This window comes from Bacillus sp. LH1 (assembly GCF_057924895.1).
On record NZ_CM175007.1, the window covers coordinates 3,282,176 to 3,339,846 of the forward strand.

Annotated in this window: 53 protein-coding genes and 6 pseudogenes (2 of these 59 running past the window's edge); 9 read left to right on the forward strand and 50 right to left on the reverse strand. The window is 34.6% G+C overall.

The window, feature by feature from the left end; genetic code table 11:
• From ACX9TM_RS16995 to ACX9TM_RS17010, 4 genes are all read right to left on the reverse strand, one after another.
• Window positions 1-230, reverse strand: the 5' end (the start) of a protein-coding gene (locus ACX9TM_RS16995) for a DUF2179 domain-containing protein (RefSeq protein WP_000938438.1). The gene continues 319 nt to the left of window position 1, outside the view; the window shows 230 of its 549 coding nt (coding positions 1-230); it begins with the start codon at window positions 228-230; the stop codon falls past the left edge of the window.
• A gap of 198 nt (window positions 231-428) precedes the next feature.
• Window positions 429-842: an ATP synthase subunit I gene (locus ACX9TM_RS17000; RefSeq protein WP_000613875.1), complete on the reverse strand. Its 414-nt coding sequence runs from the start codon at window positions 840-842 to the stop codon at window positions 429-431.
• Between the two features lie 52 nt (window positions 843-894).
• Window positions 895-2,223: a hemolysin family protein gene (locus tag ACX9TM_RS17005; RefSeq protein ID WP_002183782.1), complete on the reverse strand. Its 1,329-nt coding sequence runs from the start codon at window positions 2,221-2,223 to the stop codon at window positions 895-897.
• A 119-nt stretch (window positions 2,224-2,342) separates the two neighbouring features.
• Window positions 2,343-2,750 (reverse strand): MerR family transcriptional regulator, encoded by a 408-nt coding sequence (locus ACX9TM_RS17010; protein WP_000285639.1) that lies wholly within the window; start codon window positions 2,748-2,750, stop codon window positions 2,343-2,345.
• Window positions 2,751-3,209: 459 nt separating this feature from the next.
• Between ACX9TM_RS17010 and ACX9TM_RS17015 the strand changes: the two genes are divergently transcribed.
• Window positions 3,210-4,094: a DMT family transporter gene (locus tag ACX9TM_RS17015; protein WP_063220401.1), complete on the forward strand. Its 885-nt coding sequence runs from the start codon at window positions 3,210-3,212 to the stop codon at window positions 4,092-4,094.
• A 19-nt stretch (window positions 4,095-4,113) separates the two neighbouring features.
• Here ACX9TM_RS17015 and ACX9TM_RS17020 read toward each other — a convergent pair whose 3' ends face one another.
• A complete protein-coding gene (locus ACX9TM_RS17020; protein ID WP_000350943.1) occupies window positions 4,114-4,650 on the reverse strand; it encodes a hypothetical protein in 537 nt (178 codons plus the stop codon).
• A 19-nt stretch (window positions 4,651-4,669) separates the two neighbouring features.
• Window positions 4,670-5,491, reverse strand: a complete 822-nt coding sequence (locus ACX9TM_RS17025) for a pentapeptide repeat-containing protein (protein WP_000181430.1) — start codon at window positions 5,489-5,491, stop codon at window positions 4,670-4,672.
• A 196-nt stretch (window positions 5,492-5,687) separates the two neighbouring features.
• On the opposite strand from ACX9TM_RS17025, the gene ACX9TM_RS17030 reads away from it, so the two are divergent.
• Window positions 5,688-5,864 (forward strand): DUF1272 domain-containing protein, encoded by a 177-nt coding sequence (locus ACX9TM_RS17030; RefSeq protein WP_001162793.1) that lies wholly within the window; start codon window positions 5,688-5,690, stop codon window positions 5,862-5,864.
• Between the two features lie 43 nt (window positions 5,865-5,907).
• Here the strand turns inward: ACX9TM_RS17030 and ACX9TM_RS17035 are convergent, their stop codons facing one another.
• The 10 genes and pseudogenes from ACX9TM_RS17035 to ACX9TM_RS17080 form a co-directional block, all read right to left on the reverse strand.
• A complete protein-coding gene (locus ACX9TM_RS17035; protein ID WP_072770173.1) occupies window positions 5,908-6,975 on the reverse strand; it encodes a lactonase family protein in 1,068 nt (355 codons plus the stop codon).
• Window positions 6,976-7,095: 120 nt separating this feature from the next.
• On the reverse strand, window positions 7,096-8,637 hold the full coding sequence (gene gntK / locus ACX9TM_RS17040) for a gluconokinase (protein WP_065382242.1): 1,542 nt from the start codon (window positions 8,635-8,637) through the stop codon (window positions 7,096-7,098).
• A 109-nt stretch (window positions 8,638-8,746) separates the two neighbouring features.
• Complete coding sequence (gene gntP, locus ACX9TM_RS17045) at window positions 8,747-10,072, reverse strand: gluconate permease GntP (protein ID WP_065382243.1); 1,326 nt, start codon at window positions 10,070-10,072, stop codon at window positions 8,747-8,749.
• A gap of 396 nt (window positions 10,073-10,468) precedes the next feature.
• Window positions 10,469-11,137, reverse strand: coding sequence for a fructose-6-phosphate aldolase (fsa, locus tag ACX9TM_RS17050; protein ID WP_000667692.1), 669 nt, complete (start codon window positions 11,135-11,137; stop codon window positions 10,469-10,471).
• 109 nt (window positions 11,138-11,246) lie between these two features.
• Window positions 11,247-12,140, reverse strand: coding sequence for a phosphogluconate dehydrogenase (NAD(+)-dependent, decarboxylating) (gnd, locus tag ACX9TM_RS17055; protein ID WP_001195924.1), 894 nt, complete (start codon window positions 12,138-12,140; stop codon window positions 11,247-11,249).
• Between the two features lie 112 nt (window positions 12,141-12,252).
• Entirely contained in the window at window positions 12,253-14,247 is a 1,995-nt protein-coding gene (gene tkt / locus ACX9TM_RS17060) for a transketolase (protein ID WP_000193012.1), read from the reverse strand.
• Window positions 14,248-14,286: 39 nt separating this feature from the next.
• Complete coding sequence (gene zwf / locus ACX9TM_RS17065) at window positions 14,287-15,771, reverse strand: glucose-6-phosphate dehydrogenase (protein WP_000445365.1); 1,485 nt, start codon at window positions 15,769-15,771, stop codon at window positions 14,287-14,289.
• A gap of 352 nt (window positions 15,772-16,123) precedes the next feature.
• A pseudogene (locus ACX9TM_RS17070) lies at window positions 16,124-16,660 on the reverse strand (glucose-6-phosphate dehydrogenase); the annotation flags it as partial.
• Between the two features lie 250 nt (window positions 16,661-16,910).
• Entirely contained in the window at window positions 16,911-17,864 is a 954-nt protein-coding gene (locus tag ACX9TM_RS17075; protein ID WP_065382244.1) for an NADP-dependent oxidoreductase, read from the reverse strand.
• Window positions 17,865-17,877: 13 nt separating this feature from the next.
• Window positions 17,878-18,831: an LLM class oxidoreductase gene (locus ACX9TM_RS17080; RefSeq protein WP_002195683.1), complete on the reverse strand. Its 954-nt coding sequence runs from the start codon at window positions 18,829-18,831 to the stop codon at window positions 17,878-17,880.
• 406 nt (window positions 18,832-19,237) lie between these two features.
• Here ACX9TM_RS17080 and ACX9TM_RS17085 point away from each other — a divergent pair, with 406 nt between their 5' ends.
• The gene (locus ACX9TM_RS17085) at window positions 19,238-20,233 is read left to right on the forward strand and encodes a zinc-dependent alcohol dehydrogenase family protein (protein ID WP_065382585.1); all 996 of its coding nucleotides are present in this window, start codon (window positions 19,238-19,240) and stop codon (window positions 20,231-20,233) included.
• Between the two features lie 254 nt (window positions 20,234-20,487).
• Here ACX9TM_RS17085 and ACX9TM_RS17090 read toward each other — a convergent pair whose 3' ends face one another.
• From ACX9TM_RS17090 to ACX9TM_RS17120, 7 genes are all read right to left on the reverse strand, one after another.
• Window positions 20,488-21,282, reverse strand: coding sequence for an SDR family NAD(P)-dependent oxidoreductase (locus tag ACX9TM_RS17090; protein WP_000551092.1), 795 nt, complete (start codon window positions 21,280-21,282; stop codon window positions 20,488-20,490).
• A 605-nt stretch (window positions 21,283-21,887) separates the two neighbouring features.
• Entirely contained in the window at window positions 21,888-23,585 is a 1,698-nt protein-coding gene (locus ACX9TM_RS17095; protein WP_001058949.1) for a M4 family metallopeptidase, read from the reverse strand.
• A gap of 168 nt (window positions 23,586-23,753) precedes the next feature.
• On the reverse strand, window positions 23,754-25,982 hold the full coding sequence (locus tag ACX9TM_RS17100) for a putative mucin/carbohydrate-binding domain-containing protein (protein WP_065382462.1): 2,229 nt from the start codon (window positions 25,980-25,982) through the stop codon (window positions 23,754-23,756).
• 299 nt (window positions 25,983-26,281) lie between these two features.
• Window positions 26,282-27,997 (reverse strand): methyl-accepting chemotaxis protein, encoded by a 1,716-nt coding sequence (locus tag ACX9TM_RS17105; protein WP_065212048.1) that lies wholly within the window; start codon window positions 27,995-27,997, stop codon window positions 26,282-26,284.
• A gap of 453 nt (window positions 27,998-28,450) precedes the next feature.
• Entirely contained in the window at window positions 28,451-29,020 is a 570-nt protein-coding gene (locus ACX9TM_RS17110; RefSeq protein WP_000668224.1) for a 5' nucleotidase, NT5C type, read from the reverse strand.
• Window positions 29,021-29,079: 59 nt separating this feature from the next.
• Complete coding sequence (gene ribD / locus ACX9TM_RS17115) at window positions 29,080-30,177, reverse strand: bifunctional diaminohydroxyphosphoribosylaminopyrimidine deaminase/5-amino-6-(5-phosphoribosylamino)uracil reductase RibD (RefSeq protein ID WP_033695542.1); 1,098 nt, start codon at window positions 30,175-30,177, stop codon at window positions 29,080-29,082.
• Window positions 30,170-30,907, reverse strand: a complete 738-nt coding sequence (locus ACX9TM_RS17120; protein ID WP_000258858.1) for a GTP cyclohydrolase II — start codon at window positions 30,905-30,907, stop codon at window positions 30,170-30,172. Before ACX9TM_RS17120 ends, ribD begins: the two co-directional genes overlap by 8 nt.
• Window positions 30,908-31,210: 303 nt before the next feature.
• Between ACX9TM_RS17120 and ACX9TM_RS17125 the strand changes: the two genes are divergently transcribed.
• On the forward strand, window positions 31,211-31,528 hold the full coding sequence (locus tag ACX9TM_RS17125; RefSeq protein WP_001000104.1) for a winged helix-turn-helix transcriptional regulator: 318 nt from the start codon (window positions 31,211-31,213) through the stop codon (window positions 31,526-31,528).
• 338 nt (window positions 31,529-31,866) lie between these two features.
• On the opposite strand, the gene ACX9TM_RS17130 is transcribed toward ACX9TM_RS17125, so the two are convergent.
• From ACX9TM_RS17130 to ACX9TM_RS17160, 7 genes are all read right to left on the reverse strand, one after another.
• Window positions 31,867-32,466, reverse strand: coding sequence for a nitroreductase family protein (locus ACX9TM_RS17130; RefSeq protein ID WP_000158938.1), 600 nt, complete (start codon window positions 32,464-32,466; stop codon window positions 31,867-31,869).
• A 388-nt stretch (window positions 32,467-32,854) separates the two neighbouring features.
• Window positions 32,855-33,928 (reverse strand): WD40/YVTN/BNR-like repeat-containing protein, encoded by a 1,074-nt coding sequence (locus ACX9TM_RS17135; protein ID WP_063220397.1) that lies wholly within the window; start codon window positions 33,926-33,928, stop codon window positions 32,855-32,857.
• 405 nt (window positions 33,929-34,333) lie between these two features.
• On the reverse strand, window positions 34,334-35,173 hold the full coding sequence (locus tag ACX9TM_RS17140; protein WP_000793567.1) for an aldo/keto reductase: 840 nt from the start codon (window positions 35,171-35,173) through the stop codon (window positions 34,334-34,336).
• A 16-nt stretch (window positions 35,174-35,189) separates the two neighbouring features.
• A complete protein-coding gene (locus tag ACX9TM_RS17145; RefSeq protein ID WP_001089891.1) occupies window positions 35,190-36,404 on the reverse strand; it encodes an MFS transporter in 1,215 nt (404 codons plus the stop codon).
• Between the two features lie 581 nt (window positions 36,405-36,985).
• Complete coding sequence (locus ACX9TM_RS17150) at window positions 36,986-37,459, reverse strand: tautomerase family protein (protein ID WP_063220859.1); 474 nt, start codon at window positions 37,457-37,459, stop codon at window positions 36,986-36,988.
• Between the two features lie 42 nt (window positions 37,460-37,501).
• Window positions 37,502-38,017, reverse strand: coding sequence for a heme-degrading domain-containing protein (locus ACX9TM_RS17155; protein ID WP_105559683.1), 516 nt, complete (start codon window positions 38,015-38,017; stop codon window positions 37,502-37,504).
• Between the two features lie 534 nt (window positions 38,018-38,551).
• Window positions 38,552-38,923: a DUF1304 domain-containing protein gene (locus tag ACX9TM_RS17160; RefSeq protein WP_000402483.1), complete on the reverse strand. Its 372-nt coding sequence runs from the start codon at window positions 38,921-38,923 to the stop codon at window positions 38,552-38,554.
• Window positions 38,924-39,406: 483 nt separating this feature from the next.
• Here ACX9TM_RS17160 and ACX9TM_RS17165 point away from each other — a divergent pair.
• A pseudogene (locus ACX9TM_RS17165) lies at window positions 39,407-39,541 on the forward strand (VOC family protein); the annotation flags it as partial.
• A gap of 150 nt (window positions 39,542-39,691) precedes the next feature.
• Here the strand turns inward: ACX9TM_RS17165 and ACX9TM_RS17170 are convergent.
• The 7 genes and pseudogenes from ACX9TM_RS17170 to spxA form a co-directional block, all read right to left on the reverse strand.
• Window positions 39,692-41,011: an aromatic amino acid transport family protein gene (locus ACX9TM_RS17170; protein ID WP_063220858.1), complete on the reverse strand. Its 1,320-nt coding sequence runs from the start codon at window positions 41,009-41,011 to the stop codon at window positions 39,692-39,694.
• Between the two features lie 1,005 nt (window positions 41,012-42,016).
• A pseudogene (locus ACX9TM_RS17175) lies at window positions 42,017-42,102 on the reverse strand (DUF3888 domain-containing protein); the annotation flags it as partial.
• Window positions 42,103-42,109: 7 nt separating this feature from the next.
• Window positions 42,110-42,445: an IDEAL domain-containing protein gene (locus ACX9TM_RS17180; RefSeq protein WP_000987462.1), complete on the reverse strand. Its 336-nt coding sequence runs from the start codon at window positions 42,443-42,445 to the stop codon at window positions 42,110-42,112.
• A gap of 124 nt (window positions 42,446-42,569) precedes the next feature.
• Window positions 42,570-42,983 carry an Rrf2-family transcriptional regulator SaiR gene (gene saiR / locus ACX9TM_RS17185; protein ID WP_001083465.1) on the reverse strand — a complete coding sequence of 138 codons (414 nt, stop codon included), beginning with the start codon at window positions 42,981-42,983 and terminating at the stop codon, window positions 42,570-42,572.
• A gap of 188 nt (window positions 42,984-43,171) precedes the next feature.
• Window positions 43,172-43,306: a BA3454 family stress response protein gene (locus ACX9TM_RS17190; protein WP_000573538.1), complete on the reverse strand. Its 135-nt coding sequence runs from the start codon at window positions 43,304-43,306 to the stop codon at window positions 43,172-43,174.
• A gap of 110 nt (window positions 43,307-43,416) precedes the next feature.
• On the reverse strand, window positions 43,417-43,551 hold the full coding sequence (locus tag ACX9TM_RS17195) for a BA3454 family stress response protein (protein WP_000573515.1): 135 nt from the start codon (window positions 43,549-43,551) through the stop codon (window positions 43,417-43,419).
• A gap of 47 nt (window positions 43,552-43,598) precedes the next feature.
• On the reverse strand, window positions 43,599-43,994 hold the full coding sequence (spxA, locus tag ACX9TM_RS17200; protein WP_000236189.1) for a transcriptional regulator SpxA: 396 nt from the start codon (window positions 43,992-43,994) through the stop codon (window positions 43,599-43,601).
• Window positions 43,995-44,572: 578 nt separating this feature from the next.
• On the opposite strand from spxA, the gene ACX9TM_RS17205 reads away from it, so the two are divergent.
• Window positions 44,573-44,920, forward strand: a complete 348-nt coding sequence (locus ACX9TM_RS17205; protein ID WP_063220857.1) for a winged helix-turn-helix transcriptional regulator — start codon at window positions 44,573-44,575, stop codon at window positions 44,918-44,920.
• Window positions 44,921-44,968: 48 nt separating this feature from the next.
• Here the strand turns inward: ACX9TM_RS17205 and ACX9TM_RS17210 are convergent.
• The 5 genes and pseudogenes from ACX9TM_RS17210 to ACX9TM_RS17230 form a co-directional block, all read right to left on the reverse strand.
• Window positions 44,969-45,707, reverse strand: a pseudogene (locus ACX9TM_RS17210) (GntR family transcriptional regulator).
• Window positions 45,708-45,739: 32 nt separating this feature from the next.
• On the reverse strand, window positions 45,740-46,801 hold the full coding sequence (locus ACX9TM_RS17215) for an oxidoreductase (protein ID WP_000176601.1): 1,062 nt from the start codon (window positions 46,799-46,801) through the stop codon (window positions 45,740-45,742).
• Window positions 46,802-47,013: 212 nt separating this feature from the next.
• A complete protein-coding gene (locus tag ACX9TM_RS17220) occupies window positions 47,014-48,186 on the reverse strand; it encodes a cyclopropane-fatty-acyl-phospholipid synthase (RefSeq protein WP_063220855.1) in 1,173 nt (390 codons plus the stop codon).
• A 291-nt stretch (window positions 48,187-48,477) separates the two neighbouring features.
• On the reverse strand, window positions 48,478-48,804 hold the full coding sequence (locus ACX9TM_RS17225) for a winged helix-turn-helix transcriptional regulator (RefSeq protein WP_000816335.1): 327 nt from the start codon (window positions 48,802-48,804) through the stop codon (window positions 48,478-48,480).
• A gap of 190 nt (window positions 48,805-48,994) precedes the next feature.
• Window positions 48,995-49,339, reverse strand: a complete 345-nt coding sequence (locus ACX9TM_RS17230; protein ID WP_000860820.1) for a winged helix-turn-helix transcriptional regulator — start codon at window positions 49,337-49,339, stop codon at window positions 48,995-48,997.
• Window positions 49,340-49,752: 413 nt separating this feature from the next.
• On the opposite strand from ACX9TM_RS17230, the gene ACX9TM_RS17235 reads away from it, so the two are divergent.
• Both ACX9TM_RS17235 and ACX9TM_RS17240 read left to right on the forward strand, forming a co-directional pair.
• The gene (locus tag ACX9TM_RS17235; protein ID WP_063220854.1) at window positions 49,753-50,763 is read left to right on the forward strand and encodes an aldo/keto reductase; all 1,011 of its coding nucleotides are present in this window, start codon (window positions 49,753-49,755) and stop codon (window positions 50,761-50,763) included.
• 78 nt (window positions 50,764-50,841) lie between these two features.
• The gene (locus ACX9TM_RS17240; RefSeq protein WP_000951519.1) at window positions 50,842-51,258 is read left to right on the forward strand and encodes an SRPBCC family protein; all 417 of its coding nucleotides are present in this window, start codon (window positions 50,842-50,844) and stop codon (window positions 51,256-51,258) included.
• Window positions 51,259-51,303: 45 nt separating this feature from the next.
• Here the strand turns inward: ACX9TM_RS17240 and ACX9TM_RS17245 are convergent, their stop codons facing one another.
• The 5 genes and pseudogenes from ACX9TM_RS17245 to ACX9TM_RS17265 form a co-directional block, all read right to left on the reverse strand.
• Window positions 51,304-51,870 (reverse strand): SGNH/GDSL hydrolase family protein, encoded by a 567-nt coding sequence (locus ACX9TM_RS17245; RefSeq protein WP_063220853.1) that lies wholly within the window; start codon window positions 51,868-51,870, stop codon window positions 51,304-51,306.
• Window positions 51,871-51,885: 15 nt separating this feature from the next.
• Window positions 51,886-52,713, reverse strand: coding sequence for an MBL fold metallo-hydrolase (locus ACX9TM_RS17250; RefSeq protein WP_011110268.1), 828 nt, complete (start codon window positions 52,711-52,713; stop codon window positions 51,886-51,888).
• Between the two features lie 25 nt (window positions 52,714-52,738).
• Window positions 52,739-52,855, reverse strand: a pseudogene (locus ACX9TM_RS17255) (DUF7010 family protein); the annotation flags it as partial.
• A 41-nt stretch (window positions 52,856-52,896) separates the two neighbouring features.
• Entirely contained in the window at window positions 52,897-53,745 is an 849-nt protein-coding gene (locus tag ACX9TM_RS17260; protein ID WP_063220862.1) for an aminoglycoside phosphotransferase family protein, read from the reverse strand.
• 187 nt (window positions 53,746-53,932) lie between these two features.
• Window positions 53,933-54,682, reverse strand: coding sequence for a Nif3-like dinuclear metal center hexameric protein (locus ACX9TM_RS17265; RefSeq protein WP_001022442.1), 750 nt, complete (start codon window positions 54,680-54,682; stop codon window positions 53,933-53,935).
• A gap of 83 nt (window positions 54,683-54,765) precedes the next feature.
• Here ACX9TM_RS17265 and ACX9TM_RS17270 point away from each other — a divergent pair, with 83 nt between their 5' ends.
• Window positions 54,766-54,975, forward strand: coding sequence for a hypothetical protein (locus tag ACX9TM_RS17270; RefSeq protein WP_000801653.1), 210 nt, complete (start codon window positions 54,766-54,768; stop codon window positions 54,973-54,975).
• A 32-nt stretch (window positions 54,976-55,007) separates the two neighbouring features.
• On the opposite strand, the gene ACX9TM_RS17275 is transcribed toward ACX9TM_RS17270, so the two are convergent.
• From ACX9TM_RS17275 to ACX9TM_RS17285, 3 genes and pseudogenes are all read right to left on the reverse strand, one after another.
• Window positions 55,008-55,907, reverse strand: a complete 900-nt coding sequence (locus ACX9TM_RS17275; RefSeq protein ID WP_048535858.1) for a PhzF family phenazine biosynthesis isomerase — start codon at window positions 55,905-55,907, stop codon at window positions 55,008-55,010.
• Window positions 55,908-55,953: 46 nt separating this feature from the next.
• A pseudogene (locus ACX9TM_RS17280) lies at window positions 55,954-56,046 on the reverse strand (GNAT family N-acetyltransferase); the annotation flags it as partial.
• Window positions 56,047-56,190: 144 nt separating this feature from the next.
• A protein-coding gene (locus tag ACX9TM_RS17285; RefSeq protein WP_002195674.1) for a class I adenylate-forming enzyme family protein crosses the window boundary here: on the reverse strand, window positions 56,191-57,671 show its 3' portion. Its footprint extends 13 nt past the window's final position; 1,481 of the gene's 1,494 nt are visible here — the last part of the coding sequence; its start codon lies off the right edge, out of view; its stop codon occupies window positions 56,191-56,193.

Consider the following 57,671-nt stretch of genomic DNA (forward strand, 5'->3'; position numbering starts at 1 on the left):
TAACCGCCTAATAACAGTCCCGCACTAAAGCCAATGACATAGGCAACGATGTTCATCCAATTTGATAAATCTTGAAACACAATACCTAAACTGACAATGTAAATAGCTCCTTCTAACAATCCAACACCAGCAGCGGATCTTGTTTGATTCTTTACAAGCAAAATCGTACGGATTGTTAATATTGGAACGTAAATAATTTGAAGCACAAAAATAAGTAGCGCTTGTAACATTGGTATCCACCTCTTTCAAAAAGTCTTTTGTCATAATAACATACATAACCTTTAGAAATCGATGGGTTTTTTAAAATTTTTTTATTATTTTTCATACTATTGAAAAACGCAAAAAAGAAGCGTATTATATTTGTCATTAATTTGATTACTTGTATCATATCGCTAAACTAAAAAAGGAACCCGATTAGGTCCCTTTCATCATAGCTCTATATCTTTCGAAGCATGTTCCCTTTGCTTCTCTTCTTCTTTCACTAATTGCATATTTGCATAAGCTAAATTTGCAATCATTAAAAAGTGACCACCTAAAATACCTGTACCGAATGCCCACATTTCCATTTCATGCTCAATTTCATACATGATGATAGCGCCTAAAATAGCAGCTGCAAATCGGTTTAAAACTCCTAATCCAGGAGCCTTTTCCTTCATTACGATACTTTTCCCGAGTTTCTCCACTCTGCGAGCTAATAACCAAAGACAATAAGCACTTACTGCTAATCCAATACCGAACCCTGTCACTTGTTTTCCAAACGGAGTAATCGTCCACATAAGTAGTAAACCACTAAAGATCACATACAATTGTAATCGATATACACGTAAGGCTTCTTGAATCAAAATATCCGCTCCTAAGTTCTCATTTTTTGTACTTTAGAAGAAAAGCAGCAACTTACACAGTTGCTGCTTTCTCTTCTTCTTGTTCTTGTTCCATCTTACGAATTTCAACACGTTTAATTTGGTAAGCGTCTTTTTCTAACACTTTAAATTCATAACCTTCTGCCTCAACGTGTTGTCCTTCTTCGATTTCATGATTTTGCATCATAATCCATCCACCGATTGTATCCACATCATCTTCTTCGATGTGTAATCCAAATAAATCTTTCACTTCTGAGATAAGCACTTTTCCATCAACAATAATATGTTGCTCGTTCACATGTTGAATTGGCGGTGCTTCATCTTCATCATATTCGTCACGAATTTCGCCGACGATTTCCTCCAAGATATCTTCAAGCGTTACAATTCCAGCTGTTCCTCCGTACTCATCATATAAAACAGCCATCGGAATTCGCTTCTTCTGCATTTGAAGTAATAAATCGTGAATTGGAGTCGTTTCCATCACTTCAATAATCGGACGCATATACGAGCGAATAGATGATAAATCTTTTTGATCCTCGGTCATATATCGAATAAAGAAATCTTTTACGTTGACCATACCGATAATATCATCTTTATCTTCTCCAAAAATCGGATAACGTGTATATCGCTCATTTTGGATTACTTTCATGTGTTCTTCTACTGAATCTTCCAGGTAGAAACCAACGATTTCTGTTCGCGGTACCATAATCTCTTTTGCAATACGATTATCAAATTCAAAAATGTTATTTACATACTTGTATTCAGCTTGATTAATTTCGCCACTTTCATAGCTATCTGAAAGGATAAGACGTAATTCTTCTTCTGTATGAGCTACTTCATGTTCTGAAGCTGGCTTTAAACCAAATAAACCAGTTATCACACGAGCTGAACCGTTCAATACCCAAATAAATGGATACATGATTTTATAGAACATCATTAATGGACCTGCCAATAATAACGTTACCCTTTCAGCCTTTTGAATTGCCATCGTTTTTGGAGCTAATTCTCCTACTACAACGTGTAAATACGTCATAATCATAAAAGCAAGACCAAATGTTAATACTGATGAAATAGAAGGATTTAAGTTCCATTTCTCAAATAACGGGTGTAATAACTTTTCAATTGTCGGTTCACCTAACCAACCTAATCCCATAGCCGTAACTGTAATACCTAATTGACAAGCAGATAAATATTCATCTAAATTTGTTGTTACCTTTTTCGCTGCTAAAGCACCGCGTTTTCCTTCCGCAACAAGCTGATCGATACGGCTTGAACGTATCTTTACAATCGCAAACTCTGCTGCTACGAAAAATCCAGTAAATGCGATTAAAATCGCAACCATGACTAAATTAAATATTTCCAATGAATCCCCTTAGTTAAAAAACTAAGGTGTCCACCTCCTGTATACTATAATGTTTTCTTATTTGTTTGTTAGAAAACATAGCCCGATACAAAAATTAAAGAGGTCGGATTTCACTTATTCTATAATAATAGAGCAAGTGTCTGTATTAAAGCTGTCGTTTGACCTGATAAAGATTTCGATATTTTTTCACGTTGTGAATCAGTCAATTCATCTAAAAGCGGTTTTAACTCAGTAAGCTCCACTTCTAATCGATGAATATGGTCTGTCACTTCATTCACTTGTTTCGAAACGTGTTCATTGATACCGAGCAGCTTCTTCTTCTCCTCGATTTTCTCTTTAATCTCACAAAGCGGCATATGCATTTCTTTGCACTTCTCAATAAATTGTAATGTCTCAAATGCTGTTTCGTCGTAATAGCGATAATTAGATTGAGATCGCTCCGCTTTTAAGATACCTAGATTCGTATAATAATCAATCGTTCGTTTCGACACGTGAGCCATGAGAGCCAACTGTCCGATTCGATACACCTTCCCAACGATCTTCCCCCCTTGTTTATATTACTTACATCATACAATACATAAACTGTACAGTCAAACGTGACGGTTTATTATTCACAATTTATACACAACTTCATATATTTTCTTAAACTTATAGAATATGGTTTTACTTATATAATTAAATTATTAAATTTCATTAATTACGTGCTAGCCAAATATATTTATGAAATCACCTGTTCTTTTCAATTTTTCTTATTTTAGAACATATCGTTCTATTTCTAAAAAATTAACTCAGTACAATAAACTGAAAATTAAGTTATAATATCATTATAAAATTATGAAGGAGGAATGCACTCATGTACTACAACACTTCATTCGAAAACGATCAACCTGTAGGCCGTCTATAAACTAAGACGGGCTTATAACACATACACTATGCCTCGTCTTAGGGAACTCATATTACCCTAAAAATAGACGGAGGTACTTCAAATGAAACAAACAATTTTAGGAGCTATATGCTTATCACTAGCAGCAAGTATATGGGGCGGTATGTATGTTGTTAGCAAATACGTACTCGATTTCATTCCACCACTAACACTCGTTTGGCTACGCTTTATTATCGCTTTTGTTGTTTTATATGGCATTTTGAAACTAGCTGAGAAAAAGCAAAAGAAAAAAGTAACCCTTCGCAAAAAAGATTGGCTCCTATTCGCTTGGATTGGATTTATCGGCTATTTCATTTCGATCACATGCCAATTTATCGGAACAAAATTATCCGACGCTCATACAGGCTCGTTAGTTACATCAGCTACACCTGCATTTATGATTATATTTGCAGCGCTCATTTTGAAAGAAAAACTAACTGCTCGTAGACTTTTATCTACTATAATAGCGACAATCGGTGTCATTATCGTAATCGGATGGGATATTGAAATTGGCTCCTATTTTATTGGAACAATCATTTTAGTTGGAGCCGCTATTACGTGGGCTTTACTATCTATTTATGTAAAAATCGCTTCAATCCAATTTTCATCCTTAGTTATTACAACGTACGCAATTTTCTTTTCACTCTTTTTTATTACACCTTTTATGATATGGGAGCTACAAGCGGCCTCTATCGGAACAGTAAATACGTACGTAATATTAGGCGTATTATACTTAGGAATCGTCTCAACAGCAGGTGCCTTTTTCCTTTGGAATAAAGGATTAGAATTACTGGATGCAAGCATAGGTTCCTTATTTTTCTTCTTCCAACCTATCGTTGGATCGTTACTTGGTTGGCTCTTATTAAATGAAACATTAAATAGTAACTTTTTTATTGGTGGTATTCTTATTATATGTAGCGTTTTAATTACTACTTTTGAAAAGAAATAAAAAGCAGGCAGAGATTCTCTTAGTCTCTGCCTGTTCGCATTATTGGATCTTGGTCGTGAAAACCAATACAAATCGGTATATTATTTTGCACTTCACTACGTACACTTATAAAACTACACAGCGTTTTAGCAATTAAATATAAAGTGATACCGATTGCTTTTTCACTTGTGTCAAAGCCATTTTCATTATACATATCCGCTAATTCTACAGACTCCGGTCCCTCAACATCATATGTCCATTCAGAAGCCCAATCATCATCCTCTTCTTCAAGTGGAGCATACTCCTCACAAATATAAAACTGACTAGTCCACTCGTTATCAAGGTCATACTCAAAATAAATCGCTTTTGCTTCTTCATTAGTAGCCATTTCTACAGCTGCATCCAAACCTACTCGAATACTTACCTTATATGACTCTACATCAATTACTTTAATTCGTTCTGCATATTCTGTAGACGCCAACATGCAACAAATATCATAATACTTCGCTTCTATTTGCTCTACTGCTAACGAAAAGACATCCTCTTGCATCTCTTCTAAATACTGAAATATATCCACACTAAATACTCCTCACTCTTTACGCACTCCAATGCGATGGACGAGACAATAATTTCGGTAATTTCGTATGTTTGTCCCCTCTAGCAGCATTAACTTGAACTTGCGTCAGAAAAATACTATTAGTAAAATCAGCCCCGCGAATATCTGCATCTCGCAAATCTGCTCCGATGAGATCTGCTCCTCTTAAATCTGCACCATTTAAGTTAGCCGCAATTAAGTAAGCTCCTCTTAAATTTGCACCTTGTAAATTTTTCTTTTTCAGATTCGCTCCCATAAGGTCTGCTCCGCGGTGAATGATTCGTTTCTTACGCGCAGTATTCATTTCCTTCCATACTAATTCGCTCGTTTCTAAAAGAAGAATGTTCACCTCTGCCCTATGCATTGGAACATTTATTTTCATTAACTCATCTGGATTTAAATTCGAAAGTCGCTCTGTCTCCTCAATTGCGGTCTCTAGCTCTTTATGAATTGGCTGTGTTGCCTTTAAAAGAATCGCTTCATTCAAATACCAAAGCATTTCATGAAGTTGATGCATAACCGGAAAAGCATCGTACATTTTTCTTGCATGCTTTGCATCTTTCCTCCAATCAATCCCTTTAAACGTACCCTGAGAAATCTTCTGCCCAGCACCGAAACATTCAAATACTGTACAACCTTTATAACCTTTTCCTCTAAGATTTTTATGTATACTACATTTAAAATCTGATTGTAAGTTGGAACATGGTTTACCACCATCTTTATTCACTGCAAAATCTACCGATGCTGCAAACGGTAATGCAACGCAACATAGACCGAAGCATTTTTCGCAGTTTGCTTTTAAATGATCGTTATGATTAGTCAAAATCTATACCCCCTGTTGTCTTTTGACTATTTCATAATATTCCAACTGTAATAAATAATCAATTTTAAAATAAACCAGCATCTTTCGTTTCAATTCATAACTTTATCATTCGATTTCCTTTCAATTGAAAAGGACTATTTCTATTTAATGAATTATAATTAAATTATAAATTTTCTAACTAAAAAGGAGACTTATTATGGCACTAGAAATGAAAACAAACTGTCAAATTTGCGATCAATCGCTCGAACAAAATTCTGAAGCATACATTTGTGTATATGAATGTACATTTTGCGCACCATGTACAGAAGAAAGACATAACGTTTGTCCAAACTGCGGCGGCGAATTAGTACGTAGGCCAAAAAAGAAACAATAAAAAGCAAAGCGATATCGCTTTGCTTTTGTTTAGGCATCTGAAATTATATATTTAAAAACTTCACACAAACAGGCTCTGGCACAGCAACATCAGATTGTAAAAGTGTTAACTTACCTGTAGATTCATCTCTTGAAAATAACACAAGATTATGTGACTTTTCATTTGTAGCAACAAGGAACTTTTCAGTAGGATCTAATACAAAGTCTCTTGGCCAATTTCCTTCTGTAGATGTGTGTTCAACAAATGTAAGCTGACCTGAACTTTGATCTACGCTATAAACAGCGATACTATTATGACCACGATTACCTGCATATACAAAACGGCCGTCAGAAGAAATATGAATCGCACTTCCTTGATTATTTTCATCAAACTCTTCTGGAACAGCAGAAATATACTGTAATTCTGTAAAGGATCCTTCTGCAGGATTATAGGTTAACACAATAACCTCTGAACTAAGCTCCGTCATCACATATGCATACTTTCCATTCGGATGAAAAGTAATATGTCTTGGACCACTTCCTGGATTTACAGATAAACGATTCACTTCTGTTAATGTACTATCTTTTACTTCATACGTAATTATTTTATCTATCCCTAAATCAACGCCCACTACATATTTTTCATCAGGAGTGTACCCCGCGTAATGTGCATGTGGTTTTTCTTGTCTTTCTTTATTCGGACCTGAACCTTCATGTGCCATAATAGATGAAGCAGGATTTACAGTTCCATTTTCTTCATTTATTTCAAAAGACTCAATCGTTCCTTTATGGTAATTCGCTGTAACTACTGTATGATTTCCCCTATCAACACTAATATGACAAGGAGAAGCACCTTCTACTACTTGTCTATTTTTCGCTTTTAGTTCTCCAGTATGACTATCAATGGAATACGCAGCTACACCGCCAGATTCGCCTTCCTTAACAACGGAATAGAGATATTCATTATTTCGGTTAATCGTTACATATGTAGGGTTATCCAGCTTAGCGGCAAGTGTTACATTACTAATTTTTTTTGCTTCTGTGTCTAAAGTAAACTTATATATTCCTTCGCTATTTTCTTTCGTGTAAGTTCCAACATATCCAATAAACTCTTTGTTATCCTTCATTTTCATAACCCTCTCTCCCTATATTTTTCGTTCATCATGCTTCTTAAAATATTTTATGTTGAAAGAATATCCTAAAAAATCGGAGTACCTCTTTATACGTTACCATATTTTCTTGGTAAATAGCTTTTAAACCCACTTTTTTTGATACGCTGCTATACTTTCATATTCTTCTTCCAATTGACGGGACAGACGGATATAGATTGGCGTTAAATCTTTATATTTTTCCACACTTTCCATGTTTGGCTCATGATGGAAATCTGCACCTACCATTTCAGAAACTACATGCAACGTATCTACTTCACCTAGACTATATAAACCGAGGATTGCAGCTCCTAAGCAAGAGCTTTCGAAACTTTCCGGAACATATACGTCTTGATGGAAGATGTCCGCCATCATCTGTCTCCAAAGTTCCGACCTTGCAAAGCCGCCTGTCGCTTGAATTTTTTTCGGTTCGCCAATTAACTCTTTTAAAGCGAGAAGAACCGTATATAAATTATAAATTACTCCTTCTAAAACAGCACGGATAAGATGTTCTTTCTTATGATGCAATCCGAGTCCAAAGAAAGATCCTCGTGCATTTGCATTCCATAAAGGAGCTCTTTCCCCTGCTAAATACGGGTGAAACAATAAACCGTCAGATCCAGGATTCACTTTTGCTGCTATTTCAGTAAGTACTTCATATGGATCTTTCCCTAAACGCTTTGCAAGCTCAATCTCTGAAGTACCCAATTGGTCACGAGCCCATCTGAAAATCATACCGCCATTATTAACTGGTCCACCGATTACCCAATGGTCTTCAGTTAACGCATAACAAAAAATTCTACCTTTTGGATCTGTTACAGGACGATTTGTTACAGCACGAATCGCACCGCTTGTACCAATTGTAACAGCCACAACGCCAGGATCTATTGCATTTACACCTAAATTAGATAGTACTCCATCACTCGCTCCTACTACAAAAGGCGTAGAAACAAGTACATTCATCTCTTTGGCAAGCTCTTCATCTAATCCTGTTAAACTGTGCGTTGTTGGAACAAGCTTTGAAAGCTTTTCATCTGTAATTCCCGCAACATGTAAAGCCTCTTCATCCCATTTTAAAGATTTCAAATTAAACATCCCTGTTGCTGACGCTATAGAATAATCAATTACATACTCTTTATATAACTTGTAAAAAACATATTCTTTAATAGAAATGAATTTATAACTTTTTGCGAATAAATCTGCCTGCTCATTCTGTAGCCAAACTAATTTCGAAAGTGGTGACATCGGATGAATTGGTGTCCCAGTACGAAGGTAAATTTCATGACCATTCATATCATTCTTTATTTTCTCCGCCCAGCTTGCACTTCTATTATCTGCCCAAGTGATACATCTCGTTAACGGCTCTCCCTTTTCATCTACGGCAATGATACTATGCATTGCCGAACTAAAAGAGACACAAAGAATATCACTTGGCTGTACACTACTTGATCGTACAGTTTCTTTAATCGTATGTATTACTGCACGAAAAATTTCTTCTGGGTCTTGTTCCGCTGTTTCAGGCGTAGGAGAATATAAAGGATATTCAATTCCATGACTAGCAATAACAGATCCATCAGTAGAAAATAGAACTGATTTTGTACTAGTTGTCCCAATGTCTACACCAACCATATATTTTGAGCTCACCATTTCTTCCTCCTAACAAAAAATTGTTACAGTATCCCACCATAAAAATACATACCTTTTATCTATTGATAACGTTGTATGCCACAATTATCTAAATAGAAACATCTTTATCTTAAACAAACATATCGAGTAGTAAAACTCCTCCAAAAGCGATAAATGAAAGTAACGTTTCTAATACAGTCCATGTTTTAAATGTTTCTTTCACTGTTAACCCTAGGTATTCTTTTACCATCCAAAAACCAGCATCGTTTACGTGTGAAAACATTAATGCTCCTGCACCTGTTGCAATAACGAGTAACTCTAAGTTCACACCTGTTGTATTTTCAACGATTGGTGAAACGATGCCTGCTGCTGTTGTTAAAGCGACTGTCGCTGACCCTGTCGCAATTCGAATTAGTCCTGCTACTATAAATGCTAATACAATTGGAGATAGAGCTAAATGCTCAGACATTTGAGCAATAGCATTGCCTACACCACTATCGATAAGAATTTGCTTAAATCCCCCGCCGGCACCAATAATCGCAACAATTGAACCGATTGGTAATAAGCTATCTTCTGTTACCTTCTTAATAGCCTTTTTATCGATACCTTGACGAAATCCAAGAAAATAAAACGCTGCAAAACATGCAATCAATAACGCAATGATAGGACTACCGATTAATGTGATAATCTTCATCAAAGTAGTAGAAAGTGGAACATAAGGAGCCGCTGCAGCTAAAACCATTAACATAACAGGTAACAAAATAACTAAAAATGAAACTCCTATTCCTGGTAATTTCGTTGATTTTGTATTTACACGAATCAATTCTGGCTCATTTTCAGGAATTACACGTTTATGAATCCATTTCGCAAATATAGGACCTGCAACAATCGCTGCAAAAAATGTAATAATGAGTGAATACAATAGTACCTTCCCAAGATTCGCTTTATAAATACCAATTGCTACAATTGCCCCTGGATGCGGCGGAACAAGGCCGTGTACGACAGATAGCCCAGCAATTGCTGGTAACGCTATCAATAAAATATTTTGTTTCGTAGTTTTATGAATTGAAATTACTAACGGCAACAATATTAAAATACCTACTTCAAAAAACACCGGAATTCCAATAATAAAACCTGCAATTAACATAGCCCACGGTAAGTTTTTTATCCCAAAGGATTTAATAAAGAACTCTGCCACTTGCATTCCAGCACCTGACTCTGCCATCATTTTCCCTAAAATTGTACCTAAAACTAAAATACCTACTAAATGCCCGAGAACACTCCCAACTCCCGTTTCATAAGCACTCACTATTTTATCCATTGGCATTCCAGACATAATTGCTAAAAACAAACTTGCAACCGTTAAACTAATAAACGCATGCCATCTCCACCACGAAACCCCTAAAATAACAATTACAATTGATAATAATGTAATCATTAAAAGGTACATATTCATACTTAATCCCCCTTTATGTAAACCCTTTCAAAAATGCTATATAATGAAAAGAACCTATATAGTTCTTACTTGAGTAAAAGATAGCTTTACATATTGATATGCACTTAAAAGCATCCTCACATCATAATGATTTATACAAAAAGAATCTCCCTTATCAGAGATATACTTTAACTCATCTCTCTGATAAGGGGATTTCTCTTTCATAATTATAATGTCATTGTGATAAACGCTTCGCGCGAGCAAATTTTCCTTTTTTAAAAGTGAATGACGCTTTCTTCTCTTGCTGTTTTCACATAGTAAGACTACAAACTCGGGATCCAGTTTAAACGATGAAGTTACTTAGAATTTGTCCTCTCATGAAAAGCAATTTTCAGCAAGCCCCTTCACTTTTATACATTATAATTTAGGAGCTTTCGCCCAATCCGCAGCAAACTTCTCAATACCTTGATCTGTTAATGGGTGCATAGCAAGTTGCTCGATTACTTTATAAGGGATTGTTGCAATGTGAGCACCTGCCATCGCTACACGAGTTACATGATCTGGATGTCTGACAGAAGCCGCAATAATTTGTGTATCTAATTGATGAACATCGAATAATTCAGCAATTTTAGCAACTAATAGTACACCATCTTCAGAAATATCATCTAAGCGTCCTAAAAATGGAGAAACGTACGTTGCACCTGCTCGAGCAGCTAAAAGTGCTTGGTTCACAGTGAAAATAAGTGTAACGTTCGTTTTCACACCTTTTTCAGTAAGATAGCGACAAGCTTCTAATCCTGCTAGCGTCATTGGAAGTTTTATCGTGACGTTTTTATCGCCACCGTTAATTTTAATTAATTCTTCTGCTTGAGCAATCATTTCTTCAGCTGTAACAGCATCTGGCGTTACTTCTGCCGAAACAGACTCAACTTTAGGTACTGCCTGACAAATTTCTGCGATACGGTCTTCAAACTTAACGCCCTCTTTTGCTACTAAAGAAGGATTCGTTGTAACACCAGCTAAAACTCCAAGTTTATATGCTTTTTTTATGTCCTCAAGATTTGCAGTATCAATAAAAAATTTCATGATCAATTCCCTCCAGTTTTTAAACGTTGATGAGTTACATGTTTAATATGCTTATCCCGTAAAAGCCCGATTGATGTGGAATAAAGCCCCTACTTATTAAAGTTTCACTTTATTTCTTTTCTACTGCATGTCCGCCAAATTCATTGCGCAGAGCTGCTACAACTTTTCCTGTAAATGTATCATTGTCTAATGAGCGGTAGCGCATTAATAGAGACATTGCGATAACAGGAGTTGCTGTTTGAAGGTCTAATGCTGTTTCTACTGTCCATTTTCCTTCACCAGAAGAATGCATAACACCCTTAATTTCATCCAGTTTTGCATCTTTAGAAAATGCATTTTCTGTTAATTCCATTAACCAAGAACGAATGACTGAACCGTTGTTCCATACTCTTGATACTTTTTCATAATCGTAGTCAAATTCACTTTTCTCTAGAATCTCAAATCCTTCACCAATAGCAGCCATCATACCGTATTCAATTCCGTTATGAACCATTTTTAAGAAGTGACCACTACCAGCTTTTCCAGCATATAAGAATCCATTTTCTACAGCAGTATCGCGGAAGATAGGTTCAACGATGTCCCAAGCTTCTTGATCTCCTCCGATCATGTAACAAGCACCATTACGAGCGCCTTCCATTCCACCAGAAGTTCCTGCATCCATAAAGTGAATGCCATCTTCCTTTAATTGCTCATATCGGCGGATAGACTCTTTATAATGTGAATTACCAGCTTCAATTAGAATATCTCCTTTTGATAAAAGTGGTGTAACCTCATCAATAACAGAATCAACAACAGCGTGTGGTACCATTACCCAAAGAATTCTTGGTGATTGTAATGACTGAACAAGTTCACTTAAACTAGATGTACCCGTTGCCCCGTACTCTTTCATTTCTTCTACTGCGCTCGTATTTAAATCAAATGCTACTACTTCATGTTTATGATCCATTAAATTTTTCCCTAAATTTAATCCCATTTTACCTAACCCAATTAATCCTACTTGCATAATATAATTCCTCCTCAAATTATCTTTTATTAAAAATCCATATCACTACAATCTGGAATACCTTTCAGCACTGAAATGTTAGTATGTACAGAAAGGTATTCACAGTCATAGCTTAAGAATTCAACACATTTTTTGTAATTTGAACAACATTTTCTGTCGTAAATCCAAATAGATTCATGACTTCAGTTCCAGTTCCTGAAGCTCCAAATGTTTCAATTGATAGTACTTTTCCTTCTTGTCCTACATAACGTTCCCACCCGAGAGATACACCCATCTCAAGAGATACTCGTTTCGTTATAGAAGACGGAAGAACGGATTCTTTATATTCGTTCGATTGGCGATCGAATAACTCCCAGCTCGGCATTGCAACGATGCGAACAGAAACTTGTTCTTCTTCTAATTTTGCTTTCGCACTAGCAGCTAAGGATACTTCAGAACCTGTCGCAATTAAAATTACATCCGGATTTTCATTTGTTTGTGTTAATACGTAAGCTCCTTTAGAGAGATTCTCTATGTTCGCTTTCGTTTCATTAAACACCGGTAAATTTTGACGGCTCAGTACTAAAACGACTGGACCATCCGTTTGCTGTAAAGCATACGCCCAAGCACTTGCTGTTTCATTTGCATCTGACGGACGGATAACTGTTAAACCAGGAATTGCTCGAAGCGCTGCCAATTGTTCAATTGGTTCATGCGTTGGACCATCTTCTCCTACAGCAATCGAATCATGTGTAAATACGTAAGTAACAGGTAAATTTTGCAGTGCAGCCAGTCGAATCGATGGACGAAGGTAATCATTAAATACAAAGAATGTACTTACGAAAGGTTTTACTCCTCCGTGGAGAGCCAGTCCATTCGCTGCCGCGCCCATTGCATGTTCACGTACACCGAAGTATATATTTCGTCCAGCATATGATTCTACTGCATATACTGCTTCACCTTTTATATCTGTCATCGTAGAATGAGAAAGATCCGCACTTCCACCGAAAATAGAAGGAATCGATTTCACATAATGATTAATAGCTTCCCCACTTGCAACACGAGTGGAAATCGTTTTTTCAGTATCAAAAGATAGAATGTCTTTCGCTTCAATTAAAACATCACCTGTAATCGCTTTTTCTAATTCATCTGCTAGCGCAGGATTCGACTCTCTGTATGAGTTGAACTGCTCATTCCAGTCATTTTCTTTTTCAATACCTTTTTGTTTCAGTTCATTAAAATGAGCTGTTACTTCTTCAGGCACAAAGAAGTCTTCCTCATAGTGCCAACCATACACTTGTTTTGTCGCTGTCGCTTCTTCTACTCCAAGCGGATTACCATGTGCTTTGTTCGTTCCAGCAACTTTTGGACTTCCATAACCTATAATGGTTCTAATTTCTATAAGAGTAGGTTGATCCGTATTTTCTTTCGCTGATTGAATAGCTTTTGTAATAGCATCGACATCGTTTCCATCTTCAACTCTTACATATTGCCAATGTACAGATTCTGCCCTTTTCTGAATATCTTCAGAGAAAGCAATGCCTAATTCACCATCAAGTGAAATTTCATTTGAATCATACAGTACAATTAACTTGCCAAGTTTCATATGTCCTGCCATTGACATCGCTTCATAAGCGACACCCTCCATTAAGTCACCATCTCCGACTAAAGCGTACGTATTGTGATCTATAATAGAGTGACCATCCTTATTGAACTTCGCTGCTAAATGCGCTTCTGCCATTGCCATTCCGACAGCATTCGCAATCCCTTGTCCTAACGGGCCTGTCGTCGCTTCAACTCCAGGAGTATGACCAAACTCAGGATGTCCTGGTGTTTTACTATTTAACTTTCTGAAGTTTTTCAAGTCATCAATTGAAACGTCATATCCAGCTAAATGAAGTAAGCTATACAGTAGGCTCGATCCGTGTCCCGCTGATAAAACGAATCGATCACGGTTAAACCATTTCGGATGATTAGGATTGTGATTTAAATGATTCGCCCATAATGCATAAGCCATCGGTGCTGCTCCCATCGGAAGACCTGGATGACCTGAATTTGCCGCATTAATAGCATCAATTGATAATGTACGAATTGTATTCACTGCTAATTGATTTATGTTTTGTGTCATAGTAATCGTCCCCCTACATGCTTTCATGAAAGAAAGTACTTATTTTTCCGTCTCTTGATCTAACCACCATTTAAATCCACTTTCTTGCAATAATTCATTAGACGCATCTGGACCATATGAACCAGACTCATATTCATGAAGTGGTAATAAGTTCTCCTCGAATGCTTCAAGAATTGGTTGTACCCATTCCCATGACAATTCAACTTCTCTCCAATGTGCAAAGAATGTAGCGTCTCCACTCACCGCATCATGAATGAGTCTTTCATACGCTTCAGGTACTCCCACATCCGCTTGCTCACAAGTAAAGTTAATACGCATCGGTTCAATTTCTCCATTTTTCAATGGATTTTTACTATTTAACTGTAATGAAACGTTCTCACCTGGACTAATTTCAATTATTAATAAGTTAGGTGCTGCATTTGGATTACTATCTTGATATTGCTGTTTTAACGTATTTTTAAATTCGATTACAATACGAGTAGACTTTTCTTTCATTCGTTTACCTGTTCGTATATAAAATGGAACGCCAGTCCAAAATGGATTATCGATCCACAGGCGAGCAGCAACAAATGTGTCTATGTTAGAAGAAGGATTTACTCCTGGCTCCTCTTTATACGCTACAACTTGTCCGCCTTTTATTTCTCCTGAAACGTATTGACCGCGAACGATATGGTTTTGAACGTCTTCTTTTTTCACTTTACGAAGCGTCTCCATTACCTTTCGCTTTTCCTCTCGAATTTCACATGCATTAACCTTTTCCGGCAGATTCATAGCAGTCATCATTAATATTTGTAACATATGATTTTGAACCATATCTCGAATGGCTCCTGCCTGGTCATAATATCCTGCCCTTTCTTCAACCCCAACTGTTTCACTAGCTGTGATTTGTACATTCGCTATATGTTCTTTATTCCAAATCGACTGGAGAACAGGATTTGCAAATTCTAGCGCTTCAAGGTTTTGAATCATCGGTTTACCTAAATAATGATCAATACGGTATATCTCGTCTTCTTCAAACGTGCGACTAAGCTTATCATTCAGCTCACGAGCAGATGCAAGGTCGTGCCCAAACGGTTTCTCAATCATCAGGCGTTTCCATCCATCTGTTTTATCAAGTCCGCTTTCCTTAATATTTAAAGCAATCGTCTCGAAAAATTCAGGAGCAACTGAAAGATAGAACATTCTATTACCTTTTATATGTAGCTCTTCTTCCCTTTCACGAACGACTTGTAATAATCTCTCATAGTCTTCCGGCTTACTCACATCTAATGGACAATAGCGAAAGTTATCTAAAAAAACTTCGAGTTCTGGAGTACCTTCTTCTCTATGACGGGAAAACGTCTCTATTGATTCTTTTATTCTTTCTTGAAAATCCACATGAGATACTTGACGTCTCCCAAGCCCGATAACGGATATTTGCTTTGGAAGCTTTTGATCTCTATATAAGTTATATAGTGCGGGGTAAATTTTGCGTTTCGCTAAGTCCCCTGTCGCTCCAAATAAAACAAAGGTCATTGATTCCAATTTCAGTCCCCCTCTTGTTGTATAATCCTTGTCAATATTTTAAAAATGAATTGTACAGAAGCCCCTGTTTTTATAAAAAAAACAAAGAGTTATCAAATTCCAATTCCTTTTATACCTTTCGCTTTCTAATTGTCCCCAATATTAATAGTGGCAATTCAAAGCACTTCTACCACAGATTACTTATTTATCGAACTCAACAAACAAATGTATATCCGATTACTTTTAGTAATTAAATAATCTTATGTCTAGTATATTAACCATATAAATTATTATCGTCAATAAAAATGTCTTGCATTACATACTATTTATTTCGTAATGCTTTTCTAAGTGTATTCCTAATTACCATTCATTTTCAAAGATAATGATTGATATAACAAATGTCAGTTTCATCAAAATCTTCAATCATTTTTCTATTAAACTCACGAGCAGACGTTACATGATAACCAAAAGGCTTCTCTATAATAAGACGGTTCAATCCTTTTGTAGCCCACAATCCACTTTCCTTAATATTTAAAGCAATGACATCAAATACTTCTGGTATAACAGATAGGTAAAACATGCGGTTTTCAGGAATGTTTAGTTCTGTTTCACGCCTCTTTACAAGACGCAACAAATCTTGATAGTCCTCTATATTCGCTGTATTTAATTGACAATAACGAAATGTGCTAATAAATTCTTCTACTCCTAATTCATCATCAGTAGATCTTCTAGAAAATGTAGCAAGGGATTGTTCTACCTTTGTTTGAAATTCCACATCTGACATTACCCTTCTGCCGATACCGATAATCGAAATAGATTGTGGTATATTTTGATTACTAAATAGCTTATATAAAGCAGGATAAATTTTGCGTTTCGCTAAATCCCCTGTCGCTCCGGATAAAGTGAAACTTTAATCAGTGGGGGTTTTGTTCATCCCCACTGATTATTAGTTGAACCAATCGGGCTTTTACAGGCAGTTGCCCCCACCTAACTTCTATGATATCGCTGAATTTTGAGGTGGGGGTCTTACTGCCTGTTAATGCGGGGTAAAAGAAATGTCATTGAATCCATTTGTTCTCTCCCTTTTAAAACAATTGCTAGAATAGAATATATAAGTTCATTCGCTACTTAGCACAATACTGTCTCTAAAACCTCATACTTTACCAATGTTTCTTCAATACAATTTTCCCAAGAGCACGTTCTGACTCACTTATGTGGTGTGCTTTTTTTACACCTTCTACATGTAAAGGCAACACATGCGTGACAACAGGTTTAATCTTCCCGCTCTCAATTAATTCTGTAATAAGAGAAAGTTCATATCCGTTAGGTTCAGTAAATATATGGTCACTCTCAATATTTTTCTCTCTTGATATCTCGGTTTGCGGAATTTTCATACCTTTCGGACCATAAATAGACGCTAACTTTCCATTTGGTGCAAGTACTTTATAACTATTCTTTAGTACATCCCTACCTAACACATCAAATACAATATTGTAATTATGCAAAAGCAAAGAAAAGTCTTCCGTTTTGTAATCGACGACAGTATCAGCGCCTAGATCCTTTACAAATTGCATGTTTTTCGTACTAGTCGTAGTTGCAACATGTGCACCGAAACTTTTCGCTAGTTGAATAGCAAACGTACCTATCCCGCCAGATCCAGCATGAATTAAAACCTTATTACCCTTTTGAACATTAGCGAATTTCACTAAACTTTGCCAACTTGTCAAACCTACTAGAGGGATTGATGCCGCTTCCTCAAAAGATAGATTTCTCGGTTTTTTCGCTACATACTTCTCATCTACTGCCACGTACTCTGCATACGTACCATTTCGTTCAATATCTGGACGACTATATACTTCATCCCCCACTTTACATACTGTTACGTTTTTTCCTATAGCAGCAACTACACCTGCAACATCCCATCCTAAAACGAGCGGGAAGTCATAAGAAATTACGTCTTGAAGTAAACCCTCACGTATTTTCCAATCCACAGGATTTACACCAGCTGCATATACTTTAATCAGTACATCGTTGTCTTCCAATAGCGGTGTCTGCATTTCAATCTCTTGTAGTACACTTTTATCTCCATATTGCATAAGTCCTATTGCTTTCATTCTTTTCACTCCTTTACAAGGCTGGGAAATGCGGTAGCACTTCTTCTCCTAGCTCATCCAATACTTCGTCAGCTGGACGTTGACCATCAAATAGAGCAAGGAATAAATGATTCACACCAATACTTTTATATATATCAAGTAATTCAATTAGTGCCTTACGCCCTGTACGGTAACCTAAACGTATCGGTGTAGGACGTTCATTTGGATCTTCAGATAAATCTAAATGCATCGGTTGTATAAATGGTTTGAATACATCTGGATGATAATCCTCTACTAGTTCTCTCCATTGTCCAATTGCTCCCGCCTGATGCACCGGACTACGTGGATAATACATCCATCCATCTCCATGTTCAGCAAACCATTCCATATTTTGCTGACTAAAACCTGTAATAAAGGTTGGAACACGTTTAGACGGTTTTGGAACTAAATTCGCACCATGAACTTCTCCTAGTGTCGACTGGATAGACGGGAAGTTTTTATACAAAATTTCTTCCAAGTAAGCAAATGCTTCTCTAAACTTTTCACCTCGTGTTTCATGACTAACACCTAACGCTTTGAAATCGGCGCGTCTGTCACCGGATGAAACGCCAAGCATAATTCTTTCTGGAAATAGTTGATCTAATGTAGCAATTTCTTTTGCTACACGCAATGGATGACGAAGTGACAACACTGTTGCCGACGTTCCAAATGCGATTTTCTCTGTCTTGCTTGCTAAATACGTCAAATAAATCATCATATCGTAAATTTGACCTGTTGCAGGATCACCAAAATCAGGGTCTTGCAGCAATACATCGCGAAGCCATACACCTGTAAAACCGTATTGTTCCGCCTTTTGTACTAACTCTACTTGTTTTTCCATCGTTGGAGCATGAAACTGATAATTTTCAATCGGAATGTGAACTCCTAACGTAAGTTGATCTTTCGCAAACATACGATTATATCCAAAATGGTTCGCAAACTTTTCCATGTGTTTCACTCACTTTCCCTCATTCATATAAACCTATACTTTTCATATTTCTTCTCAAAATTTATAAGCAACACTGCAACACCACATTGTTGCCGATTGTAATCGTTATAACTTTCTTTGTGCTACGAGTGTTATTATAAATCGGCCATAACATGAATAACAGTACGTACTTTAAAGTGATGTAGGCACTTTAAAGTACCTATACTAAGTGAGTAATAATAAATCATGCTGCAAAAATAACATCTACCCTTTCTTCAAAAAGCTTTACTGTTGCTTTTGCAAATACGTTTCATTATTTCACGTACTTTCCCTTTCTTTATATAAAATTGTTACTAACCAAATTCAAAATATTATACTTATTTTTCGTACTTTGCTATGCTATAACCACAAACAGGAGGTATAAACTATGAAAGCACAAATTATCCATTCTTTTGGGGGTTCATCTGTATTTCAATTAGAAGAAGTTTCAAAACCAAAACTTTTACCAGGTCATGTTCTAATCGATGTAAAAGCAACAAGTGTAAATCCAATCGATACAAAAATGCGTAGTGGTGCCGTTTCAGCAGTCGCTCCTGAGTTTCCAGCTATATTACACGGCGATGTAGCTGGTATTGTTATTGAAGTAGGAGAAGGTGTTTCGAAATTTAAATGTGGGGATGAAGTATACGGATGTGCCGGAGGTTTTAAAGAAACTGGAGGTGCACTTGCAGAATTTATGCTTGCTGATGCACGATTAATTGCTCACAAACCTAAAAATTTAACAATGGAAGCAGCTGCTGCTCTACCATTAGTTGCAATTACAGCTTGGGAATCTTTATTTGATCGTGCAAATATTAAACCTGGTCAAAATATTCTCATTCATGGAGCTACTGGTGGCGTAGGACACGTAGCCATTCAACTAGCTAAATGGGCAGGCGCTAAAGTTTTTACAACCGCTTCTCAGCAAAGCAAAATAGACATCGCCCATCGTCTAGGAGCCGACATAGCTATTAATTATAAAGAAGAATCTGTTCAAGAATATGTACAAGAACATACGAACGGAAACGGATTTGAAGTTATATTTGATACAGTAGGCGGCAAGAATCTTGATCATTCTTTTGAAGCTGCTGCGGTCAACGGAACTGTCGTAACAATTGCAGCTCGTTCAACCCATGACCTCTCTCCTTTACACGCAAAAGGACTCTCTCTGCACGTTACTTTTATGGCGTTAAAAATATTACATACAGATAAACGTGACGCTTGCGGGGAAATTTTAACTAAACTAACGCAAATAGTAGAAGAAGGACACCTTCGACCATTGCTAGATTCTAAACTTTTTACGTTTGATGAAGTTGCACAAGCACATGAATATTTGGAGTCAAATAAAGCAATTGGGAAAATAGTGTTGAAAAACGTTTGGTAACTTTCACTAAATAATACAAATAACAGCGGGATTGCTTCGCCTTATCTTTGTCTTAAGAGGCGTGCCACAATCTTAAAAGCTTTCCATCCTTTACAACAAGTAAAAAAAGAACAGCCGAATTTTTCTTATAGTAGAAAATTCGGCTGTTTGCATGTCGCAATTTGCTTTTTATATATTTCCATTAATAGATAAAATACACCTCATTTGCCTTACCATCTTTACCTTCAACAGAATATTATGTTGTTTTTAATTTTTTAAAACACACTACGTACTAATCCCCCGTCTATTCGCAACGCGGAACCATTAATTGCTGAAGAAAGTGGGCTGCTTAAGAACGTGACAAGATTGGCAATTTCTTCTGGTCGAATAAGTCTTTGAATAATAGAGGTTGGTCGATTCTCTTTCATAAATCGCTTCTCAGCTTCTTCTATTGTCAATTGCTCATTAGGATAAAGACTATTTAACATAGTCTCCACTCCTTCCGTTAAAGTCGAACCAGGCATTATAGTATTAACAGTCACATTCGTTCCTGTCGTCAGCTCAGCTAAACTGCGAGAAAGTGAGAGTTGCATCGTTTTAGTCGCACTATAGTGAGCCATTTCTTGAGATGGCATAATAGCTGCTTCGCTAGCAATAAAGATGACTCTTCCTTCTTTTCTTTCAATCATTTTTTTCAAGTACGAGCGAGTAAGTCGAACACCACTCATAATATTGACTTCAAACAATTTAAACCAATCTTCATCAGGGATATCAAAATATTCTACAGGTTCAAAAATCCCTAAGTTGTTAATAAGAATGTCTACTTCAGGGTACTTTTCAATCACATTTTGGCACCCTTGTTCTGTTCCTAAATCAGCTACTACAGGTTGAAGAATAGCATCCGGATACTGCGCTCGAATTTCGTTTATCGTTTGATTAACATTTTCTTCACGGCGTCCATTAATAAGTACAGTAGCTCCTTCCGCTACTAATGAAGTGGCAATTGCTTTTCCAATCCCTGCCGTAGATCCAGTAACCAGTGCTGTTTTTCCTTTTAATTGCATATGCATATAGATCCCTCCAAATTCATGTGCTACATGATTGACTTACGTTGGAATAAATAATTACGTTTATATTGTGGTTCACTTCTCTTATCTTTAACAGAAAATAAGCAGATCCACCCTTTTTTCGAAAGAGTATAAACGAAAATTATGTAGCTATTGGACTCTGTACGGAATTAAAAATCGAAATTATTATCATTTAGATCTACTCGATAATTCTGATTCTAATCATTGTCATGTTAAAAAATCACATCAACAGCAGAGTAAAGCTAAAACCAACTAATAAATACCATTATGATATATATTAACGATAAAGAAAATTACGCACTTTAAAGTTCCATAGGAACAAAAAAGTGCCCTATAAACTATAATTTCTAACTCTTTATATTTGCTAAAGTAGTATCTTTTTTTATCATAGAAAAGGTTGTAAAATCACACATTCTTACATACAGTTATAAGATTATTTTTATCCTAATTAACTAAAAACCATATAACACATTTATAAAATAAAATTCTAAAAAAACCTTGCAGAAAAATTCTACAAGGTTTTTGCCTATACACACAAATTAATCACTATATTAAAATAAAAGGGTTTATAATTCATCGCAATATTATTAAATATAAGCTGCTTTAAAGGCTTGTTGGACAGCTTGTACTTCTAATGAGTCTTTACCATATAAGTTCGTTGCTACACGAATACAAGCTTCTTTTAATTCTTTAAAGTTAGAAGTCATATTTAATTCATCCGTATTTGCATAATAGAAAATATCAAACATTTTATCTTCTCCAATGCCATGTACGTTTACTCCATTATGGTTTCCACCACTAGCAATCAAGTAAGCTACTTTATTAATAATGCTAGAGTTCGTGTGTACACCACCATGATCGTGGTCAGCATCAATAGGTAAGTTATTATAATGTCTATAGTCCTCCGGATATCTAGAAGAGATAGATGATGGGTTTTTCATATCTCTAAAAATACGACCTGATTGTTCTCCCATTGTCCAATTGAACTTTCCGTTATTAGCATACTTTTCAACTGCTACTCCTAAAATATCAGATAGAGCCTCATTAATTGCACCAGCTTCTCCTGCATACTCAAGTCCAGACTCATTTCTTGTAACCGCGTGTGTAAATTCATGTCCTGCCACATCAAATGCTCTAACAATTGGATCTCCGTATACTAGCATAGCTCCATTACTAAATGCATTAAACCACTGCTTAGGATTTCCTTTATTCGTACCATTTGTGTTCCAACCATGAACGACAGAAATTACTTTTTGTCCGTTATTATCAAAGCTGTTACGGCCATATTTTTCTTGATAAAAATCATATACTTTCGTTGCTAAATAATGAGCACTAACTGCTTTAGGATCAGTAAAATTTGTAGAATTACTTGTTACTAAATCATCGAGATAACCCCATACATTTCTTCTATAATTATTATAATCTTTATAATTAGCAGTATATGTTTCAATTCCCTTACCACGAGAATAATCTGCAAGCATGTACGTTCCATCACTTCGCTGCGTAATTCCAAACGTACGATTAATACCTAAGTCATCTTTTCCTGTACCTGTTAATCTTGAAGAATCTTGTGATTTATTTGCTGTCGCAGATTGGACAATACTACTATCTACTTGTATACCCAATTTTTGAACGAGTTCTTTTAATAGATTACCACCAAAAGCATCAATTAATACTGTACCAGATACATATTCAGGTGTAGATGCACTAAAAGTAATTTGATATGCGTTTGTAGCTTTATTTGTATTTTCATCTACATATACCACTTGTTTAATTTCTGGTTCTTCAATAAATGTGAGATTATTTCCATAGATGTTGAAAAGCTGTTTTTTTGCATCCTCTTCTGATAAAGTAATAGGTTGTTTCAAATCTTCCTGTTGTTGTAGATCTTGGGCACTATCCCCTGAAACGCTCGTAAGTACACCATCATCATTAATATGTGCTGTTAGTTGATATCCGTATACATCACGTCCTTCATACGTTTGTTGAAGACGTACCAATGTAGTACCATCATAAGATTTACGACTTTGCGTAACATTATAATTAACTTTGGATTCCGTATTAACTTGCTTTGATGATAATGCTTGTTCTGTTTTTCCTTTTAGTGCATCCTTTGCTACATTTTCTGCCGAATTTTGAGAAGGTGCTGTTAAATTACCTGTTCGGAACGTATCTTCCTTTGTTTCCACTTTTAAATCTTCTGTTTCCGCATGCACTCCTCCATAGGGCATAATCGCCGATAACACCACTCCTGTAGTTAAACCTACCTTTACGAAATTATTCATATTCTTACTCCTTTATAATCTTATTATTAAGTTAAATAAATGTTTTTTCAAAATTGGAAACATAGATATTTCAAACTATCTATGTTTATCTACTGTTTATGAATTGTGATTCCTCATAATATAGATAGATTGCGTCTTTACTTTTAGATTCATTTCATTCCTCAAAAATTACTCATTATATAAGCTATCTTTATATTTATTTATATACGTTATTTTTTGTGGTTCTGATAACATATTTATCGCCATCCACACATTCTTTTTCATTTCTAATTTTTGCATTGGTATCTCTTTTAAAACCGGATTACTTATAATTTCTTCCATTTCTTCATCAATTCTTTTCATAAGATTTTCTTCTGGATTATTTTTTAAATAAGTATTTTTCAGTCCCCATTTTGTCATTATAAATTCATTCGTTTTATTCATAGGATTAATAATAGTAGCTTTACTAGTTAATCGTTTTTTTATTTCATCATGATAGATTTTAATTTTATATCCTTCTTTTAGTGGAATAGTATCTTTTACAATCGTTACATTTGTCCCTTCCATTTCCTTCGTATAAATTTTTTCACCTTTCTCATTAAACACCTCTATTGATGCGTATTTTTCATCTGCATAATAGCTATGAGGCGTTTTAGTAGTAACCGTAAAAACAGCCCGCTTTTGCTCTAAGTCTGTATTTAATTCGGCAAACTGATCATCTCCTAATCCTAGGAATTGAATCGTTTCATTTACCAAATTGCTCACTTTCATTTCGTTAACATCAATCGTTAGACTATTATCCTTTTCCTTTACATAGGCATAATACGAACGGAAATGATACATTCTATCCATTTTCTCACCTGAAATTTCAACCGTATAAACCCCATTTGGTACGTCTTGTAAATTGATATCTGCTGTTTCAATTGTTTTTTCTTGAACAACTGTATTCCCTTCTTTTAATTTAATCTTTCTTCCTTTCAATGTATCTATTTCATTTGTATTTAAATGGATATGCAAATTCCCTTTTAACCCAAGTGAAGCAATTTGCTGATTCGTAACTATTTCAAAGTTAGAGTTTATCGGAATATCAGGATCAACTAGAGCTCTCGCCTTAGCTAATTGTGATTCAGGCACTATATACGCTAAAGAAGTCATTGCCGGATAACCTTTCGCCCTATTCATCTCTATTTGTTTATGATTAAGCTTAAAGCCCCATCTTTCAAAAACGGGTGTAAAATCAACTTGTACATTCTCGCTATAATACTGATTCATTAAATCCGGTAAAGAATAATCCCCCTTTTTGAAAGCAGCATTGCTAGCTAGTTTTCGATAACCTTGATACATTTTTGCAAAAGCTTCATCGCCAGCTTTTTGTTTCGCCATCGTTAAAAGAATAAGTTTTTGTCGTAAATCTAAGTCATCATAATTTTTATTTTCTTTCATTAAAGCATTATATAAATTCCGTTCTACTTGTTCCTTTTTCCCGAAATTAAACAACCAACCAACTTGATCTGCTTTTTTTCCATATTTACTATATTGATATTGAACACCGAATAGATTATTAGAAACTTCTCCTGTAAATATTCCTTGATTATCAAAACCAGCTTGGTATCCGTGAGCGATTTCATGTAAAGCTCCCCAACTCAGTTTATCTAACCACATCTTTGTACTATCTGAACTATTCGCTGTCCAATTTGCACCATAATAGGCACCGCCAGCACCGGATATATCTGCTTTTAAAAAATAACGATTTTGACTTTTTTTATTTTCAACCGCTGAACCATCTAAACCAATAATTGAATCATACATCGCAAAAATATTTTCATAATACGCAATTAACTCATCCAATGATTGAAAATCTTTTAAAGACCTTACTATTTCTTTATCTTTTTTAGGTATAAATAATTGAAAACTCTCCCCTTGAAGTAACGCATACTCTCCATCAAATTGATCCCATGTACTAAAAAATTGAGATACACTTCCTTGTTGTTTATAAATGGGAAGAGGTTTAGTAGCACTTTCATTCCCTACTTGGTACTCAAGTACAGCGTGCTCTTCACCATACGGAGTATCTATGAAAGGAACTAAAGGCGTATCACCTTGAATGGTAATCCATTCATTTCCTACTTGTATGGATTTTTCATTTTTAGAGTCATTAGACAATAAACGTAATGTTAATTTGTCTTTAAAATTAGGATTCGTTTGTCTTACCTTTAATGGTGTATTTCTCTGCAAAATAAATCCTAAATCTTGTCGATCGTGATATTTACCCTTACTTATGCCCGCCTGAAATATCCAAGTAGGCTCTTCTAAACTAGTAATTTCTTTTACATTTGTTCGTTCATCAGCATGTAAGTGTATATTTCCTATGAGGAAAAACATTGTATACATGATGCCTATAACAAGTAGCCTTTTCATTTACATATCTCCTTTTCTATTTTTTATATACAAAATACAATAAAACCCTCCTTCTTTACTTATAACTGTCGTCAGTAAGTTACTTATTAGTGTAATTATTATAGTTACATTAGCTCATGATTATCAATCATTAAATATATGTAATTTTGCATATATTAATGTTTAACGAAAAATTTCGAGATATCTTGTAATGATCCAATATTATTTCATACATTATTCAATAAAAAAAACACACGAAGCCCCTTAAGTCTTCATGTGTTTTCATACATGTTATTACATTTATAATTGAATAAATTATCTTATTCTGTAATATTAAATTTTGAAACCAATCCCCTTAATTCTTCCACCTTTTCTTTCATTTTGTTGGATTGGATTGATATTTGTTCAATTGATACGGCCTGTGATTGAATTGAATTTACTGTTTGAAGCGTCTCCTTTTTCACATCCGTTGCAGTTTCAGAAACTAGCGAAAGAGAAGCATTTACTTCTTCTGTACCAGCAGACATCTCTTCTGTCGCTGCGGATACTTCTTGAATTTGACTTGTAATCTTATCAATATCTCTCATAATAGACAAGAAGGTTTGATTCGCTTTGTGGGCAGCTTCTTTTCCTTCTACTGCCTTCTGTTGGCCTTTTCGCATGACATTAACTGTATCTTGAGTATCTTGTTGAATGGATTTTATTAAATGATTCACTTCCTTTGCAGATTCTTTAGATTGCTCAGCCAAGTCTCGAACTTCTGCGGCAACCACTGCAAATCCTTTCCCATTCTCTCCAGCACGTGCCGCTTCAATAGCGGCATTTAAGGCAAGAAGATTCGTTTGTTCGGCAATATTAGTAATTGCAGCGAGAGCTGTATCAATCTGTTGTGTACGTGTAACAAGTTTATTTATTACTTTTGATGTTTCCTCGACAACATCATGTACACTATTCATTTGAAGAATAGAGTGATTTATCACTTCACTACCGATATTTATTCGTTCTGTAGTCGTTACTGCTACCTCAGCGACTACTGCTGAAGATTCAGCTACAGTTTGCACCCCTGTTGTAATTTCTTCCATTGAGGATGAGCTCTCCTGAATACTAGTTACCTGTCCTTCTATTTTTGTTTTTACTTCTAAAACAGTCTGTACAACCTCATTTGAAATACTAGACGCTCGATTTGTATCTTGTAATACGCCCTCCGTAGTAGAAATAACCTCTTGTGTTGTCATCTTAACATTCGCAATTAATTGTTGAAGGTTATCTAACATACTATTAAAAGACTGAACAATATGCCCTAATTCATTATTTGCTTTATAAGGAGTACGTGTTGTTAAATCTCCAGCTGCTACTTTTTCCATATCATTTTGTAGTAACACAAGTGGTTTTCGGATAGTTAATTTAATAATATATCCAATTAATATAATTATTAAAATTGCTAAAAGCGAAATACTAACAAACATTATCATTGTATTTTGAGCACTATTATTATTTTCCTTCTGTAAAAGCTCTGCATTATTACTATTATATAAAATTAATTCACGAATTGATTTTATTGATTTTTGCATATTAGGTTCAATCTCTTTTAGGTAATATGCATATGCTTCCTCATTATTAGATTTCCCTAATTCTTGCGCTTTCTTCATTTGAGTTCTTAATTTATTAAATGTTTCATAAAACGTGTTATATAATTCTTTTTCTTTAGTAGAAATAACTTTAGCCTCAAACTGCTTTAAAAGATAATCATTTTCCTGACGAATTCCGTCCATTTCTCTTATTAATTCATTCATTCTTTTTTCATCTTTTGATACCATAATTTCCATAAAGTTCATATTAACATGATAAAAATTAGATTCTACAATACCAATCCACTCAATTGGTAGTAAATTATCCTCATACATATTAGAGGAAGTACTTTTCCCTCTTTCTAATCCCCAAAACCCTATTAGGGATAATACTATACATGCAATACTTGATATAGTTATTAATATGTTTAGTTTTGTACCAACCTTACTGTTTCTTAATAATTCCAATTCACTTTCTCCATTCTAATATATAGTTTAAGTAATGTATTTTATACCAAGAATCCAAAAATTACGATGTTTATTTTGTAATATGCAATTTTGCATATCATCCACTACTGATTCAAAATAACCTAACATTGTAATTTTGGTTTTCCAAAAATTCATGATTATGAACACACCCTATTAATTCTTGAACTTCTCATCCAAAATATCCAAAAATATTGTGGCACCAGGGGAACCCATCATTGATGTATAAATTACACTACCATACAAGACTAGCTTAAAAATATTTTTCTTATTGCTCATTTTTCTATTTCCTCTCTATTAGAAGTACTCCTAGCACATCACACTAATAAAAACGATAGTATTAAAAAATAAGGAAAGACATAACACCTATGTCTTTCCTCTAAAATTGTAACACTCAATATACTCTTAGCTCTATTTGATTTGCCAGTTAAATCCTCACATTTCTTTCTTTATAATATCTCCTAACTCCGTCCAACTTGTAATCCGCGGGATATTGAGATGTTGATTGTAAGAAGTAGTTTTTGCATACACATTTATCGGTTTTCCTATTAACGTTTCTAAGACTGCCGGCTTATCATCAAAGAAATAGTTTAATTTTATTTCTTGTATGAAGTGTATTTTTTCTTCATCCTTCATTCCATAGAAAAAGCGATCTTCATGTACCGGAAAACCTTTTTCTATTAACCATTTTTTTGTTTGCTCTCCATGTTCTTTAGGCCGTGCTGTTATATAGTATATTTCATGTCCCTGTTTTTCTAATTCTTGTAATGTCTCTACTGCATATGGAAACGGTGAACAAGAAGTATAATAAATCTCATCCAGCAAACTATTCCACATATGACTGCCTTCCTCCGAAGTCATGCCAAATGCTTCATGAATTTCAATTGTTTTTAAAGAATGAAATACATCCAATCCTACTTTTTTGTTTAATTTCTTATTATATAAATGAAAAGCATGCTGCCTTAAATCAATTAATGTATCATCGATATCAAATCCAAACTTCACTCTTCATCGCTCCTTTCTGCAATCCATTTATCGGAACATATAAGTAGCTTTTATTCTCCTTATATTTTCCGATATTCTGGATAGCCAATAAATCTATAATCTTTTCCAACCTGGGTAAATGATACATCCTTAAATTCAATTGCATCTTGCATTTTAGTAATACCAGTCCCCTCTACAAAGCTAGGCGCCAATCTGCCCCCAATAATTTTTGGTGCGACATATAATATAAGTTTATCCATCAATTTATTTTCAATAAACGAAGCATTTACCTCTCCACCACCTTCAATAAGCAGGGAGGAAACTCCTTTTTGCCCTAAAACATCAAGCATTTCATGTAAGTTTATATGCTTTTCTCTGCTAGTAACAAATACTTTAACTCCTGCATTTTCTAATGCTATCTTTTTTTTCGCTGCATGATTACTTGTTGTAAATATCCAGGTAGGAGCTTCTCCATCTGTAACAACATTAGCTTCCATCGGTATGCGTAATGTCGAGTCCAATATTATTCGAATTGGATTTCGTCCATTTGGAATACGCGTTGTCAATGATGGATTATCCTTTTGAACAGTATTCGCTCCTACTAAAATAGCCGCATTTTCGTTTCGTATTTGGTGTACTTCTTGTCTTGCTTCTGTAGATGTAATCCACTTACTATCCGATGAAGACGTAGCGATTTTACCGTCTAATGTAACTCCTGATTTAATCGTTACAAATGGACGCTTTGTCAAAATATATTTATTAAAGACTTCATTCATTTTTTTAGATTCTTCTTCACACACTCCTACAAGTACTTCAATACCTGCATCTTGTAGAATTTTAATTCCACGTCCAGAAACAAGCGGGTTTGGATCAAGTGTAGCAACTACTACCTTCTTAATTCCTGCTTGTACAATTGCTTCAGCACAAGGCCCTGTTCTACCATGATGAGAACAAGGTTCAAGAGTTACATAGATTGTAGCACCACGTACCTGTTCTCCAGCCATACGTATCGCATGTATTTCGGCATGTGGTTCTCCGGCCTTCATATGTGCTCCGACCCCTACAATTCGATTATCATTTACAATTACAGATCCAACCAATGGATTTGGAGTCGTTTGTCCCTTCATAGCCTTGGCATTTTCTAGTGCTAGCTTCATATACAATTCATGCTCAAGCATGTAAGTGTCCCCCTTCAAAATGTCCAGAACGCTGAATCTTCGTTTGCAAATATTTCTCATTAAACTCTGAGATATCACCCCATAACGGTTCACGACTCGTAACATTTAATCCAGCTTTTTGTAACGCTTCTAATTTTTTTGGATTATTTGTAATAAGTTTTACAGGTTTTGAGCGTAGCGCTTTTAATACTTCAATTGTATCATCATAGTTTCGAACATCATCTTCAAAGCCTAGGTTCAGATTAGCCTCTACTGTATCTAACCCATTTTCTTGCAAGAGGTACGTCATTGCTTTACTAAACAAACCAATTCCTCTTCCTTCATGATTCGCTAAGTAAAATAAAGCACCTGAACCATGTTCTGTAATCATTTGTAAAGACTGCTTTAATTGGAATCCACAGTCACAACGTTTACTACCAAAGATATCACCGGTGTGACAAATACTATGCATACGAATTAGGGCATCTTCAGAATTCTCAAAATCACCATATACAAGCACACTAGATTGCTGCATATCAGCTAAATTAATAGATGAGAGTTTTTTGATAATTCCTTCTACACTATTTGTAACCTCACTACATTGTAACCAAGAATACCATTGGAAAATTTTAGTCTCCCCATATAAATTAATTGGCAATTTGATAGGTCCTACTAAATAAATATCCTTTCCATCTTGATGTATAAATTGAATTTTATCTTCTAACATATGAATTGTATCTGTTGTAACCATTAGGTACCTCCTAGTATTGAGAATCTCTAAAAATTCTCTTCCATTGTTATATTTTTTATTGTTTAACTTACACAACGTAAGTGTTTTTACAGATGCTATTCTTTTTTCTCTCAGCTTATATGCAATATGTATCATTACAACTTTGGCCATTTAAAGAAAAGAGTTTTAGTTACATAAAACAACTTAGTTACTTTATGTAAGTGAGTATACATTCGTAATTAATTTACGTCAAGTAATTAATTATAAAAACATTTGTTACTAATAGTAAGATGTTATATAATTTGTTTTAGGAGGTGAAGGAAAATGAATGATTCTACATTATGCCCTCGCTTTGAAAAAGGAATGAAATTTTTTAGCCAACGATGGACAGCACTAATTATTTACCAACTTTTTTCTGGATCTCAGCGCTTTTGTACGCTTGAATCTTCTCTTCCTGTTAGCGGAAGATTACTTTCAGAAAGATTGAAAGAATTAGAACTAGAAGGAATTGTCGAACGTAAAGTCTTTCCTGAGACACCAGTTCGTATAGAATATTCTTTAACTCAAAAAGGATTTGCTTTAGAAGCTATTATTCGCGGAATAGAAGAATGGTCACAGGAATGGATAGAACTTGAGGAATAACATAAAAGCTTTTTCGTATATAGTTTTAAGTAATCAAATTACAGATACCTATTATTAAAACGCTAGTTTTTCAAGCATTTATGAAAAGCTAGCGTTTTTTAATGAATAAAATAAAATTTAAGAAATGAAACAAGATGATCAAACCGATCACCTTGTTCCTTTAAAGATTAAAATAGTGATTTTAACAACTTTTATTAATACATACTCAATTAACAGAAATAATAAATAGAATTTTTGTAACTAAACAGTTTTATTTTCGCAATACAGTTAGCTTATCCCGCTATTTGCGGACAGTAAGACCACCACTAATTAAATTTCCATTTTATTACATTTGAATATTACTTATGAAATTTCACACGCTCTTCAAGTGGTTGGAATTCTTTTTCACCTGGTGCAGCTGTTGGATTACCAAATGGCATTTGTGCAATTAGTTTCCAATTAGCAGGAACATTCCATTCTTGTTTTACCTCATCATCAATTAATGGATTATAATGTTGTAAAGATGCCCCTAATCCCTCTGCTTCTAAACCTGTCCACACGACTAATTGGTGCATACCTGATGCTTGGTGTGACCAAATTGGGAAGTTTTCAGCATATGCAGCAAATTTTTCTTGAAGCGATTTAACGATAGCCTCATCTTCAAAGAATAGTACTGTTCCATAACCAGCTTTAAAAGAATCCATTTTTTGTTGCGTTCCTGAGAAATCTCCATCTCCAACTACTTTTCTTAATGTTTCAGTTGTAATATCCCATAATTTATCATGAGCTTCACCAAATAATACAACTAATCGCGCAGTTTGAGAATTGAAAGCTGATGGAGTATATTTCACAGCAAACTCCACAATTTCTTTAATTTTTTCATCCGATACTTGTACCTCTTTGTTAATTCCATAATAAGTACGTCTTTCTTTCAGTGCAGTATAGAAATCTTTTGTCATAATTCATTTCCTCCTAAGTTTTAATATTCTTCAAAATGATACATTGCGAAGATAATATGAGTTGAAATGAGTTCATTTTTGAACCATTGAACACCATAACACCAATTGCTAGTCATTCTGAATCTAAACCACTGCTTCTTGCTTCAGTTTCCCTAAAAAAACACTTATAGCATCATTGATACAATCTAGTGATCATTCGGTATTATTTTACCCATTCTCTATTCATGTATCCTGCTTGTTTCATATTTACACAAATATGAAAATAACCTTAAATTGCTGGTCAAAAAAGCCAGGTAGCATGAATAACACATTACCTGGCTTTTTACATTTTTAATTTAAATTCAACTAAACATTACCAATGAATAGTAGTAAAAACTATACCTGTCACTTATTTAATAATTAACATCTCATATGGATGTTGTTCCATAAATCTATTCTCCCAAGGAATCTCTAATGATGTCCAATTTGAACCACCGTCTACTGACTGATACACTCCTTTATTGCTAAACAGATAAAACGTTCCATCACTTGTTGCCTTTAATACTGGTATGATTGTCCCTTTAGGAGTTGGTAAACCTGCATTCATTTCCGCCCAAGGCTGATCTTTTTCTTTCTTATAAATATATGATTCACAATTCCCATTATTGTAATCATGCGCTACGTGTGGATTTGAAGATGTCGCGATAATAATATTTTCTGGATCATTTGGGTTAACTGCCATTTGATATGCGTAATGATGTTTTAGCCCACTACACATATAGTTCCAAGTCTTACCTCCATCATTACTCTCCGCATACTCTTGACCTGGTTCTTTCAAGAATGAATCACCTAACACCCCGTATAAACGATTTGGGGCATTGCGATGTGATGTAAGAATGTGAATATCTTGAGGATAGTTCCCCTCTTTTTCCTCAGTCCATGTCTTACCTCCATCTACACTTTTAATTAATCCCCCAACCTCAATAGTCGTATAAATAGTTTCTGGATTATTAGCATCAATTTCAATATGTTTTACATGGTGTGTATATGTTCTTTGAGGAAAGAACCATGATGAATATGATGGCATTTGTCGATAATCAGTTAGCAGCTCAAAACTGTCTCCTCCATTTTTGGATACGAACATTGCGCTCGGTTCAGTTCCTACATATACAATCCCGTTACCGTCATCCCCCTTCGCTGGAGATACAGAAACTGCTGTAATAGCTCTCATATGAATAGCATTAGCTGGGAACACTTCACCAAATGAAGGCAACGTACCAATCGCTTCCCATGAACTTCCTCCATCTTTACTTCTCCATAATCCCCTATCAAAAGTACCACAATACATTCTTTCTTGCTCGTATGGATCTAAAGCTAAAGCAACTGGATTCGCACCTACAAACTGCGATTGGACGCTCCATGTTGAGTCTTTTTTTTCTGCGATTACAAGTTCTCTATCAAACGCTAATATGAATTTTTCCATAACTAAAATCTCCTCGTTTCATAATATATCTACTGTATTATTTAAATTTTTACCGTTACAAGTTATGAGATAACACTTATATGCTACAGCATATAAAGGATAAATTTTATAAGCAATATGTGATTAAAAACTTACATTATATAATTTGTTAACTTCACATCCGTATGATGAACAAGATGTCCTGTTAACTCATATAAGTCCATATGCCACCTTCAAATAAATCGCAATTTATATGCTATAGCATATATAATATAGAATTCATTATTTTATGTCAAACTTTAATACTGTTAATCAGTTCTTTAGCTCGCCTAAAGTAATTTAAAAGTCATAATATAAACAGAAACATTTTATTGAATAGAAAATAAAAAAAGAGTGCAATTTTTGCACTCTTTTTACTCATTTCTATTAGAAATCAAAGTTATCAGGATCTGGACCAACGCGATGATTTTGATTTAACGCATCGATTTTTTCCATATCTTCTTTCGTTAATTCAAAGTTAAATACATCAGCGTTTGCAATAATACGGTGTTCTTTCGTTGATTTCGGAATTGTGATTACTCCATTTTGAAGATCCCAACGTAAAATAACTTGAGCTGTTGTTTTACCGTGTTTCTCAGCAATCTCTTGTAATGTTTCGTTATCTAATAATTGACCTTGCATAAGTGGTGACCATGCTTCCATTTGAATACCTTGTTCTTTACAGAAAGCTTGTAATTCTTTTTGTGTTAAACGAGGATGGTATTCTACTTGATTGATCATCGGCTTAATTTCTGCATCTTTTATTACATCTTGCAGATGGTGAATTTGGAAATTACTTACGCCAATTGCACGTACACGCTTTTCTTTATAAAGTGTTTCTAACGCTCTCCATGTATCTTTATATTTCCCTTCTACAGGCCAGTGAACAAGATATAAATCTAAATAATCTAGCTTTAATTTTTTTAAGCTCTCTTCGTATGCAGCAATCGTTTCTTCATATCCTTGATCTGCGTTCCATACTTTTGAAGTAATAAATAATTCTTCTCTTGAAATACCAGTTGTTTCAATACCGGCACGAATCCCCTCACCTACAGCTGCTTCATTTCCGTAAATTGCAGCTGTATCAATGCTGCGGTATCCTGCTTTAATTGCTGATTTAATCGCTTCTACAAGTTCTGGTCCTTCTTCTACTTTAAATACACCTAAACCAAACCAAGGCATTTCCACACCATTACTTAATACTGTTTTACTTTGTAAGTTTTTCATTTTATTTTCTCTCCTTTTATTTTACTTGATCTCTTTTTTCTAATGTCATGCTCCATGCTGTTAAAATAACAGCACCTACTACCATAATGCCGCCTACCCAAGCTGTATGAATTAACCCTAACGAGTTCGTTACAATACCGCCTAAATAAGCACCAAGAGCAATCCCAGCATTAAACGCCGCAATATTAATTGCCGATGCAACATCGACAGCACTCGGTACGAATCGTTCAGCTAACATTACGACATATACTTGTAACCCTGGAACATTCATAAATGCGAATAGCCCCATTAAAATAATAGTGATTAACCCAGCTACCTTAAATGGTGCCGTAAATGTTAAAACAAATAATATAATCGCTTGAATAAAGAACATGTAGAATAGCGCTCGAATTGGATTATGATTCGATAATTTTCCGCCAATCACATTCCCTATCGCAATGGCGATTCCATACACTAATAAAATGATAGTAACTGTATTTGCTTTAAATCCTGTTACCTCTTGTAATAACGGAGATAAATACGTAAATGTTACGAATGTTCCCCCATATCCTAATGCAGTAATAATGAAAACTAGTAACAGTCTTCCGTTCGTAATCAGTTTAAATTGATCGCGGAATGATACAGACGCACCTTTTTTCATATTAGATGGAATGAGAATACTATTTGCAATTAAGGCGATAATTCCAATTACTACAATTGCTAAAAATGATGTTCTCCAGCCAAATTGTTGACCAATAAATGTTCCAATTGGTGCACCTGTAATAGTTGCAACTGTTACACCAGTAAACATAATCGCAATCGCGCTAGCCCGTTTATTTTCTGGGACAAGTGCCGCAGCAATTGTTGAACCAATTGACATAAACACACCATGCGAAAGTGCAGAAATAATTCGCGCAATAAGTAATACAGTGAAGCTTGTTGCTACCGCTGCGATTCCGTTACCAATAATGAAAATAATCATAATCCACATTAATAACGTTTTTCGTGACATATTAGCTGTTAATGACGTTAATACTGGAGCCCCAAACGCTACGCCTAACGCATATAAAGAAACTGTTAAACCAGCCGTTGTAACCGACACATGTAAATCTTCCGAAATAGATGGTAATAAACCGACACTAACAAATTCAGTTGTCCCAATCCCGAACGCACTAATTGCTAACGCTAACAACGCAAATATACTTCTTCGATTCGTCTGAACTTCTGAAGACGATGCTGTATATGAATTCAATTGAGTTTCCCCTCTTCCCTATAATTCCTATCATAATAGTGCGATAAAAAGGCCCTTTTATCTTCTAAAAAACATATTTAATCTCTACAAACGCTATTATGAATGGTTTCATTCTTTTTTTAAAGAACGCACTTTAAAGTACTATAGGTACTTTTTAGTACCGTAAAGCTTTTCTCTCTCTTACATGTACTATTATGAAATATATTCAATACAATGAATAGTACGTACTTTAAAGTGCTGTAGGTACTAAAAAGTAACATAGTTAGTTACCAGTACCGTAAAGCTTGTTTCTCTCTTACATGTGCTATTATGAATGATAATCACCCTAATAAAAAGTACGTACTTTAAAGTACTATAGGTACTAAAAAGTAACATTTATATAACCTAGCTTATTTTGCTCAAAAATTGAAATCTACATTCCATGAAAAAGACTTTCAAATGAAGAAATACACTTTCCCGTAGAGGCAACTTTAGAGGACATTACTTAAACATATAAAGGATCATGTTCATTACCACAGACAAATAATAAAAAGGCAAAAACGAACAGAAATGTGTTCATTTTTGCCTTTTTTATTTAACGATTAAAATGTACGACTTCTGGAAAGGAAATCTGCATTAGCTCCTGTTACACCACTTTGTCCCCAGTTCCCTGGAATCATTTCGCGAATAAGAATTAGTACTTTATCCAAAGGTGCATGAGTATATTTAAATGTTACTTGTGTAAGTTCGTTTACCCACTTATCCTTTGTCTCTTGATCAAATGTATTCCATATATCAATCTTAATAATAGCCATTCCATCAACGTTACGACCTGGTGTATCGTAAGACTCTTTTGTCTCCCAATCGGACACCCTACTTTTCTCAGCAAAGGTAGCATCACTTGCTACAGCCCCAGCTTTCCCCCAGTTTTCTTTCTCAAGTTCCTTTATCAACACTTGAATTTTGTCAGGGACAATTTTTAATAGTTTTATTGTAAGTTCCGTTACACTATAAATAAATTCCTTCTTTTCTTCTGTTGACATGGTTGGCCAAGTATTTAGCTCGATTAATGGCATAGTATTGCCCCCTAAAATTAATTATCTATTGACTAGTTACAACTATTGGTTCAAATGATTTTTAACTGCTCTTACTACCAATTCGTGATCTTCTTCTGGTGGTAATCCTGAAACTGTTATCATTCCAATAACCCCTACGTTTTTTATCCTGATAGGAAAGCATCCACCAAACGCAGCATATTCCGAAGTATCTAAAAGATATTTTTCATTATATGAAATTCCAGTTATTTCACTTTGTATCTGCATATAATACGAGCTACGATCATGCAGGGAAACGACTCGTTTTTTACGCTCAATCCATTTCGTATTTTCCGCATTTGTCCCTGTCATCTTGAAATGAAATAATTGCACACCATTTTTCGTTATATCAACAGCAATCAATTTCCCCTCTCGCTTTGCTGTTTCAACGATAAATAAACCTAGTTGCAAGGCATCTTCATTTGTAAAAGAGGAAAATTGAAGCGTTTCCTCCTCTTTTAAAATTTGTTTACTTATTTCATTCAAATTTGAAGTACTCATATCTTTAACCTCCATAATTGTTTTATGCCACACCGACATTTTTTCGAAATTATTAGGCCATATAGTACAACCTTTCAATCAATCTGATTCCAAATAAACTGCTGTAACATCGTTAGTAACTAGTAGTACCGTAAAGCTTGTTTTCTTCTTACTGGTGCTATTATGAATGATATTCAAAGTTATAAAAAGTACGCACTTTAAAGTGCTATAGGTACTTTAAAGTACTATTCTACTTATCCCTATCTTACAGAGACTATTATGAAATATATTTAACATCTTAAAAATGTATGTACTAAAGAATAATATTTTTAATCACTAACTTTTTTGATCAATCGTTATAATCCAATTTCATCAAAATTTTTATCAATTATTACACTATCCAACAATAGGAGGAAACAAAGATGGATGAAAATATATCCAAAAGCTGAAAAGCAGTTGAGTCCCTTGAGGGAATAGTTATAATTCACTACTTATAGAAATAGACATACAAAAACGCCATCCTTTCCTATAATTTTAAAGAAAGAATAGCGTATTCTTTTCAAAAATGAGTTCTTTTATTGAGAAACTTTGATTCTATATCATACATAAAAGGGCAACCAGTGCTAAAACAGCTGGAAGTCCTTGTTTCACAATAATTGATTTATTAGATGTGAAACCTCCGAAAATAGCTGCTACCACCACACAAATCACGAAAAATAATTGGACCATATAACCAATTGGATTGAGTCCAAGTACAAGTCCCCAAATGAGACCAGCCGCTAAAAATCCATTATATAAACCTTGGTTTGCAAACATAATGGCTACGTTTCGATCTCCTTCTAAATGCTTCGGTAATTTGAAAGCACGTTTCGCTACTTTTGAATTAATAAAAAACATTTCAAGGATCATGATAAACAAATGTTCTAATGCTACGATCCCGACTAAAATAGCTGCGATTATTTCCACACTATTCTGCCCCCTACACTCTCTATTCTTTAATATTCTCTACATTTTTTTGCATCTGTAATAGAACATGAATAAGTATTTTGCGTTCTTCTCCACTGATATTTACGAACATTTCCTTCATAAAATGTTCCTTTTCTTTCTTGTCAAAATATTAATTGATATATCAATTATTGATACATCAATTAATATATATCTCTCTTTTTATTTTTGCAAGTTTTTTTGCTCAATTGGTTTTATTTTGTTCTAGCAACTTTAAACCAATTCAAAACATCAGTTCGCATTTCTAGAAATCATAATTACTTTAAGTTCATTCTGACAATCATATTTAACTAAATATATAAAAGAATTGAGTTATATCTCCATCAATTTATAAAAATTAATTTTTTTCTAAAACAGATACTTTACGTTTTTTATAGTAATAAAAATCATTTTTTTGTTTCAGAGGCAATCCATTTTGTTAGCCTGATGTGCACAAGATAGCACCCATATGGAGAATCAATTATCTTTCAAGAAAACGGCTTGAAATCTGGATTTGGTACAAGAGTTGCCTACTTCCGTGATCCAGATGGTACTAATTTAGAGCTAATTGCTCCAAAAGGTCCATTTAGACGTGAATAATAAATTAATACCGAAACAGCCACCTTATCTGAAAGGTGGCTGTTTGTTAATAGATTGAATAAAAAGGACAAACTCTCCAACTTGAGAAGTTTGTCCAAAAATAGATATTTCATATTCCACTACTTTGACACTAAAACCAACAGTAGTGAATTAGAATAATGACTTAATACTTGCTAAGACAGTAAGTACACCTACAATAATAACAAATACGTTGCTCATTTTCCCTTTGTATTTAGCTAGTACTGGCACTTTTTGAATCGCATACATCGGTAATAGACATAAGATAGCAGCAACTAAAGGACCGCTTAGAGAATCAATAAGTCCAAGAATACTTGGATTTGTATAAGCAACAAACCAGCATGATAATACAACAAAAGTAAGAATTATTGTCTTAATTGTTTTTTCTTCAATATCTTTTCCACGTGATTTACCAAACTTAATAATCATGTCACGCATTACTTCAAATGCTCCTATATAATGGCCAAGGAAAGACTTTGTAATAGCCACAAAAGCAATAATTGGAGCTGCAATAGTGATTACAGGCGAATTAAGCTCATTAGCAAGATATGAAAGAATTGATAAGTTTTGTTCTTTTGCCATTTTTATATCATCTGGAGTCAAGCTCAATGCGCTACTCCAAACGAAGAACATAACAACAGCGAATGTCATGATATAACAAACCTTTTGTATTTGCGCACATTTAGCATCAGTGGCTTCGATTCCATACGTAGCTCTCTGTTTCACAACAAATGATGAAATCATAGGTGAATGATTAAATGAGAATACGATGATTGGTAGAATCATCAATATCGTCCCAAAATAGCCTGTTCCTGTTGAAGCAGTTGAAACAGCTGAAAAACTAAGCATTGACGTATTCCACTGTGGAATTAAAGATATTGCGATAAACAGTAGAGAAACTATGAAAGGATACACTAACATACTCATTACCTTTACAGTAATATCTTGACCAAAATTCAGTATAACGATAAGACCAAGAACTAATACAAGTGATAAAATAGCTCTTGGAGGTTCTGGCATGTGCAATTGATGCACAATAAAACTACTTGCAGTGTTTGTAAGCGCAACCGAATACATTAGTACGATTGTATAAATTGAACCGAAATATACGATGTTAAAAATGATACTCGCTTTATTTCCGAAATACTCTCTAATTGTACCTGTGATCCCCTCATCAGCAGAATTAGAAGCGTATATCATTTTAGCAAGTGCCCTATGTGAGTAGTACATAACTGGATATGCAAGCAATGTAATTAGTAGTAAAGATAATAAACCACCTGAACCTGCATTAATCGGTAAAAAGAGCACCCCTGCTCCAATTGCAGTTCCAAATAGACTGAGTGCCCATGTAGTATCCTGCTTATGCCACTTTTTCGGATCTGCATATTGCTCATTTTTTAGTGCGGTATTTTCAGCTTGAACTTCTATTTTCTTTGCAGTATTCCCGTTCATATAATAACTCCCCCTTGTATCTATTCCTGCATCTCTCTTTGTACCTAACAAATATTCCCTTTTTGGAAAATGAATTCCTTACAAGTTGCCCCACATTGTATGTCCTTCATCATAATGAATCCAAATTGAAACATTCGCTAATTAGCGTCCTAATATAATTGTTAGCGTTCACAAAAAAGTTTACTCGTAATATCCGCTCTTTATATAAAGAACCCTTAAGAGAACAATATAGAATAGACTTCATAAATACGTTGCAACATTTCTAATAACAGTGTATTACTTTAATGGTTTCTCTTTTTTACTTTTAACAGTAATTTTAGCTAAACCGGCCTCTCTTCATTTGCGAGGCATTTCTTTCTCAATTCTATACATTACTTTCATAACTTCGGTAGCACTGATGATATTGCTCACACAAGCCACTGAAGCACATTACATACATTTCGCCTCTAATCACACACCTTTCTTACTAATAATCGCATTTTTTATATTTTCTCCAGAGATAATAAAATTTCTCTCGACGCCCTCATTATAACGTGTATATTTATAAAATTAATATTTTTATATTTTCAGAAATATTAAAGAGGAATAATTTTATATGGATAATATTTTACAGTTAGCATGTAGCCATTGTTTTTATCGCTTAAAGCTGAATTAGTTAGTAAAAAAATACAATAATACATTGTTTTTCTAGGTGACTTATTATAAAAATACTTATATCCCCTTTTATCAAAAAATTTTATTTTAAACATAAAAGATATTCTAATAAATAATTAATGTAGGTAAAAAGAAAAAAATCCCAAAATACAAAAACCAAATTTTAGGATATATATTATTAATATTGAATTCATATACAATTTAAAAAGCTACACTGAGCAAAAAACAAAAAAGCTGCCCCATATGGACAGCTCATTTACATAATTATCGTTATCAGGAATACACAAACAAATCACTTCAATATCATCTTAATTGTAGTTTGTTCGGCTCTTCTTCAGGGATATCTCTATATTAGTAATGAATCGTTTTTACATCATTTCCTTTTATGCGAAAAGTAATTGTGTCCCATAAGGCGGATTGTGTGCACCCTCAAAAGTTTAAATTTTAAAATCCCTCATTAACTAGCTCTTTTATCGAGTTTAATTTTGAAGAAAGCTCGATAAACCATTCTTCATCCCCTGTTAATAATGCAAGATCTATAAGATAAAGGATTTGTTCCTTATTTATTACCTTTGATTCAGGGAGTTTGTTAACGTGTTTACTAAAGAGTAAAATCGCTTCGTTTATTGTGTACTGGCCGTCACGTTTCACAATACTAACTGTAACTATATCCTCTACATCATCAAGTGATACAATATAACCAACTATTAATTCACCTTCATTTGATATTCCACGAACCCAATCTCCTACTTTTAAAACATGATTATTATTTGACATCATACCGTTTCACCTTCCTATAAATATTTTTTGTGACGATAAAAAAGATATAAAAACAAATTATACTGTAATATTTTTCATTACATTTAAGTGTTAAGAACTCACGGCTATATAATAGTTAAGCCGCTTAACGCTCTTGATTGATAAGGTCAACAACTTCTTTCATTGTATAATTCTTTAAGTATTCACCTAGATGCTCTTCAGCACCTAAGAAAATAGCGAAAAGAACTTTTCGCATATTCGAACCTACAACACACTGATTGTTTGATTCTGGACACTTCGGCTGCAAAGCACCTTCAGAGGTTATCTGATAAATATGCCAAAGATTAATTTCATCTAAATCGCGAGCGAAAATAAAACCGCCACCAGTCCCCTCTTTCGATTGTATAAACTTATGTTTTTTTAACAAACTTAGTACTTTGCGAATGCGTACTGGATGAACACCTGCACTTTCTGAAATAGCATTACTTGTTGACATCCGGTCTGGCTGTAAAGCTAAATAAGTTAAACTGTGTATGGCCAAGGTAAAGTCGCTGTTCATGATTTTCCTCCTACGATTAAAAATATTGTTTCTCATATATTAACATACTGTAGCCATAAATATTACAGATTGGTTAGAACGTTAAAACATGTGGATGCTTCTTGCCATAAAAAATTAATTCCCTTATATTCTATCCCGTCCCACCTATATCTGATAACTTCATTTAGCTTTTTAAGTTAAAAAGAAAATTAAACACTCCACTGTTTCTTCACTTGTTCTTCTGCCAACTGTTCAATTTTTGTCCAAATCGTATCTTTACTCACAATAACATTTGTTTGATAATTTCTATTATTATAATTAACTGTAACACATACTTCAATCATCTTCTGCTTCCTCCTTTCAAGAAAATTTCTTATTTATATTTAATACCTGAAAAATTTTGAATTTAGTTATAATCTCTAGCATATAACTTCATTTTTTTAAATAATTAAGTTTAAAAACCCCACTGTTTCTTCACTTGTTCTTCTGCCAACTGTTCAATTTTTGTCCAAATCGTATCTTTGTTCACAATGACATTTGTTTGATAGTTTCTATCTTTATAATTAACTGTAACGCATACTTCTATCACCTTCAGTTTCCTCCTTTCAAAAAATTTCTCTTTCATACTATTACTTATTAATTAGCCAACTTTTGCAGTTCAATGTTTAAAAATGTTCGGACACTACGTGGTAAAAATTTGCGAATTTCTTCTTCGTTAAAACCAATTTGCAATCTTTTTTCGTCCAGCATAATCGGGCGACGCAACATTAGTGGATGCTCAATTATTAATGTATAAAATTCATTTAGCGAGAGCTCATCAATATTTATATTTAAGTCCTGAAAAGTTTTGGATCTAGTTGAAATAATTTCAGTAGCCCCCTCTTCAGTTAAACGAAGAATCGATTTAAGCTCATCAACTGTCATAGAATTTGATACGATGTTTTTTTCAATATAATCAATTTGATGCTCTTCAAGCCATGCTTTCGCTTTTCGGCATGAAGCACAGCTTGCTGTTGTATATAGAATTACCATATTTAACTCACTCCTTTAATGTTATTAAACGTACATTTTAAATATCGCTTATTGAAATGTATTAAAAAAAATTACAGTTTAGAATCAAATTCACATAATGTTAATTATTCAGCAATGTTTCATTTATCTCTATTATTCATGCTACATTTTACAGACGTTAACAACTCACTTTTAAAAATCTTACTGTAATTTTAAACTTTACAGTTCAATTAATCAACTGTTAAGTCTTGGATTAATTTTAATAACACAACAAATTATTCTCATGTAAAATTCCCCATAGCATGATGGCTCCTTCAAAGCACATTTCACGCATTTCTTGCTTACAAGTGCTATTATGGATTATATTCATCCTAATAAAAAGTACGTACTTTAAAGTATTATAGGTACTAAAAAGTAACATATGCATTTTTAAGTGCCGTTCTGCTTATTTCTCTCTTACATCGGTTATTATGACCGATATTTAGCACAATAAATAGTACGCACTTTAAAGTGTTATAGGTACTAAAAAGAAATAATTTTAGTATTGCAACGGATGTAGGCTCACAACTGTAATCTAAATTCATCAAAGGAGTTTTTTTATGAAGACATACAATATTCCTGTAGAAGCGACTTTAGAAGTTATTGGCGGAAAGTGGAAAGTTGTTATCCTTTGTCATTTAAAAAAAGGAACAAAAAGAACGAGTGAATTAAAACGTTTAATGCCTGGTATTACGCAAAAAATGTTAACGCAACAATTACGGGAACTAGAAGAAGATGGTGTAATCCAAAGGAAAGTATATGACCAAGTACCACCAAAAGTAGAGTATTCTTTAACGGATTACGGTTCGTCTTTAGGAACTATACTCGATTCCCTCTGTTCCTGGGGAGAAGTTCATCTTGAAAAAACCGGGAACACATCCATGCTGATTACAGCAGATGAATCATAACTGTAGAAGACATAAAATAGGTTGAGACAATGCTTGCCTCAACCTATTTTATGTCTCTTTATAATTTTTTTGCCGTAATGACTGTTTCAAACTCAAAGGTTTCCGGTAGATGATCTGCATAAGAATATTCAAAAGTTCGTCCATCCGTTAAGTAAGCTACTTGCTCAACTCGCATTAGGAAATCCTGATTTGTTAAGTTCATAAACTGCTTTTCCCTATCATCTGGGCGAATCCCTTTAACCCTGACAACAGATGTCCCTACTTCAAGACCAAGTTTATTTTGAATATGTGAGTATATCGACTCCTCTAAAACAGAAGCTTCAACACCTGGGATAACCGAAATTGGCATCCATGTATGCTCCATAATCGTCGGAATGCTGTGAATGATGCGGAGGCGAATGATTTTATAGACGAAATCACCAATTGAAACTCCCAATTTCTCAGCAACTACTTCATCAGCACCTACAATCGCAAACTCGATAATTTTACTTTCTACCTCACTACCGTAAACAGCTTTCGTACCTGTTAAAGTTTGAATCATTAGTGCCTTTTCCTGCTGATGCCAATCTTGTACCACTGTTCCACTTCCGCGCCGACGGATAATGTAGCCCTCTCTTACTAATAGATCCAGCGCTTTTTTAATCGTAAGTGCTGAAACATCGAATTCTTCAGCAAGGACGGAGCTACTCGGAATTTTTTCGTTGATTTTATATTCACCGTCTAAAATTTGCTGTTTAATCTTTTGATAAATGCCGAGGTATTTTACTTGTGTTGATCCGCTTGCCATTTCCATACCTCCTTTATACTGCAAACTCTCTTCTATTCATTCAAATGTAAAGCCTCAAGTTTGTAAACTGAAGGTGATGGGGCAGCAAATCCGTTTTCCAAGATTTCAATATTCGTTACTGCTTCTTCATCTTTCACAAGTTTTGGTGCACCATTTACAATTGTGTCATACGCTGCATCATAGAAACGACCGTAATCACCAAGCGGCGTTTTAATTTGTTTTTCAATCCAGTCACCATTTGCATTACGATACTTAGCAATTCCATAATACATCGGCGAATCTTCACCAAATCCTGCACTCTCAGGCATAATACCCGCTTTCAAATCATTTTCCTGCTGATCTTCACCGTATTTAATAAAAGAGCCATTTGTTCCATGAACGATAAAGCGTGGATAATCTTTTGCTACGATATGGTTCGTTTTCAGCTTAATCTTCAACTGATTTCCATAATGTAGACCAACATCGAAATAGTTATCAACCGCACCTTCCACTTCATTATTACGAATATCGTATGTCACTGTATTTGGACGGCCGAATAGTGAAATCATGCGGTCCATCGTATGAATACCTAAACTGTAAAATGAACCTTCTTCTTTTGGAGCTTCATGAGTGATTGAACCAGGACGGAAATAATCAATATGTGATTCAATCTCAATAATATCACCAAGGAATCCTTGTTCAACTACTTGCTTTACAGCTAAAAAATCACCATCAAAACGACGGTTTTGATAAGGCATAACGACTACACCTTTCTCTCGTCCTAAAGCTAATAATTCTTTGGCGTGTTCTACTGTATCGCAAAATGGTTTTTCAACGATAACTGATTTTCCGGCTAGTATAACTTTTTTTGCTAATTCATAATGCGTATGTGCTGGCGTACAGATCGTCACGACTTGAATTTCTTTGTCATTCAACAATTCGTCCAAATCAGTAGTGAAGTAAACACCTCTTTCCTCATATGGAGCCGCTAATTCTTCATTTATTTGACGTACAAAAATCGTTTTTACTTTTATATTATTACGTGTCTTTAGATAAGGTAGGTGATAACGGTTAGCTGATTTTCCAAATCCAATAAAGCCCATTGTTAATGTCATGTTCTTCAACTTCCTTGCTCATAAATTTTCGTTTCTACATTTATTATATATTTTTTCTTTAAAAGTATATAGTTTTAATTTTAAAATTATATACTAAAAAGTCGAGATAGAAATCATTTTCTGATTCCCATCTCGACTTTACGTTATAGACTTATATCCTATCATCATTTTATTTATACTCAATGACTTGAGAGCTACTTGGTTACATGCTCTTATTCATACATATACGAACGTGTCATCGGAATTGTATCATTAATCCCTTTTGTAAATACAAATTGATGTAAATCAATATTACCTGTAAAGAACGAAGCTGCACATGCATTTAAATATAAATGCCACATGCGGATAAATCGCTCATCTTTCGTTTTACGAACTTCCTCTAGTACGTTTTCAAAATTTCGAGCCCAATGTTGTAATGTTTTTCCGTAATGTCTACGTAAGCTTTCTACATCCACAATAAAAAATTGTTCGTTTGTCATGTTCGTGATTAATTCGTTCACAGCAGGAACATACCCACCAGGGAATATATATTTTTCAATCCAACCATTCGTAGCACCACCATTAGCCGGAGAAGTAATGCAATGCAGCAGAGAAATCCCGCCATCATTTAATAGTTTGTTAACTGTTTCAAAGTATTGCGTAATGTTGTCTTTTCCTACATGTTCGATCATACCTACACTAACAATTTTATCAAATTTATGATTCTTAATATCGCGGTAATCAAGTAAAGATACTTCAACTAAATCCGTAAGTCCCTCTTGTTTAATTCGCTCAGAAGTCTTAGCATATTGTTCCTCACTTAACGTTACTCCCATCGCTTTCACACCGTACTGTTTAGCGGCAGCTGTAATGAGTTCACCCCACCCACAACCGATGTCTAATAGCGTATCACCTTTTTGAAGGTTCAACTTTTTCAAAATATGATTCACTTTATTATGCTGCGCTGTCGTTAAAGAATCTTGCTCATTTTGGAAATATGCACAAGAATATGTCATTGTTTCATCAAGCCATAATTTATAGAAATCGTTCCCAATATCATAATGATGAGCAATATCATCTTTATTTTTTTGTTTTGAGAAATTCCATTTACTTTTGAAATATTGCAACTTACTATCACCTAAAAAGCTATCCTGCCTTTTATAAATAGATTGAATTGCTTTTTCAAGGTTACCCTCTATTTCAAGATCCCCATTCATATATGCTTCACCGAATGCAATAGAAGGATCCTTAGCGATTTCTTTTTTTGAAAGTGGCTTATGGAATGTTATGTGAAATTGAGGTTCCCCTTCGCCATATTGGATTGTTTCTCCATTCCAAAGTGTAATTTGAACTGGATCTGAAAACAGATTTTTGAGTATTTTTTTATAAAAAAGTTCTTCAACCATAAAAACATCTCCTACTAAAAAATTGAACAAAAAACTATACTAGTTAATAAGTCTTTTTGAACATAGCTTAAAATCGTTATTGTACTGACTTCTTGCTACGAGTGTCATTATAAAACGGTTATATTATGAAGCATAGTACGTACTTTAAAGTGATGTAGGCACTTTTAAGTACCCATGACTGAAACAGGTCCTCAAAAATTTTACTTTTCATCATAACAACTTTCTAAAGTTTTAAAACGAAAAACACCACCTCGTCATTAGGTGGTGTTTTCAATATTACATATAGAGATTTCACTTAACTTCTGTGTTTTTTCTATCTATGCATCGTTCTCCCCATACGGTCAATTGATTTAATACATTTTGCAAAGACCACCCATAATCAGTTAAGGAGTATTCTACTCGGGGTGGAATTTCTTTATAGATTTCACGTGTAATCACACCATCATCTTCTAGCTCACGTAATTGTTGCGTCAACATTCTAACAGAAATTTCAGGAATTAGACGCTGCAACTCGCTCGTTCGCTTTGTTCCTTTCGTTAAGTGACATAAAATGACGACTTTCCACTTTCCCCCGATAATTTCTAAAGTTGCTTCTATCGGTATATTGTATTGTTTCACACGATCTCCCTCCTTTTTTCTAAATTTCTTCTCTATTGTTACGTAAAAACAAATAATTTTCTATACGGCACATTTTAGTTCCTACAGCACAAAAAAGTACCTATATTACAAAAAAGTAATTATGCTGCGTAAAAATCTCCCTCTATACAAAAAGAAAAAACGAACGTATTCTCGTTCGTTTTTTCTTTCTTTATTCAGCTGCTGTTATAAGCATAGATGTGTTCCCATTCTTTTCAAGATGATTTTCTCCCCAGTTACAAAGAGTATCGAGTATAGAATCTAAAGAATGACCGTAATCCGTTAAAGAGTACTCTACTTTTGGTGGCACTTGGTTATACACTTTTCTCTCGATTACACCATCTTCTTCTAATTCACGTAATTGTTGCGTTAACATCTTTTGTGTAATACCAGACATTAATTGTTTTAATTCGCACGTTCTCTTTTTGTCTTTCTTTAAATGACAAAGGATAACTACTTTCCACTTTCCACCGATAACCTCTAAAGTTGCCTCTACAGGAATATTGTATGTTTTCATATAAAAATCTCCTTTAATAATTTTATAAGACAAATAAGCTAAAATATTTAAATATTACTTTTAAGTATCTATAGCACCTTAAAGTACGTACTTTTTACCCTGTTAAACATGTTTCATAATAGCATACGTAAACAGCAGATGAGTAGTACGGCACCAAAAAGTACCTGTATTACTTTTTAGTATCTATATCACTTTAAAGTACGTACTTTTCATTATGTAAAATACATTTCATAATAGCATTTGTAAGAGTTGAGTGAGTCATGCAGTGTTAGAAATTACCTGTTAGTACCTTTACTTTAAAGTGAGTATTTTTCTCATACATTTTGTCAGACGATAAAATGACATGTTTTCATTTTCACATCCATTCACAATGAATAAATATTTTTCAAATACATTTTAGGAGGATATCTATAATGAGTAAATTACTAAAAGAAAAAATCGGGTTTGGTACAGCACCACTAGGAAATATGTACCGTAATATCCCAGAGGAAGAAGCAATCGCTACAGTGGATGCTGCTTGGGAGAATGGCGTTCGTTACTTTGATACAGCTCCACTTTATGGGTCTGGCTTAGCGGAGATTCGTCTTGGTGAAGCACTATCAAAAAGAAATCGTGATGATTACTTTTTAAGTACGAAAGTAGGTCGAACTATTTCGGATGAATTAGAAGATCCATCTGCACGTGATTTAGGTGAAAAAGGCGGGCTTTTCGAATTTGGTCGCAAAAATAAAATGATCAATGACTATAGCGCAGATGCAACACTTCGTTCTATCGAGCAAAGTTTGAAACGTTTAAAAACAGATCGTCTAGACTTTGTTTTCATTCATGATTTAGCACAAGACTTTTATGGTGATGCGTGGATTTCACAATTTGAAATTGCTCGAACAGGAGCATTCCGTGCGCTAACACGTTTACGTGAAGAAGGAGTCATTAAAGGCTGGGGGCTTGGAGTAAACAAAGTAGAATCAATTGAACTTATGCTTGATTTAGAAGAAGCGAAACCAAATATATCCTTATTAGCTGGTCGCTATTCATTATTAGACCACGAACGTGCATTGCAACGAGTAATGCCTGCAGCTGTAAAGCATAATATGGATATTGTTGTTGGTGGCCCATATAGCTCAGGTATTCTTGCTGGAGGCGCTCACTTCGAATATCAAAAAGCATCGCCAGAAATTATTGCAAAGGTTGAGAAAATCAAAGCTCTTGCAGATCGTCACGAAATCAGCATCAAAGCTGCTGCACTACAATTTTCACTAGCCAATCCAGCAGTTGCTGCTGTTGTTCCTGGTGCAAGTAAACCGGAACGAATTGCAGAAGACCAAAACGCCTTAAATACAGTAATTCCAGCAGCATTCTGGGAAGAAATGCGCGAACAAAAATTAGTAGCACCTAATGCACCACTACCCATCAACGTAAAATAATTTGAAACCTTAATCAGTGGGGTCATCCCCACTGATTATTTGCTCGCAAATATCGAGATAAAAAGGAGCGTAATGAACATGGCACATACTACTACATCTATGGAAATTTTCGGTTCACCTGAACAAGTATGGCAATTAATCGGAGGTTTCAACTCCCTTCCAGACTGGTTACCTTATATACCTAGCAGTAAATTAACGGAAGGCGGTCGTGTACGTCATCTAGCTAATCCAGATGGCGATACAATTATAGAACGCTTAGAAGTATTCAATGATAAAGAACGCTACTACACGTATTCAATCATGAATGCACCGTTCCCAGTCACTAATTATTTATCTACAATCCAGGTGAAAGAAGGTACTGAACGTAACACATCGTTAGTAGAGTGGTCTGGTACATTCACTCCTGTTGAGGTTAGTGATGAAGAAGCAATAAATCTGTTTCATGGTATTTACAGCGATGGACTGAAAGCATTACAGCAAGCATTTCTAGATTAATTTACTAAAAACAATGAAAAGCAAAGCGATATCGCTTTGCTTTTTTTATAAAATCCCTTTTAACTTTTCACCAATTAACTTCGCTAGATACTCATAACCTTCTGGACCAAAGTGTAATCCATCTTTTTCATCATTTTCTACAAACCTTTTATAATTCAGTTCTTGAATCATTTCAGCATACAAATTTAGAAAATAGCTTCCTGTTTCTTTTGCCACTTCCTCTACCACGTCTGCATACTGACTCAGCACTCTATTTGTTCTATTATGCTGTCTTTCTTCATCAACTGGTGCAGGACTAATCAGTAGTACTTTATCTGATGAAACTTGGTTCACAATCTTCTCTAAGTTTTCGTTATATGCTTGTAATGACACTTGAGAAAAAGAAACTGCATCATTCGTACCAAGAAAAACTGTTACGAAATCTGGTTTATATGATATTACATCTTCTTCAATTCTATTTAACGCATCGAATGTATTATCACCTGGAACACCTGCATTCACTACTTTCCAGTTCGGAAACATCTCTTGCAAACGTGGTGTTAATCTCGGCATTCCATCATAAAACGTTTCATCAGCTGTAATACTATCTCCAAAACATACTAACGTTTTCATTAAGCTACTCTCCTTTTACGTATGAAACAACTTTCCTTCTATTGCTTTTATATATCTTTCAGCAGAACGTTCAACTGCCTCATTTGCATTTTCTTTTACTACTCGATGAAAAGCGTTGTATAAACGATTAAACTGTAACGGCTTCACTCGATTCACCATTTCTTCCACTTTTCTCGCTGGTAGTGGAATTAAGTTTGGATAGCTGTACATAAAGCTTACCCACCGCTCATCTGCTACAACTTGAATAATATCACCTGTTAACAAAATTCCTTTTCCGTCATTACCTTCTTCCCAATGTAAGACAGAACCACCACTAAAATGTCCTCCAAGACGATGTACAGTAATCCCATCCGCTAATTGTAAAGACTCACCAGACCAATAAATAATACGACTACTTGGGCGCATCACCCATTCTTTATCATCTTCGTGTATATAAATTGGTACATCAAATGTCTCTGCCCATTCTACTTGCGTTGAATAATAATGAGGATGAGACAATGCAATCGCATCTAATCCGCCAAGCTCTTTTATTTTCGTAATTGTCGTTTCATCTAAATACGTAATACAGTCCCACAGTAAACGATATGATTCTGTTTTCACTACAAATGCCGTTTGACCGATCGCAAATCCTGGTTTTGTCGTAATACTATAAAGTCCATTTTCCTCTTTTATTATTTCATTTTTATATGTATCATCTGTTTGCAAATTTTCTAAAGTCGTCCAAGACTGCCCTTTCGGATTCACATACTGCCTTTCTTCATCACAAATATGACAACTCACCGGTTCTTCTACACTCGCTGCATACTGCACGCCACACGTTGTACAAACGAAATTTTTCATCATAATTCCCCCTATCCCTAAATTTTTATTAAGCTGATTTTTGTTGATAATGATCTGCTTTTTTATTTTCAATTAATAAACTTATAAAAGTAAGTAAATAGATAAATGTAACCGATAATGGAATTACAGTAAATCCTTTTTCACTTCTGCAACATTCATCTCACTATCTCCCCCAAAATATTTGTACTATAAAGTCACCTCAACCTCACCCATCCAATAACGCCAAGCTTCTAAATAATCCTCTAAATCTTTCGGGTGGTGCCGTAAACATGTATCTATACGCAAATATAATCCTATGACTATCTCTTCATATAAATCACGGTCATTTTTATGAAATACACATTGTTTCATCGCATAACCAATCGTTTCTTTTGTTAAATCTTCCGGAGTTGAACAGAACGCATAAATTAAATCATATATAGGATCTCCTAACACTGGTAAAGGATCAATTACACCGTGCAGTTTATTCTCTTGAAATATAAAATTATGAAATCCAAGATCACCATGCAATAAAAATGGCTGATTTATTCCAGTCCCCCTACTTGGACTATTTGCTAACTTAAAAACCGTTCTATACGCTTCCTCACTTATGTAACGTCTTACATTTTCATGAGCTTCCATCACATTTGTCGTTAAAAATTCATTCCAAGATTGAACTAGGTTTTCTTTCCATCCCCAGCCATCAATCTCTGTAGCTACTTCATACTTATTGATAACTTCCTTTACAAGTTTACAAAGAACGCTCCGTTTATGGCCTAGTTTGCAAAAAGTTGTGCCCTCAAGGAATGAGTAAACAATATAGCGATTTAAAGGTTCCTTATAAAAAAGCTTTGGAAATAATTCATCCTTTTTATAAAACTGAAGAAAATAAGCTTCTTCACGTATGACATCCGATTCATTCAACTTTACAACGTATTGTTCATCTAACAAATATATAGTACTTGTTGTTCCCCCGTTTAACACTTTTACACTATTTGGATAATGTGAAATCACTTTCTCCTTAACTAGTTGTGCAGTGATTATTGAAATATCCATTCTCTCACCCTTTAACTCCGAATATTCCCTTAATTCAAAAGACAACTTTACTATTATTTGACAAACATAAGGGAATTCCTCCTAAAAATCTTAATATAACAAAAGATAATTTTATCTCATTGCAACTGCGTCTTTCAATATTCCATCATATAGTTCATTCCATTGATGGTAATGCGATGTAATTTCTTCACTCCAAATGTTCTTCATTTAATCTAGTAATTTCTATTGAATTATCTCTTTCTTTTAACTTATGAGCCAAACTTTCTACACCAAACACTTCTGTAAACGTATGACTGCCTACAATTAAATTAATCCCTTTAAATTTCGCATGTTGCACTGTATATAATGTTTTTTCACCTGTTATGTACGTGTCACACCCTTTTTCTAATGCACGTTCAATCAAATTTGTATTGTTTCCTGCACCGGTTAAAATCGCAATCCGTTTTACTGGTTTATCGTGATTTCTCCAGCTCTTCACTTTCTCTTCCATTCTTTCTTCAAGTTTTCCAACTAAGTTTGAAAAAGGAATCGCTTCTTTATATTCTCCTATTCCCGGTAGTTCTTCTTCCTCATACGTGGAATATTCCAGTATTGTATCTATCCCAATTCCGTTAAATAACGATGTACATGTGCCAAACTTTACAAAATCTAACGGCAAATGAACCCAAAAATGATTCATTTCATATTGCTTCAATTTCTCAATACAAGCCTCTTCCATACCAAATAAAAAACTCCACGGCGCATGATGTGTAACTATCATATCGACTCCATTTCTATACGCTTCTTCAATAGTTTCTAACGTTAAATTTGTTGTGTAACCGATTTTGTGAAATTCATCTTTACTTATATGAGTAAAACCATATTCATCATCGCCGTATTTATGAAGATGCTCTCCAAATAGTGATGTTATATGTTCGTTAAACTGCTTTATATTCATTTTATTTCTCCTTTCATTTACTTTTATATTTCAAAAATAAGGAAATACTAAATAAAAACGTTACATACATATAGGAGGACACCATGAAACCTGAATTTTTAAAAGCTGTACATGATGCCATTGGAAACGTCGAACATATTCATATAGAAGAAAGCGGTGCTGACAGCTTACTTATCCATCATGATGATGCACAGCAATTACAACAAGTCGCTAAAACGCTAGAAAATAACAATTTTCGCTCTGCTTTAAGAACAACTGGAGATGCTTCGTATATTGAAGTGTTGAACAGATAATGAAAGTCCGGATGTATGCCGGGCTTTCTTTTTTATATTAAAACTTCAAACTCTTTCACATACACCGCTGTTCCAGCAATATCTATTTGTAACTTTTCGTTTTCTATCCCTTTCGTTACATAAACAGTTACACGGCCATCTTTATTTATTTCCTGTCCTTGCTCAACGATTAAACCCAATTCATGTTCAAAATCTTTCTCTAAATACTCCGCATAATACGCTCCCATTACACCTGAAGCTGTTCCTGTCACTGGATCTTCAATCGTCCCAGCATAAGCTGACGAGAAATGACGGCCATGCATTTGTGCTAGTTCATCATAAGTTTCTAGACAAATTGGGTGAATAGAAGCATTAGGTATTTCTTTTAATACCGATGGAAATGCAGCATTATTAGGTTTCATTCTCTCACACGCATCTAGATTTTTAATCGGCACAATTACAGTCCAGTTTCCTGTACTTCCATATACTATCGGTAAACTTACATCTAAATCATTTACTTCTAAACCAATACTATGAGCTAATTCTTCTTTTGAACCTGCAAAATCTTTAAACTGAGGTGCTGTCTGCCTCATTTTAATAAAGGTTTCTCCATTTTCATTTACACCTATTTGTATCGGTAAAATCCCTGCCTTCGTTTCAATCGTAAGGTTACTTTTCTCTTCTAATAAACCTTTTTCGCGCAAGGCATATATCGTCCCTACTGTCCCATGACCACATAAATCCATTTCAAAACCAGGTGTAAAATAGCGCATTCTTATATCTCCTACTTCTGAGGAAAGAACAAAAGTTGTTTCGTTATATCCAACTTTTTCAGCAATAATTTGCATTTCCTCTTCCGTTAATCCATCTGCTTCTAATACAATACCTGCTGGATTTCCCTTATTTGGCTTATTCGTAAATGCGTCATAATGAAATACGTTTATAGTCTTCATTTTCTTTTCCCCTTATTTGTCCATTTCTTTATTTTTATAATCAATAAGAAAATTGATCTAACCAACTTTCATAATCAGCTTTTTGAAATGGACGGATAATGAGTCTATCCGTCTCTACTTCTAATAACGATAGCTTCATTTAATTTCATCCCTCAAAATATTAATTGAATTTTCTTTATTATCTTACACAAAATGCAAAATCTAGTAAATCATTATGTTTTTGATACATAAAAACCCAGTCATGTCTTATACATAACTGGGTTCTCCATCGTTTTATAATTTTCTATTTCACAAGAACTACATCTCGTAATTCCCTCTTCAACACTTTTCCTAAAGCGTTTTTCGGTAACTCGTCTATGAATACTACTTCTGGTATTTTATAACTTGCTAACTTCTCCTTACAATACTGAATAATACTTTCTTCTGTTAATGTTGTTTCGCCATCCTTCACAATGTAAGCTCTTGGAACCTCTCCCCAAAAGTCATCTGGAACTCCAACTACTGCAACTTCTAAAACACCTTGTATTTCATGAATAACATCTTCTACTTGATCTGGATATACGTTGTCACCACCGCGTATAATAACGTCTTTATATCTTCCCATAATATGCAGGAATCCATCATCATCTATCATGCCAGCATCGCCCATGTTAAACCAGTTATCTTTTACTACCTTCTTTGTCGCCTTTTCATTATTCCAATACCCTTTAAACATGTATGGACTTTTCACATGAATCTCTCCAACTTCATTTGTTGTTAGTTCATGTCCTGTTTCCGGATGAACAATTTTCACCTCTACATTTTTCAAGGTCTTTCCTACAGAAGACATCTTTTCTTTTCCCATCATTGGATGCCATGAGGTTACAACCCAACCTTCTGTACTACCATAACCTTGCACCATATATATTCCTTTTTCCATATATTTTTGAATGAGTGTTTCTGGCACTTTTGTACCACCGCTTTGTGCTACTTTAAAGGTTGAAATATTACGTTCTTTTTTATTTAATTCATCAAGCATGTAACTATAAACAGCAGGGAACGCAAGCATCGTAGTAATTTTCTCTTCTTCAATCTTATCCCAAATAATAGCAGGATTCGAATCAGCTAAGAAAATCATCGTAACGCCATGATAAATACAATTTAAAATAGAAAGCACGCCACTCATATGGAACAATGGATGCACAGATAAAAAGCGTTCACCTGCTGGTATTTCTCTTTGTCCCGCAATTTCAGCAAAATAGTGATGTAAGTTTTTATGTCCAATTACACATGCTTTCGCCTGTCCAGTCGTTCCAGAAGTAAATAAGTAAATGGCGTCGTCTTCTTCATGAACTTCTACGTTCGGTTCTGTCGTTGGCTGTTTTTGCAGCTCTAATTCAAATGAACCAAAACCTTCTTTTGTCGTTTGAATTACATAAGGAATTTCTTTAACAGCATCAACATTTAATAACACTTCACTAAATTCTTCATCAATAACTAACACTTTTAATTTCGCTTCTTTTACAATTGTTTCTAATTCATATACAGTAAGCTGATGATTTAGCGGAATAAATACCGCTCCAATTTTTAAACTTGCCATCATAACGCTTGGAAATGGGTGATTATTTTTGCATAGTATTCCTATACGATCTCCTCTTTGCACACCATTATGTAACAAATAATGTGCAAGCTGATTTACTCGTTCATTATATTGCTGAAACGAATATCTTTTCTTCCCTCCTACAAGCGCTTCCAAATTTGGTGACTGCATTGCTCTCTTTTGTA

Excerpts from the sequence above, each read along its gene's own strand:
- ACX9TM_RS17240 (WP_000951519.1), top strand. The coding sequence starts at position 50,842 with ATGGCACATACTACTACATCTATGGAAATTTTCGGTTCACCTGAACAA.
- ACX9TM_RS17015 (WP_063220401.1), top strand. The coding sequence starts at position 3,210 with ATGAAACAAACAATTTTAGGAGCTATATGCTTATCACTAGCAGCAAGT.
- gnd (WP_001195924.1), bottom strand. The coding sequence starts at position 12,140 with ATGCAAGTAGGATTAATTGGGTTAGGTAAAATGGGATTAAATTTAGGG.
- ACX9TM_RS17090 (WP_000551092.1), bottom strand. The coding sequence starts at position 21,282 with ATGCATATGCAATTAAAAGGAAAAACAGCACTGGTTACTGGATCTACG.
- ACX9TM_RS17120 (WP_000258858.1), bottom strand. The coding sequence starts at position 30,907 with ATGGTTACAACAGATACAATTCATATGTTAGAAGATAAAATTCAATTT.
- ACX9TM_RS17035 (WP_072770173.1), bottom strand. The coding sequence starts at position 6,975 with ATGAAAATGAAGGATAACAAAGAGTTTATTGGATATGTTGGAACTTAC.
- ribD (WP_033695542.1), bottom strand. The coding sequence starts at position 30,177 with ATGCTTGAGCATGAATTGTATATGAAGCTAGCACTAGAAAATGCCAAG.
- ACX9TM_RS17205 (WP_063220857.1), top strand. The coding sequence starts at position 44,573 with ATGAAGACATACAATATTCCTGTAGAAGCGACTTTAGAAGTTATTGGC.
- ACX9TM_RS17190 (WP_000573538.1), bottom strand. The coding sequence starts at position 43,306 with ATGATTGAAGTATGTGTTACAGTTAATTATAATAATAGAAATTATCAA.
- ACX9TM_RS17085 (WP_065382585.1), top strand. The coding sequence starts at position 19,238 with ATGAAAGCACAAATTATCCATTCTTTTGGGGGTTCATCTGTATTTCAA.
- ACX9TM_RS17235 (WP_063220854.1), top strand. The coding sequence starts at position 49,753 with ATGAGTAAATTACTAAAAGAAAAAATCGGGTTTGGTACAGCACCACTA.
- gntK (WP_065382242.1), bottom strand. The coding sequence starts at position 8,637 with ATGGTGAGCTCAAAATATATGGTTGGTGTAGACATTGGGACAACTAGT.
- ACX9TM_RS17155 (WP_105559683.1), bottom strand. The coding sequence starts at position 38,017 with ATGTCGGTGTGGCATAAAACAATTATGGAGGTTAAAGATATGAGTACT.
- ACX9TM_RS17275 (WP_048535858.1), bottom strand. The coding sequence starts at position 55,907 with ATGAAGACTATAAACGTATTTCATTATGACGCATTTACGAATAAGCCA.
- ACX9TM_RS17075 (WP_065382244.1), bottom strand. The coding sequence starts at position 17,864 with ATGAAAGCAATAGGACTTATGCAATATGGAGATAAAAGTGTACTACAA.
- ACX9TM_RS17140 (WP_000793567.1), bottom strand. The coding sequence starts at position 35,173 with ATGAAAAACTTACAAAGTAAAACAGTATTAAGTAATGGTGTGGAAATG.
- ACX9TM_RS17080 (WP_002195683.1), bottom strand. The coding sequence starts at position 18,831 with ATGGAAAAGTTTGCGAACCATTTTGGATATAATCGTATGTTTGCGAAA.
- ACX9TM_RS17220 (WP_063220855.1), bottom strand. The coding sequence starts at position 48,186 with ATGGTTGAAGAACTTTTTTATAAAAAAATACTCAAAAATCTGTTTTCA.
- ACX9TM_RS17095 (WP_001058949.1), bottom strand. The coding sequence starts at position 23,585 with ATGAATAATTTCGTAAAGGTAGGTTTAACTACAGGAGTGGTGTTATCG.
- ACX9TM_RS17030 (WP_001162793.1), top strand. The coding sequence starts at position 5,688 with ATGGCACTAGAAATGAAAACAAACTGTCAAATTTGCGATCAATCGCTC.
- tkt (WP_000193012.1), bottom strand. The coding sequence starts at position 14,247 with ATGACACAAAACATAAATCAATTAGCAGTGAATACAATTCGTACATTA.
- ACX9TM_RS17100 (WP_065382462.1), bottom strand. The coding sequence starts at position 25,982 with ATGAAAAGGCTACTTGTTATAGGCATCATGTATACAATGTTTTTCCTC.
- saiR (WP_001083465.1), bottom strand. The coding sequence starts at position 42,983 with ATGAACAGCGACTTTACCTTGGCCATACACAGTTTAACTTATTTAGCT.
- ACX9TM_RS17265 (WP_001022442.1), bottom strand. The coding sequence starts at position 54,682 with ATGAATATAAAGCAGTTTAACGAACATATAACATCACTATTTGGAGAG.
- ACX9TM_RS17270 (WP_000801653.1), top strand. The coding sequence starts at position 54,766 with ATGAAACCTGAATTTTTAAAAGCTGTACATGATGCCATTGGAAACGTC.
- ACX9TM_RS17150 (WP_063220859.1), bottom strand. The coding sequence starts at position 37,459 with ATGCCATTAATCGAGCTAAATACTTGGCCAACCATGTCAACAGAAGAA.
- ACX9TM_RS17170 (WP_063220858.1), bottom strand. The coding sequence starts at position 41,011 with ATGAACGGGAATACTGCAAAGAAAATAGAAGTTCAAGCTGAAAATACC.
- ACX9TM_RS17125 (WP_001000104.1), top strand. The coding sequence starts at position 31,211 with ATGAATGATTCTACATTATGCCCTCGCTTTGAAAAAGGAATGAAATTT.
- ACX9TM_RS17180 (WP_000987462.1), bottom strand. The coding sequence starts at position 42,445 with ATGATGTCAAATAATAATCATGTTTTAAAAGTAGGAGATTGGGTTCGT.
- ACX9TM_RS17250 (WP_011110268.1), bottom strand. The coding sequence starts at position 52,713 with ATGATGAAAAATTTCGTTTGTACAACGTGTGGCGTGCAGTATGCAGCG.
- ACX9TM_RS17260 (WP_063220862.1), bottom strand. The coding sequence starts at position 53,745 with ATGGATATTTCAATAATCACTGCACAACTAGTTAAGGAGAAAGTGATT.
- ACX9TM_RS17245 (WP_063220853.1), bottom strand. The coding sequence starts at position 51,870 with ATGAAAACGTTAGTATGTTTTGGAGATAGTATTACAGCTGATGAAACG.
- gntP (WP_065382243.1), bottom strand. The coding sequence starts at position 10,072 with ATGAATATGTACCTTTTAATGATTACATTATTATCAATTGTAATTGTT.
- ACX9TM_RS17135 (WP_063220397.1), bottom strand. The coding sequence starts at position 33,928 with ATGGAAAAATTCATATTAGCGTTTGATAGAGAACTTGTAATCGCAGAA.
- ACX9TM_RS17215 (WP_000176601.1), bottom strand. The coding sequence starts at position 46,801 with ATGACATTAACAATGGGCTTTATTGGATTTGGAAAATCAGCTAACCGT.
- spxA (WP_000236189.1), bottom strand. The coding sequence starts at position 43,994 with ATGGTAATTCTATATACAACAGCAAGCTGTGCTTCATGCCGAAAAGCG.
- ACX9TM_RS17230 (WP_000860820.1), bottom strand. The coding sequence starts at position 49,339 with ATGAAAACATACAATATTCCTGTAGAGGCAACTTTAGAGGTTATCGGT.
- ACX9TM_RS17130 (WP_000158938.1), bottom strand. The coding sequence starts at position 32,466 with ATGACAAAAGATTTCTATACTGCACTGAAAGAAAGACGTACTTATTAT.
- fsa (WP_000667692.1), bottom strand. The coding sequence starts at position 11,137 with ATGAAATTTTTTATTGATACTGCAAATCTTGAGGACATAAAAAAAGCA.